This window comes from Maritimibacter sp. 55A14 (assembly GCF_003122205.1).
Taxonomy (GTDB): Bacteria; Pseudomonadota; Alphaproteobacteria; order Rhodobacterales; family Rhodobacteraceae; genus QEYE01.
In genome coordinates, this window is sequence record NZ_QEYE01000026.1 from 1 (window position 1) to 43,674 (window position 43,674).

The following is a 43,674-nucleotide window of genomic DNA, read 5'->3' on the forward strand; positions in this document are numbered from 1 at the left end:
GCCTTGTCATGACCGAACGGCAGAAGATGCTCGCTCGGTATGTCCAGCTTCGCCCCGATCTCCTGGATCGGCTTCTTCTTCGCTTCCCGCGCGATCTCGATATCCGTCTTGTAAGCCATGACTGTCCCTTTGCCGTCGCTGAACCGGTGTTTCGGTATGCAACGGCCTATAGCGGCGAAACGCTACCCCGCTCACCGAGGATTCCGACCTTTTGCGGGCGGTATACGTCGAAATCCATGCGGCGGCGTGTCAGATCGGAAACCCGGCGCGGCGAATGCCGCGATGCGACTGGGAATCCTGTGCCGGAATCATGATTTTCGCTGGCCGGAAACCCCCGGCCGGGCGCGCTCCGAAACCGGCGCAGGCGGATCAGGCAGCTTTCCGGGCCTTCGCCGCCGCCCCGTGGCGGGCGAAAACCCGCTCGAAGACCGGGCGGAATTCGGCGTTCAGCACGCCGCGGCCGCTGGCAAGCTGGTAGAGGCCGTGAAACGGGCTGGTGTTGCATTCCACGATCACAGGGCCGTCGGCGGTCATGCCGATATCCCAGCCCAGGATGCCGAACTCCGGGAAGACGGCATGGCCTTGGCACACGAGGTCGACCGCGGCATCCCAGTGCGGGATGCGGAAGCCTTCGACGGGCTTGCCGCTGACAGGATGCTCGCGGAGGATCTCGGCCTGCGGACCGGTGCCGCGCTGGCAGCGCCCTGCGGTCCCGTCGGCGGGGTCGAGCAGCGCGATCATGCTTCCCGGCTGCCAGAAATTGTCCGACATCGCAGCGGGCGCCGGCAATTTCCACAGCGCGTAGAGCAGCGCCGGCGCGGACGCGCCATCGGCAACGGTCACAAGCCGCAGAGTGCCAAGCGCGGGACCGGCCAGCGCCGTCATCTGGGGGTGCTGAACCACCGCGGATTGCAGCACGACACCTGAGTGATGGTCGCCCAGCAATTCGTCGATGAACCGGTCGAGCGCGACCTCCACGCCATTGCCAAGCATCACGCGCCGGGCCGCGCCGTCCACTCCGGCGATGAAGGCGGAACCGACGCTGCGCGAGCCCGCGACCGGCTTGGCGAAGAGCGGATAGCGCGCGTCGTTCAGCAGGAAGGACTCCACCGCCGCACCATCGCGGAGCCGAGGGATGCGACCGGTATGGCGCGGCGTGGCCACCACTGCCTGCGTCTCGGTTGCGGGCAGTCCGAGCCGGGCCATGAGTTCCGGGTAAAGCACCTTGTCGTCGAGAAGATGCGCCATCTGCATGACCGAAAGCGGCGACAGCCTTTCGTTGAGCCGGTTGCTGCCGCGCTGCCCTACAAATTCGCGCTTCCGCTCCCTCGGCAGGTTCGGCAGGTAGAGTTGACCGGCGAAATATTCGTGAAATCCGATGCCGTTCTCGCCGCGGCTCAGGCGCATCATTTCGGTGAACTGGCGCAGCGGGCTGACGCCGTGGTCCCGCGCCACCTGAACGACCATCGCGCTGGTCGGGTTGCGGGGCTCGGCCGGCGCGGCCAGGAGCGCCTTCTCCATCGTCGCGGTTTCGGACATGCCTGCTCTCCCGTTCTCGGTCGGATGTTTTCCTGGCCGGACTATGGGCCGGAAAATGCGGCGAAGTTCGGGCAGTGATCGTACAATGCTTGGGTTTATGGGGCATTGTCCCCGTATTGGCGACGGATCGTCGGAGTAGTCAGGATATGAAAAAGACGCCGCGGAGCGGCTCCGCGGCGTCCCTGATCCGTGCTCCGGCCCAGCCCGTCAGGTCGGCTCGGGCTCCATGCCGTCATCGGATTTCGGCGGCTTGGGCTTGCTGGTCTTCGGGATCGCCGTGACCGAGGGGCTGTTACCGCTCGGCGGCAGGTCGTCCTCGTCCGCGCCACGGTTGAGCGGCTCGCCCGCGATCACCTTGCGGATCTCGTCGCCGGTCAGCGTCTCATATTCCAGAAGCCCCTGCGCAAGGCGTTCGAGATCGTCGGATTTCTCGGTCAGGATGCGCTTGGCCGTATCGTAGCCTTCATCCACGATTTCCTTGACCTTGTCGTCGATGATTTTCTGGGTCGCCGCCGAATGGTTCGTACCGCCGCCGTATGGCCCGAGGAAGGACTGCTGCTCGTTGGCGTAATCTATATAGCCCAACTCCTTGGCGAAACCGAACTGCGTGACCATCGCCCGCGCGATCTTCGAGACCTGCTGGATGTCCGAGGCCGCGCCCGACGTCACATTCTCCTTGCCGAAGATCAGTTCCTCGGCCACGCGCCCACCCATCGCCATGGCGATCTTCGACTTGTACTTGGTGTAGGTGACGCTGAGTTGGTCGCGTTCCGGCAGGCTCATCACCAGGCCCAGTGCGCGCCCGCGCGGAATGATTGTCGCCTTGTGAATCGGATCGTGCTGGGGCACGTTCAGCCCGACGATGGCATGGCCCGCCTCGTGATAGGCGGTCAGCTTCTTTTCGTCCTCGGTCATGACCATCGACCGGCGCTCGGCGCCCATCATGACCTTGTCCTTGGCGTTCTCGAAATCCTCCATCGTCACGAAGCGCCGCCCGGTGCGCGCGGCCATCAGCGCCGCCTCGTTGACCAGGTTCGCCAGGTCCGCACCGGAGAAGCCGGGCGTGCCGCGCGCAATGATGCGCAGGTCCACATCCGGGCCGAGCGGCACTTTGCGGGCATGGACGCCCAGGATTTTCTCGCGGCCCTTGATGTCGGGATTGGGCACCTGCACCTGGCGGTCGAAGCGGCCGGGACGCAATAGCGCGGGGTCCAGAACGTCGGGCCGGTTGGTGGCCGCGACGATGATGACGCCCTCATTGGCCTCGAACCCGTCCATTTCCACCAGAAGCTGGTTGAGCGTCTGCTCGCGCTCGTCATTGCCGCCGCCATAACCCACGCCACGCGACCGGCCGACCGCGTCTATCTCGTCGATGAAGACGATGCAGGGCGCGTTCTTCTTGGCCTGTTCGAACATGTCACGCACGCGGGAGGCGCCGACACCGACAAACATTTCCACGAAATCCGAGCCGGAAATCGTAAAGAAGGGCACGCCTGCCTCGCCCGCGATGGCGCGGGCCAGCAGGGTCTTGCCGGTGCCCGGCGGGCCGACCAGCAGCGCGCCTTTCGGGATCTTGCCGCCGAGACGCGAGAATTTCTGCGGGTCGCGCAGGAACTCGACGATCTCCTCAAGCTCTTCCTTGGCCTCGTCGATCCCGGCCACGTCGTCGAAGGTCACGCGGCCGTGCTTCTCGGTCAGCAGCTTGGCCTTGGACTTGCCGAAGCCCATCGCGCCGCCCTTGCCGCCGCCCTGCATGCGGTTCATGAAGAATATCCAGATGCCGATCAGCACCAGGAAGGGCAGCCAGAGCGACAACATCGACAGGAAGCCCGATTCCTCCTGCGGCTTGGCCTCGATGGCGACGTTGTTTTCCAGCAGCTTGTCAGTAACATCCACGCCGCCGGGCTTGACGGTCATGTACTGCGAGCCGTCGCCGCTGCGGATGTAGATCTTCTCGCCGTCGAGCGTGACGCTGCTCACTTCCCCGGCCTCGACGCGTTCGACGAATTCCGAATAGGTCACGCTGCGTGATGCCGTTGTGGCCTGATCGTTGCTGAACAGGTTGAACAGCGCCACGATCAGCAGGAACAGAACGACCCAGAAGGCAATATTCCGCGCGTTTCCCACGAAACTCTCCTCACGTTTGATTGGCCGCACGCATTCGCGGCAGCCGTAGACCTAAAATAGAGATCGGGGGGCGCAGTTCAATGCGATAATATTGCCGAATGGAATGAATCCGGCCCCGGATCGAGCCGCGCGGTCCAGTCCGAGCGTTCGCCGGCGACCGGTGCGGCCACCAGAGCCGTGCCGCGCCAGACCGCCGGCGTGGCCATCAGAGCGGCGCGGGGAATTCCGGTGTCGCGCCAGTTCGCGCAACCCTCAAGCCCACGCTCACCGAGCGCAGCAACATGCAGGCCGGTTCCCTCCGGTCCCTCGACGCGCCACCGCCCGTCCCAGAGCGCCCCCACCGGCGCGGTGATCTGCGCCAGCGCGGCAACTTCACGCATGATCCGGATATCGCCCCGCGCCACGGTGACTGTGCAGCCGTGAAGTGTGCCGCCCCGCCCGGCCAGAGCGTCGGCAAAAAGCCGCTCCAGAGCCACAAGGCGTGGACGGTAGGGCGCGCGCGCCACCCAGCACAAGCCATGTGCCAGCAGTCTCAGCGCGATCTCCTCGGGCTGCCGGGCCAACCCCTCCCGCTCGAGCCGCACCGTCCCCCAGCCTGTCGCCTGCGCCAGATACTGTGCGGCGGCCACCGTCTGCGCCTCCAGCGCGGCACGGGCGCGCGCCATGCGCCGCGCGGTCGCGGCGAGCCCGGCGCGCTCGATCCCCAGCGGCGCCAGCGCCTCAAGCATGCGGCGCGCCTTGACCCGGTCGAAGCGGGTATCCTCGTTGCTAGGGTCGTCGGCCCAGGGCAGGCCGCGGGCGCGCAACTCGTCGCGCAGCTCCGCGCGCGGCACATCGAGCAGCGGCCGCAGCCAGACGATGCCCTGTGCCCGGCGGCGCGGCGCCATCGCTGCCAGCCCGTCGACACCCGAGCCCCGCGCCAGCCGCATCAGCAGCGTCTCGGCCTGGTCGTCCTGCGTATGGCCCAGCGCCACCGCCGGAATGCCACGATCCCGCGCCCAGCCGGCGATCAGGCCACGGCGTCCGCGCCGCGCTGCATCCTGCAGATTGCCGCTGCCATCCCAGCCCTGCCAGCGAAGCACCGTATGCGGCACACCAAGCTGCGCCGCCACACGGCCAGCCAGCGCGGCTTCCTCTGCCGCGGCCGGGCGCAGCCCATGATCGACGCTCACCGCCTCCAGCGCGACGCCCGCCTGCACCGCCCAGTCCGCCATGAGCGCCAGAAGCGCCACGGAATCTCCGCCGCCGGAAACGGCCACACCCAGCCGGCCGGGCGGCAGCCCGTCCAGACAGGCCTGGATCATGTCCGGAAACCGGGCGGTCGGGCCTTGCGTCACTGACAGCCCAGATCGCTCATCTCGGCCTCGGCCTCGGCGGCGAACTCGCTGCCCTGAAATCGCGCCGGCACCTCGGCCAGCGTCAGGCAGGCTTCCTCGCGCTGGCCGATCCGGTCGAGACCCACGCCCAGCTTGTAGAGCGCCTCGGGCGCCATCGGGCCGTCCGGCGCGCCGGAGAAACTCTCCAGATAGGCGCGCGCGGCGCTGCTCCAGTCCCCGGCCGCGGCATGGGCCTCGCCGCGCCAGAAATGCGCCTCGCTCGACAGGCCGCCGCCGGGATAGTTCACGGTGAAGCGGCGGAACGCCTCCGCCGCCGCCTCATATTCGCCGTGGTCATAGGCTTCCATCGCGGCATCGAAATCGGCCTTCTCGCCAACCGCCAGTTCCGGCCCGTCGCCACTGCCGGTGTCCGTGTCGGGCAGCGCGCCGACAATGCCATCCGACCCGCCGGGCAACTCGATATCCTCACCGCCCAGCGTCGTCGTCTCACCCAGCTTGGAGACATCGCCGCCTTCGAGCTCGACCAGCCGGAACTCCAGGTCGCCGATGCGCCGGGTGCCGTCCTCGACGATCCGGTTGATGCGGAACTCCAGTTCCTCGGTGCGCGCGGTCAGGCGGCGCAGCTCGGACTCCAGCCTGTCGACCCGGTCGAGCATCGTCGCGCCGCCGGTATCCACCGAAGGCGCGCCGGTGGTGGAGAGCTGCCGCTTGAGCCGCTGCACCTCCACATGCAGGATGGACATCTCCTGCCGGATATCGGCCAGCGTCTCTTCGCGCGATTGCGCGGCGAGCGGCGCCGAAAGCAGGATCAGCAGGACGGCGGCAAGACGCAACATCGCTCTGACCTCCGGACCGTCAGCTCGACGCGCCGGACGAGAGCACCGTCACCGCGCGCCGGTTCTTGGAATAGCATGCCTCGGTGGAACAGATCTCGATCGGGCGCTCCTTGCCGTAGCTGACCGTGCGCAGGCGCGAATCGGCCACGCCGCGCGACACCAGGTAGTCGCGGACCGCACTGGCGCGACGGGCGCCCAGGGCGAGGTTGTATTCGCGTGTGCCCTGCTCGTCGGCATGGCCCTCGATGATCGCGGTAAATTCGGCGTTCTGCATCAGCCAGTTGGCCTGACCGTCGAGCGTTGTGCGGGCTTCCTGCGTCAGGGTGCTTTCGTCCACCGCGAAATGGACGCGGTCGCCGATCGTTTGGTTGAAATACTGCGGCGAGGCCGGGTCGTAGACGCCGCCGGCGCCCGCGCCGGTGCTGGCACCGGGTGTGTCGCCGTAGCCGCCATCGGCGCCGAAGCCGCCGCCACAGGCGGCAAGGCCAAGGGTGGCGGCGAGAAGCAGGCTGGATGTGAGGGCTTTCATGGGTCTGGTCCTTGTTTTTCTGTCTGCTCGGTTAATCGTGCTTATAGCATTTCGCGGGCCGGGTGGAAACGCGCCTCATTGCAGAAGCGGCGACCAGGACGGGTCGGACGCGGCCTGCGGCGTAGGCACCCGTTTCAGGTTGCGCCCTGATATGTCCACCGACCAGAGCGACGGCGCGCCGTCGGCCCCCGCGGACTGGCGGGCGAACATGATGACGCGCCCGTTGGGCGACCAGGTCGGCCCCTCGTCGAGGAAGGACGAGGTAAGTAGCCGCTCCTCCGACCCGTCGGTGCGCATGACGCCAATATGGAACCGGCCCTGGTTGATCTTGGTGAACGCCACCAGGTCGCCGCGTGGCGACCAGACCGGGGTGCCATAGCGGCCCTGCCCGAAGCTGATCCGCCGCGCCTCGCCCCCGCCGGCGGACATGATGTAGAGCTGCTGCGAGCCGCTGCGGTCGGACTCGAACACGATGAACCGCCCGTCGGGCGAGAAGCTGGGCGCGGTGTCGATGGCGGCGGAATTGGTCAGTTGCCGGCGCTCACCGGTATTGATGTCGAGCGCGTAGATATCCGTGTTCGACCCGCGCGAGAGCGAGAAGATGACCGTCCGCCCGTCGGGCGAGAAGCGCGGCGCGAAGGTCATGATGCCGGGCTGTTCGTCGAGCGCCCGCTGGCTCATGTTGCCGATGTCGAGCACGTAGATGCGGGGAAAGCCGCTCTGATACGAGGTATAGAGCACGCGGCGCCCGTCGGGCGAGAAGCGCGGCGCGATCACGATGGAGTTGTCGCCGGTCAGGAACTGCACGTTCGCCCCGTCGTAATCCATGATCGCCAGCCGCTTGAGGCGATCGTTCTTCGGCCCGGTCTCGGAAACGAATACCACCCGGCTGTCGAAATAGGCCTTCTCGCCGGTGATCCGGCTGTAGACCGCATCGGCCACCTTGTGCGCCATTCGCCGCCAGCTTGCCTCCGGCCCGCCGAATTGCAGCCCGTCGCCCAGCGGCGCCTGCGCGAATACGTCGAAGAGCCGGAATTTCACCGTGAGCTGCCCGTTCGTCAGCCCGACCGCCCCGGTGATCAGCGCCTGCGCGTTGATCGGGCGCCAGTCGGAATACTGGACCGGCGAGGCGAAATTCGTCACCCGCGCGATATGCGCGCTGGCCGGGATCTCGCGGAAGAGCCCGGTGCCAGCCAGGTCGGCTGCCACGACGCGCGCAATCTCGGCGGCATAATCGCGGGCCGCCGGGGTCTCGGGCACGAAATCGGGCACCGCGAAGGGCAGCGGCTCGATCACGCCCTCGGTGATCTCGATCCTGAGCGGGCCGTCGCGCTCCTGGGCCAGGGTCGCAAGCGGCGCGGAAAGCGCCACCAATGCAGCCAGGGCCAGGCTCAGTCTTCGCAGAGGTGTCATCTGATCCTCATCCTCTCGGGGTTGAATGTCATCTCGACGTCACGCCAAGTGTCGTATTTCTCGGCCGGCAGATCAAACCCGCGCGCCCCGCAGCGGATGATTGCGCGGCGCGCCGCCTCGTAGGCCTGCTTTGCCGCGGCACCGTCGCCGCCGGTGGCGGATATCTGGCGGATCGACTCGGTGCGCGGGGTGCCATCGCGGTTGAGTTCCACCCCGACCGTCACCGTCACCCGCAGCGCGTCGGACGAGAGCGCGCCGACATTCCAGCATTCCTGCACCGCCAGCCGCAGCCCCTCGCGCTCGCCACTGGTCAGTGGCGGGCCGCGGCGGGTCGCGGGCTCGCGCGCGCCGCCCTGGGGCGCGGGTTCCTCGCCGATATCGGCGGCGATGGCCGCGGCAATGGCGTCCTCTTCGCTGGGTGCGGGTTCGGGTTCGGCCTCCGGTTCGGCGGGCTCCGCCTGTGGCTCGGGCACCTGCGCAGGTTCGGGTTCGGGCGTTGGCCGGCGCTCGGGGCGCGCCCGCGGCCGGGCGGAGACCTGCGGCGCGGCATCCGGTTTTGCCTCGGCCTCGGTCACGATCTCGCGCGCCGCCGCTTCGGGCGCCACGGCCTCCTCCGGCTCGGCCGGGCTTTCCGCGCTTTCCTCGGGCGTCGCGGCCTCGGTCTGCCGCTCGGCGCGGGGCATGTCCGGATCGGGCTCGGGTGTGGGCACAGGCGCCACCCGGTCGGCGGGCTTCGGCGCCGCTTCCTCGGGAGCCAGGACCGCAAGCTCGTCTGGTTCGGGCGGCGCGGGGGGCGCCGGCGGCTCCACCTCCGCCTCGGTCTCGGGGCGCTCGCGCACGGCTTCCGTATCCGGGCTCGCCTCCGGCGTCTGCGGGGCGTCGGGCGTGTCGGCGGGCGAGGTTTCCGGCGCGGTCTCGGGCTCCGGCAGACCGGCCGTGTCGTCCTCGATCTCCGGCGCGGCCTGATCGGGCACCGCGACCGAGGCCTCCGGCGCGTCCGAGACCAGCGCCGCGAACTCGGCGTCCGACATGATCGAAACCTCGGAGACCTGCAACTCGGCCGATTTGTCGGCGCGAAAGAACGTCCCGCCCAGGATGATCCACAGGATCAGGGCACCGTGGACGGCCCCCGAGATCTTGACGCCGGTATCCATCCGCCCGCCTCAGCCGTCCTGCCCGTCGAGCCGCGGCCCGCCGGACTCGGTCACCAGCCCGATATTGCGGAACCCGCCGGCATTAAGCGCCCCCATGACCTGCATCACCGCCTCATAGGGGATGACCCCGTCGGCGCGCAGGAAAATCTTGTTGTCGGCGCGCTCCGCCTGGATGGCGCGCAGTTTCGGGATCAGCTCGCCGCGCGCGATCTCGGTCGTCTGGACCAGGAGCCGCCCGTCGGAGGTGAGCGTGACCGTCAGCGGATCATGCTCCTCGCTGGGCAGCGGGCTGGCGGCGGTCTCCGGCAGTTCCACCGGCACGCCCACCGTCAGCAGCGGCGCGGCCACCATGAAGATGATGAGCAGCACCAGCATCACGTCCACGAAGGGCGTGACGTTGATCTCGGACATCGGGCGGCGGCGCACATTGCGCCGGCCCCGTCTGCGGCTGCCTCCCTTATCGAGTACCCCGGCCCCCATGGTCAGCCGTCCAGCTGGCGCGACAGGATGGTCGAGAACTCGTCGGCGAAGGCCTCATGGTCGGAACTGATCTTGTCGGCGTCATTCGACAGCTTGTTGTAGAAGATCACCGCCGGAATGGCCGCCAGCAAACCCAGCGCCGTGGCGACCAGCGCCTCGGCGATGCCCGGCGCAACGACCGCCAGGTTGGTGTTCTGCTGCATCGCGATTTCCTCGAAGGCGTTCTTGATGCCCCAGACCGTGCCGAAAAGCCCGATGAAGGGCGCGGTCGAACCCACCGTGGCCAGCACCGTCAGCCCGGAGTTGAGCCGCTCGGTCTCGCGCGCGATAGCCACGTCCATCGAGCGTTCGATGCGCGCCTGAGCGCCCATTATCAACTCCCCGTCGGAACGGTGCGAGCGGTGCCATTCGACCATGCCGGCACCGAATATCCGCTCCGCCCCGCCGCTGGAGGCCTCGCCGATCTTCTCGTAAAGCTCGTCCAGCGGCTCGCCCGACCAGAAGGCGCGGTCGAAAATCTCGGCATCGCGGCGCGCCTTCCGGTAGACGATGAACCGCTGGATGATGATCGCCCAGACCCAGAACGAGGCGACAATCAGGATCATCATCACCAGCTTTACCGTGAAGGAGGCGCGCCAGAAGAGCGCGAACAGCGAAAAGTCGATATCCTGCGCGGCGGCAAGGGCTTCTGTTTCCATGGGACCTGCTCATTTACCCGTGTCAGCCCCCGTTTTCCGGGCGGCTTTGTGATTGGTGCCGAAAATAGCCGCTTTGCCGGCGGAATGCCAATAAACTCGACGCGGACGGGGGAATTATTGCGTCTCCTGCGTCAGAATGCGGCGGATATCCGCTGGCAACCGCGCCGGGCGGCCGGCGCCGGTCAGCGCGACGAGCGTAACGCGCGAGCGGAAGAGCGGCTCACCGCCGCGCAGCACGTCCTGGCAGAGCTGGATGCGCGCGGCGGTCACCGCTTCGGGCGTCGTCTCCACAACCAACTCGTCGTCGAACCGCGCCGGCGCCAGGTAATCCGCCTCCACCCGGCGCACCGCAAAGACGATCCCCGCCTCCGCCTTGAGCCGCGCCTGGTCGATCCCCAGCGCCCGCACCCATTCGCTGCGCCCGCGCTCGATGAATTTCAGGTAGTTGGCGTAATAGACGATCCCGGCCAGGTCGGTATCCTCGTAATAGACGCGGAGCGGGAAGAGATGCGTCATTTCACGCCGCCCCCCAGCCGCGCCGCGAGGCGCAGCGCGTGGCACGTGTCGCCGGCCATCGCGGGCATCGCCGGATCATAGCCCGCGCGGATCACGTCGGCGATGGCGGGGCGCAGCACGGTCACGCCCTCGGGCGTGCGCGCCAGCGGGCTGCGGCCGATGAAAGCCGCGTCCGACCACAGCAGGATCGTCTGCACCGCCTGGCTCAGCGCCAGCATCTCCGCCGGCTGTTCGCTCAGGTCGGCATCCATCCGCACGAAGACGAATGCCGCCATGATCGCGCCCGCCGCGTCGAAGCGGAAGCTGCGGTACTGGTTGGCGCCCGCCTCCTTGAGCCGCTCCACCAGCGCCCCGAGATCGGGGATCAGCCGGTCGAGATCGGGCACTTCCTCCAGTTCGTCCCAGTCGCGCAGGAAGAAGATCATCAGATTGGCGCCCAGTTCCGGGTCGGTCTCGGCCGTTCTGTGGCCGGCCAGGGCCACCACCGCCTCCACCGCGCCCTTGACGATGCCGAGCGTGGCGTCCTCGACACCGAAGACCACCGGCACGATGGGCCGCCCCCAGCGCGCGAAGAGATAGGTGCCGTCGCTGCGGGTGAAGAGCGCCTCGATCTCCTCTGCCGTCATGCCCGCCCTTTCTTCTTGCCTCAAATATCCCCGCGCGGAGCGCATTCATCCACGCGGCGCAAGCCGCGCTCAGCCGTCGAAGAGATCGCCGCCGCCCGGTGCGGCCATGCCCAGATGGCTCCAGGCGCGGGCCGCCAGCATCCGGCCGCGCGGAGTGCGTTGGATCAGCCCCTGCTGTAGCAGGAAGGGCTCGATCACCTCCTCGATGGCATCCCGGCTCTCCGAGAGCGCGGCGGCCAGTGTCTCGACCCCGACGGGGCCGCCGGAATAATTCTCGGCCATAAGCCGCAGATAGCGCCGGTCGGCGCCGTCGAGCCCCAGGTGATCCACACCGATCCGGGTCAGCGCATCGTCGGCCAGCGGCTGGCTCACGCGCCCGTCGCCCTCGACCACCGCGAAATCCACGACCCTGCGCAGAAGCCGCCCGGCGATGCGCGGCGTGCCGCGGGCGCGGCGCGCGATCTCGCGCGCGCCCTCGGGCGTGGCGTCCGCCCCCAAAAGCCGCGCCGCGCGGGTCACGATCTGATCGAGTTCCGCAGTGCTGTAGAATTCCAGCCGCGTGGGGATACCGAAACGGTCGCGCAGCGGCGTGGTCAGGAGCCCCAGCCGCGTCGTGGCGCCGACCAGCGTGAAGGGCTGCAGCTCGATGCGCACCGTGCGCGCCGCCGGCCCCTCGCCGATCACCAGGTCCAGTTCGAAGTCCTCCAGCGCCGGATAGAGCACCTCCTCCACCACCGGGTTCAGCCGGTGGATCTCGTCGATGAAGAGCACGTCGCGGGCTTCGAGATTGGTCAGGATCGCGGCCAGGTCGCCGGGACGGGCCAGCACCGGGCCGCTGGTCATCCGGAAATTCACCCCCAGCTCGCGCGCCATGATCTGCGCCAGCGTGGTCTTGCCCAGGCCGGGCGGGCCGTGGAAAAGCACATGGTCCATCGCCTCGCCGCGGCGCCGCGCGCTCTCGATGAAGACCGCAAGATTGGCCCGCGCCGCGGCCTGGCCGATGAACTCGTCCAGCCGTTGAGGGCGCAGGGCGCGGTCGGCATCCTCGGGGCGCGGCTCGGGGCGCAGGGCGGGATCGGGCTGGTCGGTCATGTGCGGCCTTGATGCTTGCGGGGGAGACTCTCAAGCCAAAGCCGGCCAAGCGCAAGACCCCGTGCCCGTCTCACGCCCAGGGCCCCCGCACCGCCGCCTGCCCCATCTCGCGGGCGAGCGCATGCAGCGCGGCGACGCGGTTCCCGGTCGCCGGATGGGTCGAGAAGAGCCGGTCATGCGCATGCGCGTGCAGCGGGTTGATAATGAACATATGCGCCGCGGCCGGATTGCGTTCGGCCGCCGGGTTGTCGATCCGCGCCGCGCCGCCCGCGATGCGCTCCAGCGCCGAGGCCAGGGCCAGCGGCTGGCCGCAGATCTCCGCGCCGCGCCGGTCGGCGGCATATTCGCGGGTGCGCGAGATCGCCATCTGCACCAGCGCGGCGGCGAGCGGGGCCAGGATCATCATCGCAAGGACGCCGACGATGCCCAGCGGGTTGTTGCGGTTTCCGCCGAAGAAGATTGCAAAATTCGCCAGCATCGAGATTGCCCCGGCGAAGGTCGCGGTGATCGTCATGATCAGCGTGTCGCGGTTCTGGATATGTGCCAGTTCATGGGCGATCACGCCCGCCAGTTCGTCGCGGTCCAGCCCCTGCATCAGCCCGGTCGTGACCGCCACCGCGGCATTTTCCGGATTGCGCCCGGTGGCGAAGGCGTTGGGCTGCGGCGTCTCCATGACATAGACGCGCGGCATCGGCAGCCCGGCGCGGCCGGCGAGATCGCGCACCATGCCGACGAGCTGCGGCGCGCTCTGCGCATCGACCTCGCGCGCGCCCTGCTGGCGCAGCACCATCTTGTCGGAATTCCACCAGGCAAAGAGGTTCATCCCCCCGGCCAGGACCAGCGCGATGACGATCCCCGCCTCCCCGGCCAGCAGGAATCCCACGCCCAGGAACAGCGCCGTCATCGCGGCCATCAGCATCGCGGTGCGCATCATGCCCATTGCCAGATCCTCCGCATTGAAACCAGGGCGGATATGGGCACGCCTCGCCGCCCGCTCAAGTCAGCCCCGCGGAGCCAGCGCGCGCAGGGCGGCGCGGATCAGCGCGGGTGTCTCCTCCGCGCCCTCGCCTGCCGCCCCGGCTATGGCGGCGGCGGCCTCGCCGTGGCCATAGCCCAGATTGACCAGCGCCGATAGCGCCTCGGCCTGCGCTGCGGCCCGGCCCGGCGCGGCCTGTACGGCCAAGGCGGGCGGCGCGGCCGCCCCGATGGGCTCGACCAGCGCACCGGAAGCGGATGCCGGAGGCGGTCCTCCCGCGCCCAGAGCCATGACTTGCGGGGCCTTCTCCTTCAACTCGTTGACGACGCGCTGCGCGATCTTCGGACCCACGCCCTGCGCCGCCTTGACGGCGCTCCAGTCGCCCAGCGCGATGGCGCGCGAGGTTCCCTCCTCGCCCAGGGCGCCCAGGATCGCCAGCGCCGCCTTCGCGCCCACCCCCTGAACCGAGGTGAGCAGCCTGTACCATTCGCGTTCCTGCAAGCTCAGGAAGCCGAAAAGCTGCAACAAATCCTCACGCACCAGCAATTCTGTGTAGAGCGACGCCGCCTCGCCCACGCCCGGCAGGGCGGCCAGCGTGCGCTCCGAACAGGTGACGACATAGCCGACCCCCTGCACATCGAGCAGCACATGGTCCGGCCCGCGATGGTCGATGCGCCCCGAAAGCCGGCCGATCATGCGCCCGCCCCCCCGGCGCGCGCCAGCGCCGCGTCGAGCCGGCCGGCGGTCTGCATGTGATGGGCATGGCAGAGCGCGATGGCCAGCGCGTCGGCCGCGTCCGGGCCTACGGGCTGCGCGCCGGGCAGCAGCATCCGCACCATGTGATCGACCTGCCGTTTGTCGGCATGCCCCACGCCGACCACGACCTTCTTGACGGTGTTGGGCGCGTATTCGGCCACTGGCAGCCCCGCCTGCGCGGGCACCAGCATGGCCACGCCCCGCGCCTGCCCCAGTTTCAGCGTACCCGCGGCGTCCTTGTTGACGAAGGTCTGCTCGACCGCCGCCGCGTCGGGGCGATGCGCGGACAGGATGTCGGTCAGTTGCGCATGCAGGCTCAACAGCCGCTCGGCCAGATCGTCGCCCGCGGACCGGCAGATGCCATTGGCGACATGCACGCATTTCGACCCGTTGAGATCGACCACGCCCCACCCGAGGACGCGCAAACCCGGGTCGATGCCCAAGACGCGCATATGCTGCTCCCTGCCGTTCTTGCCCAGTGTTTTCCTTCGACTAGCACGAAACAGGAACACTGGAAAGTGCGCAGTTCCGCCATGCCGTCCGTCAGGACCAGCCAGGACCGCGCCGCGCATCCGTTTTCCGACGCTTCGCGATACGTCAACGACACGTCCAAGTGGCTTTGAAGAAAGGATTTTATCACAATGCCCCGACCGCCTGCGACCTATGCAGATAGTGCAATACAGGATTGCCAAAAGGAGCATTGTGCGCGGTCTCGTTCGAGCCTACCTGCCGATCAGGAAAAGTACAAATCCATCACTCACGTCGCAGAAGGATCGCAACAATGGCCGTTTTCGAGTACAGCCGCTCCGTGCGCGAGGGTGGGTCGCTCTTCAACCGTGCGTCCTCCTTCGCCTATCACATCACCGGCGCCGTCGTCGCCTGGAAGAATGCGCGCCAGACCCGCAAGGAACTCTCCCGCCTGTCGGACCGGGAACTGGCAGATATCGGCCTGAGCCGTTCGGACATCGACAGCGTTCGCTGATACCGCAAAGCGGGTTTCGTACCTCGCGCCCGCTGCAAGGCCGCGTCCCCCTGGGGGGCGCGGCCTTTTCCATTCGGGACCGGGTCCGGAGACAGGCTCAGAGACGGGCCAGGTTCACCAGGAAGGGCCCGATCGTGTCGCGCGTGTAGATCGTGACGGGATCGGGCGCCATCAGCCTGGCGCCCCAGGCTTCATAGCCCTCGCGCGCGCTCAGCGCCTCGACCTTCTCCAGATATGCCTCGGTGCCCAGTTCGGACATCAGCGCCGCCTTCATACCCACGAAGACCATGCCGACGATCAGCAGACCGCGCAGCGGCAGGCGCAGGCCCCGGCGTTCGGGATCCCTGGCACGCGACCTGCCGAATAGCCCGCGCCGGGCGCCGTGGTGCCCGCCGTGCTCGATACGCGATATCCTGTCGTGGAACGACTTGAGGTTCGCATCGGCCATAATACAGCTCCAAATGCGCCCCCACGCGCGTGTTTTATAGCCGATTCTCCGCTCCGCGCCAATCAGCCGTGTGGTTTTAGCAGCGTGAGTGTTGTCCATTCGCCGATTTCGACCCGGTTGCACAGACCGAACCCCGCCGCGTCGTAGGCGGTCAAGACCGCCTCGGCCTGATCGTTCAGCAGCCCCGAGAGGATGACATGACCGCCCGTCGCGCAGGTGGCCGCCATGTCCGGGGCAAGCTCGACCAGCGGCCCCTTGAGGATATTGGCGAAAATCAGGTCGAAGGGCGCGGCTTCCCTGAGCCGGGGATGATCGAACCCCGCCGCCTCCAGACAGATCACCTTGTCCGCAAGGCCGTTCGCGGCGGCGTTGGCCTGCGCGACCTCGACCGCGACCGGGTCGATATCGCTGGCCAGAACGGGATGCCCCCAGATCCGTGCCGCCGCCATCGCCAGGACCGCCGTGCCGCAGCCGATATCGGCGGCGATGCGCGCCTCCACGCCCGCCGCGACGAGCCGGTCGAGCGCCTGAAGGCAGCCCTTCGTGGTGCCGTGATGGCCGGTGCCGAAGGCCATTGCGGCCTCGATCAGCAGCGCGACCGCACCCTCGGGCACCCGGCCGGCGTCATGGCTGCCATAGACGAAGAACCGCCCGGCCGTCACCGGGGCCAGTTCCCGTTTCACATGAGCAACCCAGTCGGTTTCCGGCACTTCCGAGACCACGAAAGTCCGCGCGCCGAAGGCCGCCGCCAGCAGGTCGAGCGCCGCCGCATCCGGTGCCTCGGCAAAATAGCCGCCCACCTCCCAGAATCCCGATCCGTCCTCGATCTCGAAAATGCCAACGCCGGTGGGTTCCGGCTCCAGCCGCTCCAACGCCTCGACGAACGCCTCGGCCGCCGCTTGGCCGGGCAACGTGGTCAGGGCGGTGAATGTGGGCATGGGGCTCTCCAGCCGGATGATGACCGACCCCGATTAGGCCCGCGCCCCGGTCCCGTCAAGCGCGCGCCGCGGCGTCATTCCGCGGGCGCGGCCAGCAGCGGCGCGAAGACGGTCTCATGCCCCGGACCGGGATGGCGCGGGATCATCAGCGCCAGTGCCAGCGAGACCAGCGCCATCGCCGCGGCCAGGACGAAGACGCCCCCCGGCGCCACCACCCAGAGATAGCCCAGCGCGCCGGGCAGCACGACCGCGGCGATATGGTTGATGGTGAAGGCGACAGCCGCTGTGGGGGCGATGTCGCCCGGATCCGCGATCTTCTGGAAATAGGTCTTCAGCGCGAAGGCCAGCGCGAAGAAGAGATGGTCGATCACATAGAGCGCGGCCGCCAGTACCACGCCCCAGCCGAACCAGTAGATCCCGCCATAAGCCAGGAAGACCAGGATCAGCCCGAAATACTCAAAAATCAGCGCGCGGCGTTCCCCGAACCGTGCGACCAGCCGGCCCATGAGTGGCGCGAAGGTCATGTTGGCCACGAAGTTGATGATGAAGAGCGCCGTCACCTCATGCACCTCGAAACCGAAGCGTTCCACCATCATGAAGGCGGCAAAGACCACGAAAATCTGCCGCCGCGCGCCCGACATGAATTGCAGCGCATAATAGAGCCAGTAACGCCGCCGCAGAACGAAACTCTTGAGTTGCGGGTTCGGCGCCTCGAACTGCGGAAAGGCGGCCAGACAGTAGAGCGCGATGGCCGCCGTCACCCCGCCCGCGATCCCGTAGACCAGACCATAGGACAGCTCGAAAGCCTTCCAGGTGACCACGAGCGTGCCGTAAGAGACCAGCGACGCGCCCGACCCGATCGCCACGATCCAGCCAAGCACCTGCGGCGCACGGTCCTTTTCGATCCACTGCAATTGCAGGGACTGGTTGACCGTCTCGAAGTAATGGAAGCCGATGGAACTGACGAGCGTGGTCATCAGGAGCCCCTGGAATTCCGGGAACTGCGCCACCACCGCCGTGCCCGCCCCGAGAGCGATGAGCGAGATCAGCGCCAGGACCTGCTCGCGGATCAGCACGATCAGCGCGATCACCCCGATCGCCAGGAAGCCGGGGATCTCGCGCACCGTGTGCAGCCAGCCGATCTCCACCCCTGAAAAGCCCGCCGCCTCGATGACGAAATTGTTGAGCAGCGCCGACCATGTGGCAAACGCGATGGGCATTGCAGCCGCCATCAGGCACAGCAGGAAGACCGGCCGCCGGTGGAACGGATAGCGCTGCGCCTCGGCCAGCGCGACCTTGGAAAGACGGGGTCGGTTCAGCATGGACATGCAGATAGAGGCTTTTTCGGGCTTTGGCGAGAGGCCGTATCACCCGCTTTGCAGACATGTGTTGTGCGATTTTGCCCGAACCGATGGCGCAATGGAAAAGGGCCGCCCCCGGCGGGACGGCCCTGAAAACTTGCTCCGCTTCGGCGGATCAGTTCATGGCGTAGAATTCGACGACCAGGTTCGGCTCCATCATCACCGCATAGGGCACGTCGGCCAGCGACGGGGTGCGGGTGAAGGTCGCGGTCATCTTGGAGTGATCCACGTCCAGGTAATCGGGCACGTCGCGTTCGGCCAGACCCACGGCTTCCAGCACCAGGCCAAGCTGCTTGGAACGCTCGCGCACCTCGATCACGTCGCCTTCCTTGACGCGGTACGACGGGATGTTGACGCGCTTGCCGTTGACCAGCACATGGCCGTGGTTCACGAACTGCCGCGCGGCGAAGATCGTGGGCACGAATTTGGCGCGGTAGATGACGGCGTCGAGGCGCCGCTCCAGCAGGCCGATCAGGTTCTCGCCGGTGTCGCCGCGCACGCGCTCGGCCTCGGCATAGATGCGGCGGAACTGCTTTTCGGTCAGATCGCCGTAATACCCCTTCAGCTTCTGCTTGGCGCGCAGTTGCAGGCCGAAATCGGACATCTTGCCCTTGCGGCGCTGACCGTGCTGGCCGGGCCCGTATTCGCGACGATTGACGGGGGATTTCGGGCGGCCCCAGATGTTTTCGCCCATCCGGCGGTCGATCTTGTACTTGGCAGAGGTGCGTTTGGTCACCGTCTGATCTCCTTCTCACATGGCGTTGCGGCGTGATCCGGATACCGGTTCCCGATGTCCGGGCCGCAACATCGAAGGGCGTTGTCCTTTGCCCCGGACCTGATCCGGGGCCGACAGGCATCCCCTTGCGGGGGCCGCCAACACCAATGAAAACCGGGGCCTCGCAGACCCCGGATGGATGCGCGTTATACCCGCGCCGCGCGTGCTGTCAATGCCCCGTGCCGCCGAGGCGCAGTATCTCGGCCTCAGGCCGGGCGAGAACCCGGCGTGCATGGTCCCCATAGGCCATGCCGTCGCGGGCGATCTCGGGGTGCAGCTCCAGCAATATCTCGCGCTGGTCGGGGGCGATCAACTCCAGCGCCGCCGATCCGGGATGGAAGCTTTCTGTCTCGGCACCATTGGCCCAGAGCACCTCCTGCCGGGCGAAGAGCAGATGGATGTAGCGCGTCTCGCGCAGCGTGTGGTCCACCATGATCGAACGGTCGTCGATCAGGTCGCGCGCCGCCACCAGCACTTCGGGCTCGTTGAAGAGCGCCTGCGCATTGGGCCCGCGATAAAGCATCCGGTGCTCGGGCGAGACCCAGAGATCGCTGTCGGGCTCACCCCCGCCCAGCGCGCCAGCGCGGATGCGCACAGGGCGCAGTTCCGGCATTGCGAACATGCGCGCCCCGGAAATGTAGCGGCTGCCGACCCAGCGCAGTTCCTGCGCGCCACTGTCCTTGGTGGAAACCGGATCCCCCGGCCGCAAATCCTCGACCGGTCGCTCACCCGACGGGGTGCGGATGCGAGTGCCCTGAGTGAAGCAGATCAAATGTCCGCAGGCGGCGGCGTGGCGGATCACCGGCGCCTCCTCGCCCTGGATGCGGATCACGCGCAGCGGCCGGTCCGGCGGCGGCACGCCATCCTCGAAGAGGATCAACGGCACGCGATGCGCGCCCCGGTCGATCCGGACCATCGTGTAGCGGTCCGCGCCATCGGTGACGAGAAAGCCGTTCTCGGGCAGCGCCTCGGCCAGGTCTTCTGGGGCAGGCGCGAGCGGCGCCCCGGCGATGCGCCGCAACTTGCGGCCGGCGCGCCGGCGGATTTCGCCGCACCCGGCCGGGTCGCCCAGCAGAAGCACAGATGGCGGCCCGTCCAGCCGCGTCGCCTCGCCGCTCCAGCGCAACACCATGCCCTCGCGCACCGCTTCCGGTGCCGGTGCGTCACCCACGACGCTGACCTGTGACCACGTGATTACATACGTGCCCTGATAGCCCGTTCCCATGCCTCGATGCCTGCCGTCTTTTTCTTCTTCTTGTGCACGGCATTCGTTGACGCCGCGGATTGACGAAAAGGTTAACACGGGGCGAATCGGTTGAACAAGTCTTTATATCTGCCGGGAATTCCTTCTAGAAATTGAGGTTAATCGCAATCGTTCCGACGACCTGGCTCTCCGGCTGGGCCTCGAATTCCTCCCCCAGCCAGGTCACGCCGTAAAAGACCGACGCGATCTCGCCGTCGTATTGCAGCCCGGCGCGAAGGCGGTTTCGGGTCTCGGTCAGGTCGAAGCCGAGGCGGGAGGGAAGGTAGAAACTGTCGGCGACATAGGCGATGTCGCCGCCGACGAGGAAGGACAGGCCGGTATCTGCGGTGCCGATGACACCGTCGATGCGCTGACCGGTGACCACGTCGCGCATCCGGAATGCGCCCATCCCCGTCCCCCCGAAGGTGAAATCGCCACCGATCCTGACCAGTGTCTCGATCCCCGCCTGCGCCTCGACGAAGGGACGGAAGCGGACATGGCCGTTGCCAGCAAGCGCCAGTTCCCGGCCGACCTCCAGCGTCACGGTGGGCACGATGTCGTTGCCGATCTGGTTGACGGCGGAGCGCGGCTCGGATGTGCCGATCAGGTCGTGCACCGCATCCTGGAAATCGTCGAGCCCGGTCTGCGGGCCGATCGCGACGATATCCGCACCGAGGCTCACCTCCGCCCCGTTCCTTTGGAAATGGGTATGCAGCCCCGCAGAGAGCACGCCGACATAACGCCGGTCCGATGTGATCGCCGTGCCCGAGACGTTCTCGGGGGTGATGATCTCACTGCGGAACCGCCACTCGATGAAGGAACCCGGAGCCTCGGGCAGTTTACCACGCCATTCCGGACCGCGGAAATGGCTGATCGCGAAGGAACCCGACCGCCAGCGGTCGTCGCCATCGCCCATCGCGTCATTGTCGAAGATTGTGCCGATGCCGAGATTCATGCGCTCGCCGGCTGTGGCGGGCAGCGCCGCAACCAGAAATGCGAGGGCGGCCGCCGATGTCCTGATCATGTTCCATCCCACTATCCCAGCGCGCCCCCAGCCGCACAAATTCAACCTTGAGTTATGTCATATGCGCGTTTTCCGCGGCAGGCCAGACAAAAGCCCGCTGCCGCCGCGCCCCGTTGCCTGCGGGACACGCACGCGCGATTCAGCCCCGAGGGCAAGCCTGCGCGGGAAATGTAAGGAATTCGTTATGCCCCTTGCGGCAAGGGTCAGCTCTTCCTGGTCGATTTCGGCTTGGCCGCGGCTTCCAGCGCCTCGATGCGGGCCTTCAGCGCCTCGTTCTCCTCGCGCGCCTTCTGCGCCATCGCGCGCACCGCGTCGAACTCCTCGCGGGTGACGAAATCGCGGTCGGCGAGCCAGCGGTCCAGCATGCCCTTCATGGCCGTCTCGGCCTCCTGACGGGCGCCCTGGGCCACGCCCATCGCGTTCGTCATAAGCTGCGAGATGTCGTCGAACATCTTGTTGCGGGTCTGCATGGTGCGGCCTCTGGGTTTACACGTCCATTCGCTCCTATATGAGCCTTCGCGCCGCCAAGCTCAACCCGGCGGTTGACAGCGCGCGGCTGCGGCGGGATGCAGTCAGGACATCAAGAACGGGGCGACAGAGCGATGCAGGCAGCAATTCCCTTTCCCGATATCAGCCCCGAGCTTTTCTCGGTGGAGATCGGCGGCTTCGCCTTCGCGCTGCGCTGGTACGCACTGGCTTATATCGCGGCGCTGCTGATCGGCTGGTGGGCCGTCGTGCGGCTGTTGAAGGCGCCGCGGCTCTGGCCCGGTGAGACGCCGCCGATGACGCCCGCGCAGCCCGAGGCGCTGCTGACCTGGATCATCCTGGGCGTGGTGCTGGGCGGGCGGCTGGGATTCGTGCTCTTTTACCAGCCGGGGTATTACCTGTCCCATCCCGCCGAGATCCCGATGATCTGGCAGGGGGGCATGTCGTTTCACGGCGGCGCGCTGGGGGTGGTCGTGGCGGCACTGGGCTTTTGCTGGAAGAACGGCGTACCGGTGGGCGGCACCTTCGACGCCCTGGCCGCGGTCACGCCGGTGGGGCTGCTGCTGGGCCGGCTGGCCAATTTCGTCAATGCCGAGCTCTGGGGGCGACCGACGGAGGCGCCCTGGGGCGTGATCTTCCCCGGCGCACAGGCGCAGGACTGCGGCCCCGGCTGGCCCGTACCCTGTGCGCGCCATCCCTCGCAACTCTATGAGGCAGGGCTGGAGGGCCTGGTGCTGGGGCTGGTGATCCTGTGGCTGGTAACGGCGCGGGGCGCCCTGAAGGCGCCGGGCCAGATCACCGGCATCTTCATCGCGGGTTACGGCGCGGCGCGAACCTTCGTGGAAGGTTTCCGGCAGGCCGATGCGCAGTTCATCGAACCGGGCAATCCCTGGGGCCATGTGATCCGCTTCGGCGGCGGGCCGGATGCGCCGGGGCTGACCATGGGCCAGACGCTATCGCTGCCGATGGTCGCTGTGGGCCTTGTGATCGCGCTGGTCGCGCGGCGGCGCGCGCCATGACGCCCCTGATGCCACTCCTGCGCTCGGAGATCGCGCAGACCGGGCCGATGACCCTGGCCGACTACATGGTGCGCTGCCTCCTGCATCCCGATCATGGGTATTACATGCGGGGCGATCCGCTGGGCCGGGCCGGGGATTTCACCACCGCGCCGGAGATCAGCCAGATGTTCGGCGAGATGCTGGGTCTCGCGCTGGCGCAGGCCTGGCTGGACCAGGGATCGCCCGCAAGTTTCACGCTGGCCGAGCTCGGACCGGGGCGCGGCACGTTGATGGCCGACATGCTGCGCGCGGCGCGGCCGGTGCCGGGCTTTCTCGATGCGGCGCGGATCGTTCTGGTGGAGACGAGCCCCGCGCTCCGCGCCCGGCAGAAGGAGGCGCTCCGGGACCGCGAGGTGACATGGGTCTCCGACACCGCCGCGCTGCCGGAGGATGCACCGCTCTACCTCGTGGCCAACGAATTCTTCGACGCCCTGCCGGTACGCCAGTTCATCCGCGACGGCGATATCTGGCGCGAGCGCTGCGTCGGGCTGGCCGGCGAGGGGCTGGGATTCGCGCTGTCGGGTCCGGTCGCACTGCCGCCGCTGGAGGCGCGGCGCGCCGATACCGCACATGGCGAGATGGTCACGCTCTGTCCCGCCGCCGGGCCGGTGATGGCCGAGATCGCCCGCCGGATCGCCGCGCAGGGCGGTGCCGCGCTGATCGTCGATTACGGCGACGCGCCGCCGCGCGGCGATACCTTCCAGGCGGTCGCGGCGCACCGCCCGACGGACCCGCTTGCCGCGCCGGGCAGCGCGGATCTGACCGCGCATGTGGATTTCGGCGCCCTGGCCGGGGCGGCTCAGGATGCCGAGGTCGCGCCGATGACCCCGCAGGGCGTGCTGCTGGAGCGGCTGGGGATCACCGCGCGCGCCCGCGCGCTGGCCGAAACGCTGGAGGGCGACGCGCTGGAGGGCGACGCGCTGGATGCCCATATCGCCGCACATCGGCGCTTGACCCACCCGCAGGAAATGGGGAGCCTGTTCAAGGCAATCGGCCTCTATCCAAAAGGCGGCCCAGTACCGCCCGGATTCGACAGATGACACTTGAGATCCTTACGTCGGAATTGCTGACGCCCCTGCGCCACGGGTTCTTCACCCGTCGCGGTGGCGCGTCGTCCGGCGTTTTCGCCGGCCTCAATTGCGGACCCGGTTCATCCGACCTGTCCGAGGCGGTGAAGCTGAACCGGAGCCGCGCCGCACAGGCGATGGAGGTGGCGCCGGAGAATTTGATCTCGGTCCACCAGGTGCATTCCGCCACCGCCCTGGCGGTCGACGCCCCCCTGCCCGAGCCGCGCCCGCGCGCCGACGCAATGGTCACCGGGACGCCGGGGCTGGCGCTGGCGGTGCTGACCGCGGACTGCCAGCCGGTGCTCTTCGCCGATGCCGAAGCAGGTGTCGTCGGTGCGGCCCATGCCGGCTGGCGCGGGGCGCTCGACGGGGTGCTGGAGGCCACGCTCGACGCAATGGAGGCACTTGGCGCCGACCGGGCCAGAACCAGCGCCGTGATCGGCCCGACGATCAGCCAGGGCGCCTACGAGGTGGGGCCGGAATTCCTCGACGATTTCCTGGCCGAAGACCCGGAGAACGCGCGCTTTTTCGCCAATGGGAACGGCGACAGGATGCTGTTCGATCTTCCCGGATACGGGCTGAAACGCCTGCGCGATGCGGGCGTGGCCGAGGCGGAATGGACCCGTCACTGCACCTATGAGGATCCGGCGCGGTTTTTCTCCTACCGGCGCGCAACGCATCAGGGCCAGGCGGATTACGGGCGGCTGATCTCGGCGATCCGGCTGTAACCCGCCGAATCGGTGAATCGCTGGAAGGCGCGCGCCTTCCCGAATGTGGCGGCGCGAAGGCGCGGACAGGTCGCATTTTTCCGCAATATCGGAAACAATACCAATCATAGCCAGAGTTTGTCGCCTTTTCGTGCTGCCAAATACGCCGCAAATCAAGGCCCATGGCCATCCCCGCCGCTGGTCGCAAGCGCCCGGCCCCGCCTGGCGGCGCCTCCGGCAAAAAATGGTGACGCGCCATCATGCTGCCCCAGTGAAGCGCGAGGATGATCCGCAAGCGGGCCCGACTTGCGGCCGCGGAGAGGGAGAGATGACGATGCGCAGCCGGAAACGTTGGATGAAATGGGTTCTCAGGGAAAGCGCCCGGACCGACATCGCCCTGCCCTGGACGCATGCGGGGCGGTCGGCGAGGGCAAAGGCCCCGGCGCGCTAGGCACCGCCTTAGCCCGATTTCAGGAGCAGCGTCGCATCGCCGTCCGCGCGCAGGCGCGTAGCACCCCGTCCGCCCACGCCACCGGACCCTTCACCCGCCGTCCTTCCCGGTGCCTCGAACTCCGACAGGTCGTGATCGAATTCCGGCTCCCGCAGGAAGTGGTAGAGCACATCCATGACGGTCAGCGCATCGTTGATCAGCCGCCCGCGCTCAATCACCAGGATACGCTCAGCCGCGGGGCCGTCGAGCGCCGCCTTGAGGTCGCGCATCTCGCGCTGGCCCGGACCGTCCAGATCCGCCGCATCCGCCAGCAGCACCACGAAGCGCGACAGCGGAAAAAGCGCGGACAGTATGCCGATCTGGCCAATCCAGGCAGGATTGCTGTCGAAGACCACGCTGCCGATCGGCCGATCATGATGAACCGCGTCCAGCACGGCGCGCAATAACGCCTTCTGCTGCTGCACCGCCAGGCCCGCCTCCACCGAGGACGGGTCGGACATGCGTCCAACCGTGGCCTCGAACAAGGCGGCCGCGGCGGTCCCTTCGCCGGTGACGAAAGCGGGATTCTGGTCGAGCACACGCAACAGGACATCCACCCCTGCCTTTGGCAGGCCGGACAGGAAATGATAGCGCGTGACAGTCATGGAATGCCGGTCCTGTCGCCGCCCGCCGGAGCCGGCGGTTGCCTGTTGCGCGGCGGCCTTGCGGGCCGTGGCCATCTGCTCTCCCCCACTCTGCCCCAATGATTCGCGTCGCGCAACTCCGGCGCGGAATCGCGGCGCCGTCTACACGGAGGATTGACCGCGATTTCGGGAAACAGTGTCCGGGGCAAGACCACGCTCTGTTGCCTAACTACGTGCAATTGGACACAAAAGTTTGACTTTCCCGGCAAGTATCGGCTAACTGGTCGCGCTCCGTGGCTGCTCCGGGGCATCACTTCAGACGTGTTCGCTCATCCCGTGGGGGCGGTGTGGGAATGCACTCAGGACCTTGAGAGGACTGATGGCATGACTTATCCGTTCGACCCCGCGCGAGGGGTTTCTACGCTGCGCCAGGATCTGACGCAGATCGGGGGACGCTCGGCGGTGGGGACGCAGGCCCTGGCCCGCGACCCGCGGGACTTGCCGCGCCGCCACGCGCGGTTCCGCTATCTCGACCGAGAGGGCCGGATTGCCGACGGCAGCCACGTCTTCCCCGACACACCGGAACTCACCGAAAGCTGCGCGGCCTTCGCCCGCGGCACGCTGATCGCCACGAAGACCGGGCCGGTCGCGGTGGAGGATCTGGTGCCCGGCGACCGCGTCCTGACCCGCGACCACGGCGCGGTGCCGCTGCGCTGGATCGGCTGCACGCCGATCAACTATCGCGGCGACGAGGCTCAGCCGGGATCGCTGCGGATCATGGCCAATGCGCTGGGCGACCGACGGCCCGACACCGACCTGGTGCTGCATGGCAGCGCCCGCGTGATCCTGCGCCACAAGATCTGCGCGATCCGGCACGGCGCGCGTGCGGCGCTCGTGCCCGCGCGCAGCCTGGCGGATGGCGACAGCATCATCGAGCTGCGTCCGCTGGGGTCGGTCGAACTGTTCAATTTCGCCTTCGACGCGCATCAGATCGTTACCGCGAATGGCGTCGAGACCGAAAGCTACCATCCCGGCCCGCAGGTCTGTGCGACACTCGGCGGCGAGGTGCATCACCATCTGGCCCATATCTTCCCCTGGATGGGCGGACGGGTCGAGCTTTTCGGCGCCCTGGCCGCGCCGCGGCTGACCGATGAGGAAGCGATGGCGCTGAGCTACACCTGAAACGGGTCGGTGTCCGTCAGGCGCTCTGCGCGAGCCGCGCCTCCAGCACTTCGAATGGCACGCCGGGGTCGTCCTTGGCGCCCCGGATCACCAGAGAGGTCTTGACGCTGGCCACGTTCTCAGCCGCGGTCAAATCCTCGGTCAGGAAGTTCTGGAAGGTCGAGAGATCGGGCGCCACGCATTTCAGGATGAAGTCGATCTCGCCATTGAGCATATGGCACTCGCGCACCAGCGGCCACTCACGGCAGCGCCGCTCGAAGGCGCTCAGATCGGCCTCGGCCTGGCTGTGCAGCCCGACCATGGCGAAGACCTGGACCTCGAATCCCAACAGGCGAGGATCGACCTCGGCGTGGTAACCGCGGATATAGCCCTGCTCTTCCAGTGTGCGCACGCGGCGCAGACAGGGCGGCGCGGAAATGCCCACCCGCTTGGCCAGCTCGACATTCGTCATGCGCCCGTCCGCCTGCAATTCCGCCAGGATCATGCGGTCGATCGGGTCGAGTTTGGCGCCTGCCATAGGCAATCCCTCTGCGTGATTTTGCGCATCTTACGCGCATGCCGCGGCTTGCGCAATTATGTTTCAGGCTCGCGCAATATCCTTCTGGCGCGACCCTTGCAAGCCGTGCCGGGCGGCATCCCGAAATCATGCCTTTTCCCGTGGCCCGCGGATGGCTATATCCCACACCCACTGCCAGAGACATGCAACATATGGGGGGCTCCATGTCCGAAACGCGCCATACTCGTCTTCTGATCATCGGCTCGGGGCCGGCGGGCTATACTGCGGCCGTCTATGGCGCCCGGGCCATGCTGGAGCCGTTGCTTGTCCAGGGCATCCAGCCCGGAGGGCAGTTGACCATCACCACCGAGGTCGAGAACTGGCCCGGCGATACCGAGGTGCAGGGCCCCGACCTGATGGTGCGCATGGAAGCCCATGCCCGCGCCGTCGGCACCGAGATCGTCGCCGACCACATCGCCGCCATCGACCTTTCGAAACGGCCCTTCGCCGCGCAGGGCGACACCGGCACCACGTATACTGCCGACGCGGTAATCCTGGCCACCGGCGCGCAGGCGCGCTGGCTGGGCCTGCCCAGCGAGGAGCAGTTCAAGGGTTTCGGCGTCTCGGCCTGCGCGACCTGCGACGGGTTCTTCTACCGCGGGCAGGAGGTCGTCGTCGTCGGCGGCGGCAACACCGCGGTGGAGGAGGCGCTCTTCCTGACCAAGTTCGCCTCCAAGGTCACGCTCATCCACCGCCGGGACGAATTGCGGGCCGACAAGGTCCTGCAGAGCCGGCTGTTCAGGAACCCCAAGGTGGAAATCCTGTGGGACCACAACCTCGACGAGGTGCTGGGCGTGACCGACCCGCTGGGCGTGACCGGCGTGCGCGTCGCCCACGCCACGACCGGCGAGAAGACCGAGCTGCCCTGTTCGGGCGTCTTCATCGCGATCGGCCATTCCCCGTCGAGCGAACTGGTGGCCGACCAGCTCGAAACCCATATGGGCGGCTATGTGGTGACCGCGCCCGACAGCACGGCCACGTCCATTCCGGGCGTCTTTGCGGCCGGCGACCTGACCGATCACATCTACCGCCAGGCGGTGACCAGTGCGGGCATGGGCTGCATGGCGGCGCTGGAGGCCGAGAAGTTCCTGGCCGAGCAAGAAGGTTCGGAGTTGATTCCCGCCGAGCCACCCCGCCCTGAAAGGCAGGCCCTGCAGCGATAAAGCAATAAGGAGCCACCGGATGCGATGGCGGGGCATCAGCCACCTCGAACTCTCGGTGCCGGACTATGACAACGCGGTCACCTTCTACGACCGGATGTTCGGCTGGTTGGGGTACAAGAGCTTCTGGACGCTCGACATCGGGTATCGCTCGACCTACTACATGGCGCGCTTTCCCTGGCCGCATTCCTATGTCGGCATCCAGCCCGCGCGAACCGGCGGCAAACTCGATCACGGCGCCCGCGCCACCGGCATCCACCATGTCGCGCTCTGGGCCAAGAGCCGGCGCGAGGTCGATGCGTTCCACCGCGAGTTTCTGCGCCCTGAGGGTGTCACCGTCACCGATCCGCCCGCCGAATACGCGGTCTATGCGCCGGGCTATTACGCGGTGTTCTTCGACGATCCGGTCAGTGGCATCCACTGGGAACTGGCGCATATTCCGCGTCTGCCGACGCCCCGGCAATTCCTGGCTTTTCGCCGGGCGCTGCGAAACGAGGCCGCGCGCCATCCCGACTGGTCCGCGCCGCCCGAAAAGCTCGCAATGCGTAAGCTGCCGCCGCGCAGCCGTTGAGCGTGCGATAGCCATCCGGTCCGTCACCCGCCGCCTCTCACCACCCGCAAGCAAGAATTCCACGGCACTGCCGGATACCGCGACAGCATTCCGGCACCGGGCAGAAGCGCGACAGATTCGTCTCTTTTCACGAAAAGACCCAACGAGGCCTTGAATGCCGCCACATTGCGGGTCTATGGCGCAGCGCAAAGGTGACATGCGTCACCCGCCACCAAATGCAAAAGTAGATATTCGAGAGTTGTGATGTCCCAGCAGAACCTGGCCCCGATCCCTGAACTTTACGTCTCCTATGAAAGCGCGCAGAAACTGAAGGCCGAGGCCGGCGACCTGCCGTCCTGGGACCTGACGCCGCGCCAGATCTGCGATCTGGAACTGCTGATGAATGGCGGGTTCAACCCGCTCAAGGGTTTCCTCGGCGAAGCGGACTACGACAACGTGGTCGAGAAGATGCGGCTGGCCGACGGCACGCTCTGGCCGATGCCCGTCACGCTCGATGTCGATGCGGATTTCGCCGCCAAGGTCGAGCCCGGCCAGGACATCGCGCTGCGCGACCAGGAAGGCGTGCTGCTGGCCACCATGACCGTCACAGACAAGTGGAGCCCCGACAAGGCGCGAGAGGCAGAGAAGGTGTTCGGCGCCGACGATCTGGCACACCCGGCCGTCAACTACCTGCACAGCGCCGCCGGCGCGGTCTATCTGGGTGGCCCCGTCACCGGCATCCAGCCGCCGGTGCATTACGATTTCCGCGGCCGCCGGGATACGCCCAACGAACTTCGCGCGCTCTTCCGCAAGCTGGGCTGGCGCAAGGTCGTGGCCTTCCAGACACGCAACCCGCTGCACCGCGCGCATCAGGAACTGACCTTCCGCGCTGCCAAGGAATCGCAGGCCAACCTGCTGATCCACCCGGTCGTGGGCATGACGAAGCCCGGCGACGTGGACCATTTCACCCGCGTGCGCTGCTACGAGGCGGTGCTGGACAAATACCCCGCCTCGACCACCAACATGTCGCTCCTGAACCTGGCGATGCGCATGGCCGGCCCGCGCGAGGCCGTCTGGCACGGGATCATCCGCCGCAATCACGGCTGCACGCATTTCATCGTCGGCCGCGACCATGCCGGGCCGGGCAAGAACTCGCAGGGCGAGGATTTCTACGGCCCCTACGAGGCGCAGGATCTGTTCCGCGCCCATGAGGCCGAGATCGGCCTCGAAATGGTGGATTTCAAGCACATGGTCTATGTGCAGGAGCGCGCTCAATACGAGCCCGCCGACGAGATCGAGGAAGGTGTCACCGTCCTCAACATCTCCGGCACGGAACTGCGCCGCCGTCTGCGCGAAGGGCTCGAAATCCCTGAGTGGTTCTCCTTCCCCGAGGTGGTCGAGGAACTGCGCCGCACATCGCCGCCGCGCGCCGAACAGGGTTTCACGGTGTTTTTCACCGGCCTTTCCGGGTCGGGCAAGTCCACCATCGCCAACGCGCTGATGGTCAAGCTGATGGAAATGGGCGGCCGCCCGGTGACGCTTCTGGACGGCGACGTCGTGCGCAAGCACCTCTCGTCGGAGTTGGGCTTCTCGAAGGAGCACCGCGACCTCAACATCAAGCGCATCGGCTATGTCGCCTCCGAGATCACCAAGAATGCCGGCATCGCGATCTGTGCGCCGATCGCGCCTTATACCGCGACCCGCCGGGCCGTGCGTGAGATGATCGAGGCTTACGGCGCCTTCGTGGAAGTACATGTCGCCACCAGCCTGGAGGAGTGCGAGCGCCGCGACCGCAAGGGGCTCTACAAGCTGGCGCGGGAGGGGAAGATCAAGGAATTCACCGGCATTTCCGACCCCTACGAGGAGCCGACGCATCCGGAGATCCGGGTGGAAACGGAAGGCACCGAAGTGGACAACTGCGCCCATCAGGTGATCCTGAAGCTCGAGTCGATGGGCCTGATCGCCGGCTGACGGCCCGCGCCCGGAACCCCGCCCCTGCCGCGCCGCCCTTGACGGGCGGCCGGCAATCGGCTTGACGGCCGGGGACATGTACGCGATCTCGCTCTGCTCGATTCCGCCGCGTTTCGACGCGCTGGCGCCGGTGCTCACCCGTCTTCTGGCGCAGGAACCCGCCCCGGCGCGGGTTTTACTTTGCCTGCCAAAACGTTACCACCGCTTTCCCGGCCCGGTCCTGCCGCCCGCCCTGCCCGAAGGTGTGACCCTGCTGCGCTGCGCCGCCGATCTCGGCCCCGCCACCAAGGCCCTGCCCGCCGCGCGGCATCTGGCGGGCAGCGGGATGCGGCTGATCTATTGCGACGACGACTGGCTGGTGCCGCCGGGCTGGGCGGCGCGGCTTCTGGATGCCGGGCGCCCCGGCGCCGCCGTCACCGGATCGGGCTTCAGCGTGACGCGATTGAAGCGGCAACCGGCGCATGACGGACGCGATCCCGGCCGCACCGATATCGCACAAGGATTCTCGGGCGTGCTTGTCGATCCCGACTGGCTGGCCGGTCCCGGCCTCGACCCGCCGCGCGAGGCCTGGAGCGTCGATGACATCTGGCTCTCCGGGCACCTGGCCCGGCAGGGCATCCCGCTTTATCAGACCCCGACCGCACGGGACGGCATGATTCCCGCCTTCGAGGGACGCGGCAGCCTTCAGGATACCGTAATGGACGGGCGCAGCCGGGACGCGGCGAACCGCGCCTGCGCCGCGCTCCTGCACCGGCGGTTCGGCATCTGGCCGCCGCTTGGCCGCGCACCCGCCGCCGGAGACGGCTAAAGCCGCAGCCGCCCGGACATGATCACCCGGCCCTGCCCCGCCACGCGCACGGCCGTGACTGCGTTGCGGGGGCCCTGCACCTGGATCCGCGCGCGGCCGGGGCGCCCCATCCAGTCGCCCTGCGCGGCGGTCATGGCCGGTCGTGGCGCCAGGCCGTGACGCCAGAGGTAGGCCGCGGCGCAACCCATCGCGGAGCCGGTGAAGGCATCCTCGGGCGGATTGGGCGGCGCCATCAGATGGCGGGCAAAGATATCCGCATCCTCAGTCTGCCCATCGGTGCAGAGCATGAATGGCTCCATCAACTCGCCGTGGGGATGGCTGAACCTGGCTTGGTAGCGCGCCATCGCATCAAGGTTCAGCCGGGCGCGCCGGGCCGCATCCGCCGAGCGCACAAGCGCGATGCAATAGGGCAAACCTGTCGACACGATCTGCGGCTGGCCAAGGATATCGCCGGATGCGAGCCCCAATATATCCGCCACGATCGCCGCCGGGACGTCGGCGCCCCAGCTCAACTGGTCCTGAGTCATAACGACGAAGGGCGCGTCAGACGGGCCGTCCAGATCGACTTCGATCATGCCGGCGACGGTTTCCAGCCGCAGGCGCGGTCCCGAAACCAGCCCGCGCGCCAACAGCGACACGACGCTGGCCACGGTGGGATGGCCGGCGAAAGGTATCTCGCGATTGGCAAGGAAATAGCGCACCCGCGCGTCAGCGATCTCCGAGGGACCGAGAAAGGTGTTTTCGGTCTGCCCGGTCTCGCGCACCAGCGCCATGCAGGTACCTTCGTCCAAACCCGCCGCGTCATGAAAGACGGTGCAGGGATTGCCGCCGAAGGCACGGTCGGTGAAAGCGTCTACCCAGTCGAAGGAATAGCTGCCGCTCAATGCACGCTGACCGGCGAGAGATCGTTCTGCCGGGCCAGGATGAAGGCCAGTTTGCGGTCGCCTACCAGGGCGAGTCTCTGGCCGTCTGCGTCATGCACCGCATAGAGCGCATCGCGCCCTTCCAGTTGCTGGCGCAGCTCGTCGGGCAGGCCCTCCGAGGCGATCAGATCCTCCACATTCACCTTGCGGACATAGACAATGCTGCGATCGTCCTGGGGGGTGATGTCGTATTTCTGGTCCATCCGAGCCTCCTTACACCTTGTTGATCCTGATCGTCTGCACGACCTGTTCGGGTCTGGACCGCTTCAGGTCCACATGCAGAAGTCCGTTCTCGGTCGATGCGCCCGCAACCTCGACACCTTCGGCCAGCACGAAGCTGCGCTGGAACTGCCGCGCGGCGATGCCGCGATGCAGGAAGACACGGCCATCCTCCTCCGCCTCGACCTGCTTGCCGCGGATCACCAGTTGGCGATCCTCCAGCGTGATCGACAGATCCTCCTCGCGGAATCCGGCCACGGCCAGCGTGATGCGGAATGCGTTTTCCGAGGATTGTTCGATATTATAGGGCGGATAGCCGTCATTCCCGGTCTTGGCGGTGCGTTCCACCAGACGTTCCAACTGGTCGAATCCCAGCAGGAAGGGATGCGTGGCAAGGGTAAGTTTACTCATTGGCCCAAGTCCTTGATCTGAAGCGACTGCATGGCAGGGCCCCGTTACGGCGACCCTGCGGGTAATATGGGGGGCGGCGCGCGGGCCGACAAGTACTCTGGCGAAGGCGCGAGCGCGCGCCGCCATCTCCATCAGCGGGCTTTCCGAAATGCGGCAGAGCGGTTATCTATGGCTCAGCGACGACCTGCAGGAGGCCCAAGCGCCCATGAATCCGCCCACCCAGATGGACCGGCTCGACGTGCTGCGTGCGGAGCTGGAATTTCTCAAACGCGAGCATCGCGACCTCGACACCGCCATCGCGGCGCTGGACGAGACCTCGCGCACCGACCAGTTCACGCTGCGCCGCCTCAAGAAACAGAAACTGGGCCTCAAGGACCGCATCGCGCGGCTCGAGGACCAGATATTTCCGGATATCATTGCCTGACCGGGCAAGGTCGGTATAGTGCGCCGCTCAATCGCGGGCCAGCGGACGGGGACAGGCATGGACAGCGTCAAAGTGGGCATCATCATGGGCAGCCAGTCCGACTGGGCTACCATGAAGGAGGCGGCCGCCATTCTGGACGAACTGGGCATCGCGCATGAGCGGCGCATCGTTTCGGCCCACCGCACGCCGGACCGTCTCTGGGACTACGCGCAAAGCGCGGTGGAGCGCGGGCTTCAGGTCATCATAGCAGGCGCCGGAGGAGCGGCGCATCTGCCGGGCATGATGGCGTCGAAAACGCGGGTGCCGGTGATCGGCGTGCCGGTGCAGACGCGCGCGCTTTCGGGGGTCGACTCGCTCTATTCCATTCTCCAGATGCCGCGTGGTTATCCGGTGGGCACGATGGCGATCGGCGCGGCGGGCGCGGCCAATGCCGGGCTTTACGCCGCGCAGATCCTCGCCACGACCGATCCGGCGCTGGCCGAACGGCTAGACGCCTGGCGCGCCGCGCTCTCCGCCTCGATCCCGGAGGAGCCGCAGGATGACTGAGCCGCTGACCACCGGCAGGGTGATCGGCATTCTTGGAGGCGGGCAGCTCGGCCGGATGCTCTCGGTCGCGGCCTCGCGCCTGGGCTTCACCTGCCACGTTTTTGAGCCGGGTGCCAACCCGCCTGCGGGCCATGTCGCCGCCCGTGTCACCACCGCGCCCTACGACGACCACGCGGCACTGGAAGCCTTCGCCCGCTCGGTCGATGTCATCACCTACGAGTTCGAGAACATCCCGACTGCCGCGTTGGATCTGCTGGAGTCGCATTGCCCCGTCCGCCCCGGTCGGCGCGCGCTGGCTGTCAGCCAGGACCGGGTGGCCGAAAAGGATTTCCTGACCGGCATCGGGCTGGAGTGCGCGCCCTATGCCGCGGTGGATGGACCCGGCGACCTCGACGCGGCGCTGGCGCGGATCGGTGTGCCCGCGATCCTCAAGACAAGGCGCTTCGGCTATGACGGCAAGGGCCAGGCACGCATCGCCGCACAGGACGGAGCCGCAGCCGCATGGGAGGCGGTGGCGGGCGCGCCCTCGGTCCTGGAGGGATTCGTCGATTTCAGCACCGAGATCTCGGTGATCGCGGCGCGCGGCGCGGACGGGCGTGTCGCCTGCTTCGATCCGGGCGAGAACGTCCACCGCGACGGCATCCTGCGCAGCACGACCGTGCCGGCGAAGGTGCCTGCTGCATTCGCCACCGATGCGGTGCTGGCCGCAGGCCGCATCCTGAACGCGCTCGACTATGTCGGCGTGATGGGCGTGGAATTCTTCGTCACGCCCGGCGGGCTCATCGTGAACGAGATCGCACCGCGGGTGCATAATTCCGGCCACTGGACACAGCAGGGCTGCACCGTGGACCAGTTCGAGCAACATATCCGCGCCGTGGCCGGCTGGCCCCTTGGCGACGGGTCACGCTATGCGGATGTGGAGATGCTGAACCTGATCGGGGAGGATATGGACGACCTGCCCGCCCATGCCGCCGATCCGCGTGCCGCGCTGCATCTCTACGGCAAGGCCGAGACCCGCGCGGGCCGCAAGATGGGCCATGTGAACCGTATCCTGCCGCGCGGCTGATCTTTCCGGGCATTCATATCCTGTCGAAAAAATGCACCGTCAGAACCGGGCACCAGCCTCATCGCAGGCGCGGGGGACGGTCGGGATCGCTGCCCGGCGCGGCCGGTACCGGCGCGCGATCGGCCGTCGGCAGGTCGAAGCGCAATCCGACACGGGCCAGGCGCGCGGCGAGCGGCGCGTCCGGCACCAGAAAGGCCACGTCGAGCGCGTCGGCCTCCAGCCCCGAGAAACCCAGCGCCTCGCCCACCGCGCGGGTGAGCGCGGGCTGCGCGGGCTCCAGCGCATCGACGAAGGCCAGGAGATGCCCGCGCGCGCCGTCCTCGTATTCCACCGCGGCCAGCCAGGCGGCAGTGGCGAGCCCCCAAGCCGAGGCCAGCCGCGTATCGAGGCTGATCAGCACCCCCTCCGGCAGGCCGCGCGGCGGTGAGAGCGCGACCGGGCGCGCCTCGATCACTGCAGGTTCCGCGCCCAGGGCCCCGGCCAGCCAGTCCACCGCACCGGCGGGGATCAGCGCGCCCGCCTCGTCCTCCGACAGGTTGACGCCCAGCCCAAGCCCCTGCCCGGCCAGCATCTGCGCCAGCGAGCGCCCCGATAGCGCCGCATAGGGCGCGGGACCGCCGGTGAAGGCGGTCAGCCGGTCCTCGCGATCGAAGACAAGCACATAGCCCGCGCCGTCGACCGGGAAGGTTGCCGGGCTGATGCGGTCGCCCTCGGCCTCCGTCTCCAGCAGCAGGACCAGTTCGCTCGCCGCGATCAGATGATAGGCGGCGAGCCGCGCCGCGGCATCCTCGGGCGCGGCCTGCATCCGCGCCAGCGCGGCATCGAGCGGGGTTTCCGTCATCTTTCCTCCAGCGCCTCGGCCACGGCGCGGCGCAGTACGGGCAGCAGTTCGGCCTCGAACCAGGGGTTCTTCTTCAGCCATGCGGTATTGCGCCAGGACGGGTGCGGCAAGGGAAAGACATGCGGCGCATGTTCGCGCCAGGCCAGCGCGGTGCGCGTGACGCCGCCGCCCGCAACTTTGCCCAGATGCCATTTCTGCGCGTGCCCGCCGACCAGCAGCGTCAGGCGGATATCGGGAAGATGTTCCAGCACCTCGGCGCGCCAGGTCCGCGCGCAGACCGGCGGCGGCGGCAGGTCCGAGCCTTTGTCGTCGTAGCCGGGAAAGCAGAAGGCCATCGGCAGGATCGCGACCCTGTCGCGGTCGTAGAAGCGGTCTGCATCCAGCCCCATCCAGTCCCGCAGCCGGTCGCCCGACGGGTCGGTGAAGGGCTTGCCGCTTTCGTGGACGCGCGCGCCGGGGGCCTGTCCGGCGATCAGGATGCGCGCCGATGGCCGCGCCCAGAAGACCGGGCGCGGCGCATGCGCGGTGGCGGTCGCGCCGAAGCGTTCGGAACAGAGCCGGCAATCGGCCACGCGGGCGGAAAGGTCACGGAAGGCAGCGGTCATGTGGGAAACCTAGGATGCCCGGCGCCAAAGGAAAAGCGCGCGGCGACAAGGATCGAGGGATTGCGCTCATTTCGATATTTCTATAATTATAAAAATATGAAAACGATTCGCGACACATCCCTCTCCCTCGAAGACGCCGCGCAGGCCTTTGCCGCGCTGGGCTCAGAAAGTCGACTTTCGGTCCTGCGCAGCCTCGTGCGCGCCGGACCGGAGGGGCTTTCCATCGGCGCGCTCGGCAAGGCCACGGGCATCTCCGGCGCCACTCTGACCCATCACCTGCGCTTCCTGACCCAGGCCGGGCTTGTCCGGCAGGCCCGGCAAGGCCGGTCCATCATCTGCGCCGGCGCGGCCTATGAGACCGTCGATGCGCTGAGCCGCTTCTTGCTGGAGGAATGCTGCGCCGACGCCGAAGTCTGCGCGCATGAGGCCAGGGAGCACGGCCATGACTGATCTGAGCACGCATCTTCCTGCGCTGGCCCGTAACTGGCGCCGGGTCGACAAGGTCTGGCTGCTGATCGCGCTGCTCCTGGCGCTGGTCTGGGCCGCCGATCCCGCACGGCTGCCGGAGGTCGCGGGCCTGGCGCTGGAAGCCTTCGCGGGCACCCTGCCCTTCATCGCCTTCGCTGTCCTGGCGATTGGATATCTGAAGGCCACCGGTTCGGAAGGCCTGATCGCGCGCGCCTTCGAGGGCCGTGAGGTGCGGATGATCGTGCTGGCCGCCGCAATGGGCGGCCTCGCGCCCTTCTGCTCCTGCGAGGTGATCCCCTTCATCGCGGCGCTGCTCGCCGCCGGCGCGCCGCTTTCCGCGGCGATGGCCTTCTGGTTGGCCTCGCCGCTGATGGACCCGGCGATGTTCGCGATCACGGCGGGCACGCTGGGGCTGGATTTCGCCATCGCCAAGACGGTCTTCGCCATCGCGATCGGGCTGGGCGGCGGCTTCGCGGTCATGGCGCTGGGACGCAGCCCACTCTACGCCGACCCGCTCAAGCCGCGCGCCGCGCCCTCCTGCGGCTGCGGCGGGCCGGGGCTGGGCGGCCCGCCGGTCTGGCGGTTCTGGCAGGAGCGCGACCGGCGCGCGGCGTTTGGCGCCGCGGCGACCGAGAATGCGCTCTTCCTGGCAAAATGGCTGGGGCTTGCCTATGTGCTCGAGGCGCTGATGATCCTCTACGTCCCGACCGAGCTGATCGCCGGGCTGCTGGGCGGCGAGGGGCTGAAACCCGTGCTGATGGGCGCGCTGATCGGGGGACCGGCCTATCTCAACGGCTATGCCGCGCCGCCGCTCGTCGCGGGGCTTCTGGAACAGGGCATGGCGCCGGGTGCCGCGATGTCCTTCGTGGTCGCGGGCGGGGTGAGCTGCATTCCCGCGGCCGTGGCGGTCTGGGCGCTGGTGCGCGGCCGCGTCTTCGCCTCCTACATCCTGTTCGCCACGATCGGCTCGATCGCGGCGGGGCTGGCCTGGGCGGCGCTGGCCTGAGGCTGCCTCCACCCTGCTCCGGGGCCTCAGGTGCCGCAATCGCCACATTCATGCCATGCGACTGTCCGAGTTTACTCAACATCCGGTGTATATTGCCAAAAACAGTTCAATAGAGCGCAACAGCGTGATAACGACATGCCCGATACGTCCGCCCGTCAAAGGGTGGCACAACAAAAAGAAACCGTAGCAATCGGGCCGAGGTAAGGATCGTGCGAGTGCCATGCTCGAGTTCGTGAATGTCAGCAAGTCCTTCTGGACGGGCAAGCAGCGCAAGGTCATCCTCGATCGGGCGTCGTTCCGCGTCGAACTGGGCAACAGCCTGGGCATTCTCGCCCCCAACGGCACCGGCAAGACCACGGTGATCAACATGATGGCCGGGCTCGAGAAACCCGACGAGGGAGAGATTCACCGCGCCTGCCGCATCTCCTTTCCGCTGGGCTTCATGGGCGGTGTCGTGTCGCGTCATACCGGCACCGAAAACGCCCGCTACATCGCGCAACTCTACGATCTCGACCCCGATTATGTCGAAGCCTTCTGCCGATACCTCTGCGGGATCGAGGAATATTTCGACATGCCCGTGGGCACCTACAGCCAGGGCATGCGGGCGCGCTTTTCCTTCTCTCTGCTGCTGGCGCTGGATTTCGACATCTATCTCGTGGACGAGGGCATGCCGTCGAGTACCGATGTCGGCTTCAACCAGCGCGCGGGCGAGATCCTCAAGGAACGGCTGCAAAGCGCGACGATGATCGTCGTGTCGCACCAGGCCGAGACGCTGGCGCGCTTCTGCCGCTCCGCCGCGGTGCTGCGCGACGGACAACTGCTGATGTTCGACACGCTCGAGGAAGCCAAGAGGCTCTACGACTATGAAACCCAGGGCTAAGAAATTCCGCATCCGGCGCAGCGCGCCGGCGGGCGAGGAGCAGGCGCGGGCCGCGAATGGCGAGACCGCGCCCAGCGCCGCTGAAGCGGCCGGCGCGGCCGGCGGGGCGGCGCAGGCATCCGAGCCGCAGGAGCGGGCCCCGCTCAGCCCGGAGCAGGAACTGGAGGCGATCCGCGCCGAGAACCTGACCGGCCGGCAGTTGCGCATGGCCCGCCGGATCGCACAGAAACACGGGCTGGAGCCTGCTTCGGACATCGACGCGGTACGGCTGCTGCGGCGGCGGGGGATCGACCCGTTCCAGAAATCACAGATGCTCGAGCTCGTCGTCTCGGAAACCGGGAATGGCCGGGCGGAAACCCCGCCGAGCCTGCCCAGCACGGTGCGGAACGCGCAGCCCCCGTCCAGCCAAATCGCCGGCAGCGAGAACCGGGCCCGCGAAATCCGGCGCATCCAGCGCGACATCGCACGGCGGCGGCGCATCCGCATGGGGCTTCTGGCCCTGCGGCTGGCCTTCTTCGTGCTGCTGCCCACGGCGCTCGCGGGTTACTATTATTTCAATATCGCCACACCGATGTATTCCACCCGGACCGAGTTCCTGATCCAGAAGGCCGATGCGGCGCAGGCCAGCGGGCTGGGCGGGCTTTTCGCGGGTACGCAATTCGCCACCACGCAGGATTCGATTGCGGTTCAGGGCTATCTGCAATCGCGCGAGGCCATGCAGCGGCTGAACGACGACCTGGGGTTCAAGGCGCATTTCAGCCAACCGGATATTGACCCCATTCAGCGGCTCTCCGCCGACGCCTCGGACGAAGCCGCCTACAAGCTCTACAAGAAGAACGTGAAGATCGGCTACGACCCGACCGAGGGCTTCGTGAAGATGGAGGTGATCGCCGCCGATCCTGCGCTTGCCAAGTCCTTCTCCGAGGCGCTGATTTCCTATGCCGAGGAGCGCGTCGACAGCATGACCCAGCGCCTGCGCGGCGACCAGATGAAGGGCTCGCGAGACAGTTACGAGGAGGCCGAGCGCAAGATGCGCGAAGCCCAGCAGCGCGTGCTGGATCTGCAGCAGAAACGCGGCGTGCTGAGCGCCGAGATGGAGGTCTCCGCGCAGATGTCGCAGATATCCAGCCTCGAGGTGGACCTGCAACGCGAACGCCTGCGGCTGCAGGAGCTCATGGCCAATGAACGTCCCAACCAGACCCGCGTCGACGTGTCGGAACGCAAGATCGCCCGGCTCGAGGACGCCATTTCCGGCATGCGGGCGGAGTTGACCGAAGGCAATGGCGACAGTGTCTCGCTGGCCACGATCAGTGGAGAGCTGGTGGTGGCCGAGGCCGATCTCCAGACCCGGCAGGCAATGCTCAGCCAGGCATTGCAGCAGCTTGAGACCGCAAGGATTGAAGCGAACCGGCAGGTGCGTTACCTGTCCGTCGGCGTCAGCCCCGTGGCGCCCGATGCCGCCGCCTATCCCCGCGCCTTCGAGAACACAGTTCTGGCGTTCCTGATCTTCGGCGGGATATATCTGATGGTGTCGCTTACCGCCTCGATCCTCCGCGAACAGGTTTCTGCGTGATATGAAGACAGTCTCGATCGGACCGCTGGGCGTCGGCAACGATGCCCCGCTCACCCTCATCGCCGGGCCGTGCCAGCTCGAAAGCCTGGATCACGCCCGGATGATCGCCGGCCGCATGCAGGAAGCCGCCGCGGCGGCGGGGGCGCAGTTCATCTTCAAGGCATCCTACGACAAGGCCAACCGCACCTCGCTCGCGGGCAAGCGCGGGCTCGGGGCCCAGGAAGGGCTGCGCATCCTCGACGCGGTCCGCAGCGAACTCGGCTGCCCGGTGCTGACCGATGTGCACGAGCCCGGCCACTGCGCCGACGCGGCGCAGGCCGTGGACGTGCTGCAAATCCCCGCCTTCCTGTGCCGCCAAACCGACCTGCTGCTGGCCGCCGGCGAAACCGGGGCCGCGATCAACGTCAAAAAGGGGCAGTTCCTGGCCCCCTGGGACATGCCCAATGTCGCCGCCAAGATCGCCTCGACCGGCAATGAGCGCATCTTGCTGACCGAACGCGGCAGCAGTTTCGGCTATAACACGCTGGTGGCGGACATGCGCAGCTTGCCGATCATGATGCAGACCGGCTATCCGGTGGTCATGGACGCAACGCACTCGGTTCAGCAGCCGGGCGGCCGGGGCGGCTCGTCGGGCGGGCAGCGCGAGTTCGCGCCGGTCATGGCGCGCGCCGCCGTCAGCCTGGGCATCGCCGCGGTCTTCATCGAAACCCATGAGGACCCCGACCGAGCGCCGTCCGACGGGCCGAACATGATCCCGCTCGACCGGATGCCGCAGCTTGTCGCCGATCTTATGGAATTCGACGCGCTGGCGAAACGCGCGCCGCTGCGCCTCTGACCCGCGCCAACAGGAGCCCTGCCGCATGACACGCCCCTTGCCCGAGGTAACACAGAATGTCTGGGACTTTCTCAACCGGGCGATGATCACGCCGACGGGGTTCCGGGAATACGACGCGCGCTGGCGCTTCCCCGAGGAAATCAACCTGGCCGGCATCACCGCGCTGGGGCTGGGGCTCGGCACCCAGATGCACGCGCGCGGCATCCCGCCACTGATCGCCGTCGGCAACGACTACCGCGACTATTCGCAATCGGTGAAGGACGCACTGATACTGGGGCTCGTGCAGGCCGGCATCCAGGTGCGCGACATCGGCACGGCGCTCAGCCCGATGGCCTATTTCGCGCAGTTCCACCTTGACGCACCCGCGGTCGCGATGGTCACGGCCAGCCACAACCCGAATGGCTGGACCGGGGTGAAGATGGGCTTCGAACGCCCGCTGACCCACGGGCCGGAAGAGATGGCGGAATTGCGCGACATCGTGCTGGAGGGCCGCGGGCAGCCCCGCGACGGCGGCGGCTGGACGCGGGTGGAGGGCGTGCGGGAGGCCTATATCGACGATCTGGTGGGCGACTTCCGGATGACCCGGCCGCTGCGCGTGGTCTGCGCCACCGGCAACGGCACCGCCTCGGCCTTCGCGCCCGAGGTGCTGGAACGGATCGGGGTCGAGGTGGTCCCGCTGCATACGCGGCTCGACTACACCTTCCCGAACTACAACCCCAATCCAGAAGCGATGGAGATGCTTCACGACATGGCCCGCGCCCTGCGCGAGAGCGGCGCCGACCTGGCGCTGGGCTTCGACGGCGACGGCGACCGCTGCGGCGTGGTCGATGACGAGGGCGAGGAGATTTTCGCCGACAAGGTGGGTGTCATCATGGCGCGGGATCTCGCGCGGCTCCATCCCGGCGCCACCTTCGTGGCGGATGTCAAATCCACCGGGCTCTTCGCCACTGATCCGGAGTTGCAGAAGCACGGGGCAAAGGCGGATTACTGGAAGACCGGGCACAGCCACATGAAGCGGCGCGTGCATGCCCTGGGCGCACTGGCGGGCTTCGAGAAATCCGGCCACTATTTCCTGGCCGAACCCATCGGCCGCGGCTACGACTGCGGCCTGCGGGTGGCGGTGGAACTGTGCAAGCTGATGGACCGCCACCCCGAAAGCCGCATGTCGGACCTGCGCAAGGCGCTGCCGCAGACCTTCTCCTCCCCCACCATGTCGCCCTGGTGCGCCGATGCAGAGAAGTATCAGGTGCTCGACCGGCTGGTGGAAAAGCTCGTCGCGCTCAAGGCGCAGGGCGGCCGCCTGGCCGGGCGCGAGATTTCCGAGGTGGTGACCGTCAACGGCGCCCGCGTGATGCTCGACAATGGCGGCTGGGGGCTGGTGCGGGCCTCTTCCAACACGCCAAATCTGGTGGTCGTCTGCGAAAGCCCCGAGAGCGCGGCCGAACTGCGCGCGATCTTCGCCGATCTCGACGCGGTGATCCGCACCGAGCCCTCCGTGGGCGCCTACGACCAGACGATCTGAACCGGCGGGAAACGCGCAAATGGGGCCGAATTTATGCTTGAAGCCCGCGCGCGGGCGGCGTATCTAACCGCTCACCGTTGGGGTGTAGCCAAGTGGTAAGGCAGCGGTTTTTGGTACCGTGTACCGTAGGTTCGAATCCTACCACCCCAGCCAGCCACTCCCCATAATCCAGACCGGTCAAGGTGCGCCGCAAGTCATGGCGTGGTTTCAAAGGCTTGCCCAGCGGGGCCCTTCCTCCAGACCATTTCCGGTCTCGCATTGAGGCCGCAATACACCGCAAGTCTGCGCTCGCCGTTTTCGCGGTAGCAGGTTGGGGAAGCCGTGATCAGAGGGTTGCCAGAACGACGCGTTGCGCATCCCAATCGGATGGCAGCGAACGGGCCTTGCACCACTCGGAGGTGAAGCCGGTCGGCTGCCTGCCGTCGAGGACATCTCGAACGATGTCGGGGGCCAGGAACGCGAGCCCGATCATCTGCTGGACGCGGCGTTTCGACGTGCCGTCGGCTGCGGCGATGGCGGCGAAGGTCTCGCCGGCCCTTATCCGCGCGTACCAGGCATGGGCACGCGCGATGTTGCGGATGAGCGTATCATCCGTTTCCGCCGGGGCATCGGCCAGGATGATCTTCGTCTCGACCCCGCGCTTGCGGATCCGGAACGGAACGGATCGGGTCAGGCAGGCGTCATCGAGAGCGTCGGAATCGACGTTCAGTCTTTGCCCGAGCATTGCCGGGTCGAGGCGCAACCGAAGCGTGCCGGGCGTGTGAACAGGCGTGCAAAATTGACCCCATAGCGGGGTGATCGGCGTCTAAAAATGACCCCCTTACATTGATGGTGATGATGCTCCCGAGGTCATCGGGGAGCACAGTGTGGGATGTTGGTTGTGGAG

Annotated in this window: 49 protein-coding genes and 1 tRNA gene; 19 read left to right on the forward strand and 31 right to left on the reverse strand. The window is 67.4% G+C overall.

All coding sequences use genetic code 11. The annotated features are described in order from the left end of the window. From DDZ14_RS19485 to ruvC, 16 genes are all read right to left on the reverse strand, one after another. The coding region (locus DDZ14_RS19485; RefSeq protein WP_146193140.1) for a formate--tetrahydrofolate ligase at positions 1-119 on the reverse strand (119 nt) is incomplete at its 3' end. A gap of 250 nt (positions 120-369) precedes the next feature. Further along, positions 370-1,539: a sugar-transfer associated ATP-grasp domain-containing protein gene (locus DDZ14_RS16870; RefSeq protein ID WP_109426153.1), complete on the reverse strand. Its 1,170-nt coding sequence runs from the start codon at positions 1,537-1,539 to the stop codon at positions 370-372. A gap of 207 nt (positions 1,540-1,746) precedes the next feature. Continuing rightward, entirely contained in the window at positions 1,747-3,666 is a 1,920-nt protein-coding gene (gene ftsH / locus DDZ14_RS16875) for an ATP-dependent zinc metalloprotease FtsH (protein ID WP_109426198.1), read from the reverse strand. A gap of 77 nt (positions 3,667-3,743) precedes the next feature. Next, a complete protein-coding gene (gene tilS, locus DDZ14_RS16880) occupies positions 3,744-4,970 on the reverse strand; it encodes a tRNA lysidine(34) synthetase TilS (RefSeq protein ID WP_109426154.1) in 1,227 nt (408 codons plus the stop codon). Between the two features lie 29 nt (positions 4,971-4,999). Further along, a complete protein-coding gene (ybgF, locus tag DDZ14_RS16885; RefSeq protein WP_109426155.1) occupies positions 5,000-5,839 on the reverse strand; it encodes a tol-pal system protein YbgF in 840 nt (279 codons plus the stop codon). A gap of 19 nt (positions 5,840-5,858) precedes the next feature. Next, a complete protein-coding gene (gene pal, locus DDZ14_RS16890) occupies positions 5,859-6,368 on the reverse strand; it encodes a peptidoglycan-associated lipoprotein Pal (protein WP_109426156.1) in 510 nt (169 codons plus the stop codon). A gap of 75 nt (positions 6,369-6,443) precedes the next feature. Then, the gene (gene tolB / locus DDZ14_RS16895) at positions 6,444-7,781 is read right to left on the reverse strand and encodes a Tol-Pal system beta propeller repeat protein TolB (protein WP_109426157.1); all 1,338 of its coding nucleotides are present in this window, start codon (positions 7,779-7,781) and stop codon (positions 6,444-6,446) included. Then, complete coding sequence (locus tag DDZ14_RS16900) at positions 7,778-8,935, reverse strand: hypothetical protein (protein ID WP_109426158.1); 1,158 nt, start codon at positions 8,933-8,935, stop codon at positions 7,778-7,780. The genes tolB and DDZ14_RS16900 overlap by 4 nt, the downstream gene beginning before the upstream one ends. 9 nt (positions 8,936-8,944) lie before the next feature. Beyond that, the gene (tolR, locus tag DDZ14_RS16905; protein WP_109426159.1) at positions 8,945-9,415 is read right to left on the reverse strand and encodes a protein TolR; all 471 of its coding nucleotides are present in this window, start codon (positions 9,413-9,415) and stop codon (positions 8,945-8,947) included. A 2-nt stretch (positions 9,416-9,417) separates the two neighbouring features. Beyond that, positions 9,418-10,113, reverse strand: a complete 696-nt coding sequence (gene tolQ, locus DDZ14_RS16910; protein WP_109426160.1) for a protein TolQ — start codon at positions 10,111-10,113, stop codon at positions 9,418-9,420. Between the two features lie 114 nt (positions 10,114-10,227). Further along, positions 10,228-10,629, reverse strand: a complete 402-nt coding sequence (gene ybgC / locus DDZ14_RS16915) for a tol-pal system-associated acyl-CoA thioesterase (RefSeq protein ID WP_109426161.1) — start codon at positions 10,627-10,629, stop codon at positions 10,228-10,230. Next, positions 10,626-11,255, reverse strand: a complete 630-nt coding sequence (locus tag DDZ14_RS16920) for a hypothetical protein (RefSeq protein ID WP_109426162.1) — start codon at positions 11,253-11,255, stop codon at positions 10,626-10,628. Before DDZ14_RS16920 ends, ybgC begins: the two co-directional genes overlap by 4 nt. A 69-nt stretch (positions 11,256-11,324) precedes the next feature. Further along, positions 11,325-12,347 (reverse strand): Holliday junction branch migration DNA helicase RuvB, encoded by a 1,023-nt coding sequence (gene ruvB / locus DDZ14_RS16925; protein ID WP_109426163.1) that lies wholly within the window; start codon positions 12,345-12,347, stop codon positions 11,325-11,327. A gap of 70 nt (positions 12,348-12,417) precedes the next feature. After that, the gene (gene htpX / locus DDZ14_RS16930; protein WP_109426164.1) at positions 12,418-13,287 is read right to left on the reverse strand and encodes a zinc metalloprotease HtpX; all 870 of its coding nucleotides are present in this window, start codon (positions 13,285-13,287) and stop codon (positions 12,418-12,420) included. Between the two features lie 60 nt (positions 13,288-13,347). Then, a complete protein-coding gene (gene ruvA, locus DDZ14_RS16935) occupies positions 13,348-14,019 on the reverse strand; it encodes a Holliday junction branch migration protein RuvA (protein ID WP_109426165.1) in 672 nt (223 codons plus the stop codon). Beyond that, entirely contained in the window at positions 14,016-14,531 is a 516-nt protein-coding gene (gene ruvC, locus DDZ14_RS16940) for a crossover junction endodeoxyribonuclease RuvC (protein ID WP_109426166.1), read from the reverse strand. Before ruvC ends, ruvA begins: the two co-directional genes overlap by 4 nt. Positions 14,532-14,860: 329 nt before the next feature. On the opposite strand from ruvC, the gene DDZ14_RS16945 reads away from it, so the two are divergent. Beyond that, positions 14,861-15,061, forward strand: coding sequence for a DUF1127 domain-containing protein (locus tag DDZ14_RS16945; RefSeq protein ID WP_109426167.1), 201 nt, complete (start codon positions 14,861-14,863; stop codon positions 15,059-15,061). Between the two features lie 97 nt (positions 15,062-15,158). Here the strand turns inward: DDZ14_RS16945 and DDZ14_RS19770 are convergent, their stop codons facing one another. The 7 genes from DDZ14_RS19770 to DDZ14_RS16980 form a co-directional block, all read right to left on the reverse strand. Continuing rightward, on the reverse strand, positions 15,159-15,509 hold the full coding sequence (locus DDZ14_RS19770) for a hypothetical protein (RefSeq protein ID WP_158275555.1): 351 nt from the start codon (positions 15,507-15,509) through the stop codon (positions 15,159-15,161). Between the two features lie 62 nt (positions 15,510-15,571). After that, the gene (locus DDZ14_RS16955) at positions 15,572-16,447 is read right to left on the reverse strand and encodes a 50S ribosomal protein L11 methyltransferase (RefSeq protein WP_109426169.1); all 876 of its coding nucleotides are present in this window, start codon (positions 16,445-16,447) and stop codon (positions 15,572-15,574) included. Positions 16,448-16,521: 74 nt separating this feature from the next. Then, the gene (locus tag DDZ14_RS16960; RefSeq protein ID WP_109426170.1) at positions 16,522-17,769 is read right to left on the reverse strand and encodes an MFS transporter; all 1,248 of its coding nucleotides are present in this window, start codon (positions 17,767-17,769) and stop codon (positions 16,522-16,524) included. A gap of 154 nt (positions 17,770-17,923) precedes the next feature. Next, a complete protein-coding gene (gene rpsD / locus DDZ14_RS16965) occupies positions 17,924-18,544 on the reverse strand; it encodes a 30S ribosomal protein S4 (RefSeq protein WP_109426171.1) in 621 nt (206 codons plus the stop codon). A 208-nt stretch (positions 18,545-18,752) separates the two neighbouring features. Continuing rightward, positions 18,753-19,754: a Hint domain-containing protein gene (locus DDZ14_RS16970; protein WP_369915260.1), complete on the reverse strand. Its 1,002-nt coding sequence runs from the start codon at positions 19,752-19,754 to the stop codon at positions 18,753-18,755. A 178-nt stretch (positions 19,755-19,932) separates the two neighbouring features. Beyond that, positions 19,933-20,850, reverse strand: a complete 918-nt coding sequence (locus tag DDZ14_RS16975; protein ID WP_109426173.1) for a lipid A-modifier LpxR family protein — start codon at positions 20,848-20,850, stop codon at positions 19,933-19,935. Between the two features lie 203 nt (positions 20,851-21,053). Further along, a complete protein-coding gene (locus DDZ14_RS16980; RefSeq protein WP_109426174.1) occupies positions 21,054-21,320 on the reverse strand; it encodes an accessory factor UbiK family protein in 267 nt (88 codons plus the stop codon). A 132-nt stretch (positions 21,321-21,452) separates the two neighbouring features. Here DDZ14_RS16980 and lgt point away from each other — a divergent pair, with 132 nt between their 5' ends. The 3 genes from lgt to pgeF are packed head-to-tail and all read left to right on the forward strand — an operon-like array spanning position 21,453 to position 24,189. Further along, positions 21,453-22,355, forward strand: a complete 903-nt coding sequence (lgt, locus tag DDZ14_RS16985) for a prolipoprotein diacylglyceryl transferase (RefSeq protein WP_109426175.1) — start codon at positions 21,453-21,455, stop codon at positions 22,353-22,355. Then, the gene (locus DDZ14_RS16990) at positions 22,352-23,434 is read left to right on the forward strand and encodes a class I SAM-dependent methyltransferase (RefSeq protein ID WP_109426176.1); all 1,083 of its coding nucleotides are present in this window, start codon (positions 22,352-22,354) and stop codon (positions 23,432-23,434) included. Before lgt ends, DDZ14_RS16990 begins: the two co-directional genes overlap by 4 nt. Next, positions 23,431-24,189 (forward strand): peptidoglycan editing factor PgeF, encoded by a 759-nt coding sequence (pgeF, locus tag DDZ14_RS16995; protein WP_109426177.1) that lies wholly within the window; start codon positions 23,431-23,433, stop codon positions 24,187-24,189. The genes DDZ14_RS16990 and pgeF overlap by 4 nt, the downstream gene beginning before the upstream one ends. 438 nt (positions 24,190-24,627) lie before the next feature. Here the strand turns inward: pgeF and DDZ14_RS17000 are convergent, their stop codons facing one another. After that, the gene (locus DDZ14_RS17000) at positions 24,628-25,338 is read right to left on the reverse strand and encodes a hypothetical protein (protein ID WP_109426178.1); all 711 of its coding nucleotides are present in this window, start codon (positions 25,336-25,338) and stop codon (positions 24,628-24,630) included. A gap of 288 nt (positions 25,339-25,626) precedes the next feature. Here DDZ14_RS17000 and DDZ14_RS17005 point away from each other — a divergent pair, with 288 nt between their 5' ends. Beyond that, positions 25,627-26,424 carry a Hint domain-containing protein gene (locus DDZ14_RS17005; RefSeq protein ID WP_109426179.1) on the forward strand — a complete coding sequence of 266 codons (798 nt, stop codon included), beginning with the start codon at positions 25,627-25,629 and terminating at the stop codon, positions 26,422-26,424. Positions 26,425-26,440: 16 nt separating this feature from the next. On the opposite strand, the gene DDZ14_RS17010 is transcribed toward DDZ14_RS17005, so the two are convergent. Beyond that, a complete protein-coding gene (locus DDZ14_RS17010) occupies positions 26,441-26,941 on the reverse strand; it encodes an Lrp/AsnC family transcriptional regulator (RefSeq protein ID WP_109426180.1) in 501 nt (166 codons plus the stop codon). Positions 26,942-27,144: 203 nt separating this feature from the next. Here DDZ14_RS17010 and trxB point away from each other — a divergent pair, with 203 nt between their 5' ends. The 4 genes from trxB to DDZ14_RS17030 all read left to right on the forward strand — a co-directional run bounded on the left by trxB (position 27,145) and on the right by DDZ14_RS17030 (position 31,469). Further along, entirely contained in the window at positions 27,145-28,143 is a 999-nt protein-coding gene (gene trxB / locus DDZ14_RS17015; RefSeq protein WP_109426199.1) for a thioredoxin-disulfide reductase, read from the forward strand. 19 nt (positions 28,144-28,162) lie between these two features. After that, complete coding sequence (locus DDZ14_RS17020; RefSeq protein WP_109426181.1) at positions 28,163-28,711, forward strand: VOC family protein; 549 nt, start codon at positions 28,163-28,165, stop codon at positions 28,709-28,711. Positions 28,712-28,954: 243 nt separating this feature from the next. After that, positions 28,955-30,661, forward strand: a complete 1,707-nt coding sequence (locus DDZ14_RS17025) for a bifunctional sulfate adenylyltransferase/adenylylsulfate kinase (RefSeq protein ID WP_109426182.1) — start codon at positions 28,955-28,957, stop codon at positions 30,659-30,661. A gap of 61 nt (positions 30,662-30,722) precedes the next feature. Further along, entirely contained in the window at positions 30,723-31,469 is a 747-nt protein-coding gene (locus tag DDZ14_RS17030) for a hypothetical protein (protein WP_146193171.1), read from the forward strand. On the opposite strand, the gene DDZ14_RS17035 is transcribed toward DDZ14_RS17030, so the two are convergent. From DDZ14_RS17035 to DDZ14_RS17045, 3 genes are read right to left on the reverse strand one after another with little or no spacing between them, the layout of a single operon-like run. Further along, positions 31,466-32,353 carry a PhzF family phenazine biosynthesis protein gene (locus DDZ14_RS17035; RefSeq protein ID WP_109426184.1) on the reverse strand — a complete coding sequence of 296 codons (888 nt, stop codon included), beginning with the start codon at positions 32,351-32,353 and terminating at the stop codon, positions 31,466-31,468. The genes DDZ14_RS17030 and DDZ14_RS17035 overlap by 4 nt on opposite strands. Beyond that, positions 32,350-32,595, reverse strand: coding sequence for a DUF1150 family protein (locus tag DDZ14_RS17040; RefSeq protein ID WP_109426185.1), 246 nt, complete (start codon positions 32,593-32,595; stop codon positions 32,350-32,352). The genes DDZ14_RS17035 and DDZ14_RS17040 overlap by 4 nt, the downstream gene beginning before the upstream one ends. A 10-nt stretch (positions 32,596-32,605) precedes the next feature. After that, positions 32,606-33,022 (reverse strand): Hsp20 family protein, encoded by a 417-nt coding sequence (locus DDZ14_RS17045; protein WP_109426186.1) that lies wholly within the window; start codon positions 33,020-33,022, stop codon positions 32,606-32,608. A gap of 205 nt (positions 33,023-33,227) precedes the next feature. Between DDZ14_RS17045 and DDZ14_RS17050 the strand changes: the two genes are divergently transcribed. From DDZ14_RS17050 to DDZ14_RS17060, 3 genes are read left to right on the forward strand one after another with little or no spacing between them, the layout of a single operon-like run. Then, positions 33,228-33,446, forward strand: a complete 219-nt coding sequence (locus tag DDZ14_RS17050) for a YdcH family protein (RefSeq protein ID WP_109426200.1) — start codon at positions 33,228-33,230, stop codon at positions 33,444-33,446. 57 nt (positions 33,447-33,503) lie between these two features. Further along, entirely contained in the window at positions 33,504-33,992 is a 489-nt protein-coding gene (gene purE, locus DDZ14_RS17055; protein WP_109426187.1) for a 5-(carboxyamino)imidazole ribonucleotide mutase, read from the forward strand. Next, positions 33,985-35,058 (forward strand): 5-(carboxyamino)imidazole ribonucleotide synthase, encoded by a 1,074-nt coding sequence (locus DDZ14_RS17060; protein ID WP_109426188.1) that lies wholly within the window; start codon positions 33,985-33,987, stop codon positions 35,056-35,058. Before purE ends, DDZ14_RS17060 begins: the two co-directional genes overlap by 8 nt. Positions 35,059-35,116: 58 nt before the next feature. Here the strand turns inward: DDZ14_RS17060 and DDZ14_RS17065 are convergent, their stop codons facing one another. Together DDZ14_RS17065 and DDZ14_RS17070 are read right to left on the reverse strand one after the other, a co-directional pair. Continuing rightward, entirely contained in the window at positions 35,117-35,899 is a 783-nt protein-coding gene (locus DDZ14_RS17065; protein WP_109426189.1) for an SseB family protein, read from the reverse strand. Further along, positions 35,896-36,504 (reverse strand): uracil-DNA glycosylase family protein, encoded by a 609-nt coding sequence (locus tag DDZ14_RS17070; protein WP_109426190.1) that lies wholly within the window; start codon positions 36,502-36,504, stop codon positions 35,896-35,898. The genes DDZ14_RS17065 and DDZ14_RS17070 overlap by 4 nt, the downstream gene beginning before the upstream one ends. A 96-nt stretch (positions 36,505-36,600) precedes the next feature. On the opposite strand from DDZ14_RS17070, the gene DDZ14_RS17075 reads away from it, so the two are divergent. The 7 genes from DDZ14_RS17075 to DDZ14_RS17105 all read left to right on the forward strand — a co-directional run bounded on the left by DDZ14_RS17075 (position 36,601) and on the right by DDZ14_RS17105 (position 42,941). After that, positions 36,601-36,954, forward strand: coding sequence for a helix-turn-helix transcriptional regulator (locus DDZ14_RS17075; RefSeq protein WP_109426191.1), 354 nt, complete (start codon positions 36,601-36,603; stop codon positions 36,952-36,954). Next, positions 36,947-37,978 (forward strand): permease, encoded by a 1,032-nt coding sequence (locus tag DDZ14_RS17080; RefSeq protein ID WP_109426192.1) that lies wholly within the window; start codon positions 36,947-36,949, stop codon positions 37,976-37,978. The genes DDZ14_RS17075 and DDZ14_RS17080 overlap by 8 nt, the downstream gene beginning before the upstream one ends. Positions 37,979-38,198: 220 nt before the next feature. Beyond that, positions 38,199-38,858, forward strand: a complete 660-nt coding sequence (locus tag DDZ14_RS17085) for an ABC transporter ATP-binding protein (protein ID WP_109426193.1) — start codon at positions 38,199-38,201, stop codon at positions 38,856-38,858. Then, positions 38,842-40,431 (forward strand): capsule biosynthesis protein, encoded by a 1,590-nt coding sequence (locus DDZ14_RS17090; RefSeq protein WP_109426194.1) that lies wholly within the window; start codon positions 38,842-38,844, stop codon positions 40,429-40,431. The genes DDZ14_RS17085 and DDZ14_RS17090 overlap by 17 nt, the downstream gene beginning before the upstream one ends. Before the next feature lies 1 nt (position 40,432). Beyond that, entirely contained in the window at positions 40,433-41,266 is an 834-nt protein-coding gene (kdsA, locus tag DDZ14_RS17095; protein ID WP_109426195.1) for a 3-deoxy-8-phosphooctulonate synthase, read from the forward strand. Positions 41,267-41,291: 25 nt separating this feature from the next. Then, positions 41,292-42,788 (forward strand): phosphomannomutase/phosphoglucomutase, encoded by a 1,497-nt coding sequence (locus tag DDZ14_RS17100; protein WP_109426196.1) that lies wholly within the window; start codon positions 41,292-41,294, stop codon positions 42,786-42,788. Positions 42,789-42,866: 78 nt separating this feature from the next. Continuing rightward, a tRNA-Gln gene (locus DDZ14_RS17105) sits at positions 42,867-42,941 on the forward strand. Positions 42,942-43,113: 172 nt separating this feature from the next. Here the strand turns inward: DDZ14_RS17105 and DDZ14_RS17110 are convergent. After that, a complete protein-coding gene (locus DDZ14_RS17110) occupies positions 43,114-43,530 on the reverse strand; it encodes a hypothetical protein (RefSeq protein WP_146193172.1) in 417 nt (138 codons plus the stop codon). Between the last annotated feature and the right edge of the window lie 144 nt (positions 43,531-43,674).

Bases quoted from the DNA above. Each gene is read 5' to 3' on its own strand.
- DDZ14_RS16870 (WP_109426153.1), bottom strand. From the start codon at position 1,539: ATGTCCGAAACCGCGACGATGGAGAAGGCGCTCCTGGCCGCGCCGGCC.
- tilS (WP_109426154.1), bottom strand. From the start codon at position 4,970: ATGATCCAGGCCTGTCTGGACGGGCTGCCGCCCGGCCGGCTGGGTGTG.
- ybgF (WP_109426155.1), bottom strand. From the start codon at position 5,839: ATGTTGCGTCTTGCCGCCGTCCTGCTGATCCTGCTTTCGGCGCCGCTC.
- pal (WP_109426156.1), bottom strand. From the start codon at position 6,368: ATGAAAGCCCTCACATCCAGCCTGCTTCTCGCCGCCACCCTTGGCCTT.
- tolB (WP_109426157.1), bottom strand. From the start codon at position 7,781: ATGACACCTCTGCGAAGACTGAGCCTGGCCCTGGCTGCATTGGTGGCG.
- DDZ14_RS16900 (WP_109426158.1), bottom strand. From the start codon at position 8,935: ATGGATACCGGCGTCAAGATCTCGGGGGCCGTCCACGGTGCCCTGATC.
- tolR (WP_109426159.1), bottom strand. From the start codon at position 9,415: ATGGGGGCCGGGGTACTCGATAAGGGAGGCAGCCGCAGACGGGGCCGG.
- tolQ (WP_109426160.1), bottom strand. From the start codon at position 10,113: ATGGAAACAGAAGCCCTTGCCGCCGCGCAGGATATCGACTTTTCGCTG.
- ybgC (WP_109426161.1), bottom strand. From the start codon at position 10,629: ATGACGCATCTCTTCCCGCTCCGCGTCTATTACGAGGATACCGACCTG.
- DDZ14_RS16920 (WP_109426162.1), bottom strand. From the start codon at position 11,255: ATGACGGCAGAGGAGATCGAGGCGCTCTTCACCCGCAGCGACGGCACC.
- ruvB (WP_109426163.1), bottom strand. From the start codon at position 12,347: ATGACCGACCAGCCCGATCCCGCCCTGCGCCCCGAGCCGCGCCCCGAG.
- htpX (WP_109426164.1), bottom strand. From the start codon at position 13,287: ATGGGCATGATGCGCACCGCGATGCTGATGGCCGCGATGACGGCGCTG.
- ruvA (WP_109426165.1), bottom strand. From the start codon at position 14,019: ATGATCGGCCGGCTTTCGGGGCGCATCGACCATCGCGGGCCGGACCAT.
- ruvC (WP_109426166.1), bottom strand. From the start codon at position 14,531: ATGCGCGTCTTGGGCATCGACCCGGGTTTGCGCGTCCTCGGGTGGGGC.
- DDZ14_RS16945 (WP_109426167.1), top strand. From the start codon at position 14,861: ATGGCCGTTTTCGAGTACAGCCGCTCCGTGCGCGAGGGTGGGTCGCTC.
- DDZ14_RS19770 (WP_158275555.1), bottom strand. From the start codon at position 15,509: ATGGCCGATGCGAACCTCAAGTCGTTCCACGACAGGATATCGCGTATC.
- DDZ14_RS16955 (WP_109426169.1), bottom strand. From the start codon at position 16,447: ATGCCCACATTCACCGCCCTGACCACGTTGCCCGGCCAAGCGGCGGCC.
- DDZ14_RS16960 (WP_109426170.1), bottom strand. From the start codon at position 17,769: ATGCTGAACCGACCCCGTCTTTCCAAGGTCGCGCTGGCCGAGGCGCAG.
- DDZ14_RS16975 (WP_109426173.1), bottom strand. From the start codon at position 20,850: ATGATCAGGACATCGGCGGCCGCCCTCGCATTTCTGGTTGCGGCGCTG.
- DDZ14_RS16980 (WP_109426174.1), bottom strand. From the start codon at position 21,320: ATGCAGACCCGCAACAAGATGTTCGACGACATCTCGCAGCTTATGACG.
- lgt (WP_109426175.1), top strand. From the start codon at position 21,453: ATGCAGGCAGCAATTCCCTTTCCCGATATCAGCCCCGAGCTTTTCTCG.
- DDZ14_RS16990 (WP_109426176.1), top strand. From the start codon at position 22,352: ATGACGCCCCTGATGCCACTCCTGCGCTCGGAGATCGCGCAGACCGGG.
- pgeF (WP_109426177.1), top strand. From the start codon at position 23,431: ATGACACTTGAGATCCTTACGTCGGAATTGCTGACGCCCCTGCGCCAC.
- DDZ14_RS17000 (WP_109426178.1), bottom strand. From the start codon at position 25,338: ATGGCCACGGCCCGCAAGGCCGCCGCGCAACAGGCAACCGCCGGCTCC.
- DDZ14_RS17005 (WP_109426179.1), top strand. From the start codon at position 25,627: ATGACTTATCCGTTCGACCCCGCGCGAGGGGTTTCTACGCTGCGCCAG.
- DDZ14_RS17010 (WP_109426180.1), bottom strand. From the start codon at position 26,941: ATGGCAGGCGCCAAACTCGACCCGATCGACCGCATGATCCTGGCGGAA.
- trxB (WP_109426199.1), top strand. From the start codon at position 27,145: ATGTCCGAAACGCGCCATACTCGTCTTCTGATCATCGGCTCGGGGCCG.
- DDZ14_RS17020 (WP_109426181.1), top strand. From the start codon at position 28,163: ATGCGATGGCGGGGCATCAGCCACCTCGAACTCTCGGTGCCGGACTAT.
- DDZ14_RS17025 (WP_109426182.1), top strand. From the start codon at position 28,955: ATGTCCCAGCAGAACCTGGCCCCGATCCCTGAACTTTACGTCTCCTAT.
- DDZ14_RS17040 (WP_109426185.1), bottom strand. From the start codon at position 32,595: ATGGACCAGAAATACGACATCACCCCCCAGGACGATCGCAGCATTGTC.
- DDZ14_RS17045 (WP_109426186.1), bottom strand. From the start codon at position 33,022: ATGAGTAAACTTACCCTTGCCACGCATCCCTTCCTGCTGGGATTCGAC.
- DDZ14_RS17050 (WP_109426200.1), top strand. From the start codon at position 33,228: ATGAATCCGCCCACCCAGATGGACCGGCTCGACGTGCTGCGTGCGGAG.
- purE (WP_109426187.1), top strand. From the start codon at position 33,504: ATGGACAGCGTCAAAGTGGGCATCATCATGGGCAGCCAGTCCGACTGG.
- DDZ14_RS17060 (WP_109426188.1), top strand. From the start codon at position 33,985: ATGACTGAGCCGCTGACCACCGGCAGGGTGATCGGCATTCTTGGAGGC.
- DDZ14_RS17065 (WP_109426189.1), bottom strand. From the start codon at position 35,899: ATGACGGAAACCCCGCTCGATGCCGCGCTGGCGCGGATGCAGGCCGCG.
- DDZ14_RS17070 (WP_109426190.1), bottom strand. From the start codon at position 36,504: ATGACCGCTGCCTTCCGTGACCTTTCCGCCCGCGTGGCCGATTGCCGG.
- DDZ14_RS17075 (WP_109426191.1), top strand. From the start codon at position 36,601: ATGAAAACGATTCGCGACACATCCCTCTCCCTCGAAGACGCCGCGCAG.
- DDZ14_RS17080 (WP_109426192.1), top strand. From the start codon at position 36,947: ATGACTGATCTGAGCACGCATCTTCCTGCGCTGGCCCGTAACTGGCGC.
- DDZ14_RS17085 (WP_109426193.1), top strand. From the start codon at position 38,199: ATGCTCGAGTTCGTGAATGTCAGCAAGTCCTTCTGGACGGGCAAGCAG.
- DDZ14_RS17090 (WP_109426194.1), top strand. From the start codon at position 38,842: ATGAAACCCAGGGCTAAGAAATTCCGCATCCGGCGCAGCGCGCCGGCG.
- kdsA (WP_109426195.1), top strand. From the start codon at position 40,433: ATGAAGACAGTCTCGATCGGACCGCTGGGCGTCGGCAACGATGCCCCG.
- DDZ14_RS17100 (WP_109426196.1), top strand. From the start codon at position 41,292: ATGACACGCCCCTTGCCCGAGGTAACACAGAATGTCTGGGACTTTCTC.